The 54,962-nt window shown below is 68.2% G+C and carries 59 protein-coding genes and 3 tRNA genes (1 of these 62 only partly in view); 35 read left to right on the top strand and 27 right to left on the bottom strand.

From position 1 onward, the window contains the following. The 8 genes from hisD to ACT3HL_RS05260 all read right to left on the bottom strand — a co-directional run. On the bottom strand, positions 1-36 hold the start of the coding sequence (gene hisD / locus ACT3HL_RS05295) for a histidinol dehydrogenase (RefSeq protein WP_445085762.1). The gene continues 1,314 nt to the left of window position 1, outside the view; only the first 36 of its 1,350 coding nucleotides appear in the window; its start codon is at positions 34-36; its stop codon lies beyond the left edge, outside the window. Positions 37-138: 102 nt separating this feature from the next. Further along, on the bottom strand, positions 139-696 hold the full coding sequence (locus ACT3HL_RS05290; protein ID WP_445085761.1) for a hypothetical protein: 558 nt from the start codon (positions 694-696) through the stop codon (positions 139-141). Between the two features lie 180 nt (positions 697-876). Further along, entirely contained in the window at positions 877-1,230 is a 354-nt protein-coding gene (locus tag ACT3HL_RS05285) for a hypothetical protein (RefSeq protein WP_445085760.1), read from the bottom strand. A gap of 115 nt (positions 1,231-1,345) precedes the next feature. Then, positions 1,346-2,038 carry a cyclase family protein gene (locus tag ACT3HL_RS05280; RefSeq protein ID WP_445085759.1) on the bottom strand — a complete coding sequence of 231 codons (693 nt, stop codon included), beginning with the start codon at positions 2,036-2,038 and terminating at the stop codon, positions 1,346-1,348. A 19-nt stretch (positions 2,039-2,057) separates the two neighbouring features. Next, positions 2,058-3,782, bottom strand: a complete 1,725-nt coding sequence (locus ACT3HL_RS05275; RefSeq protein ID WP_445085758.1) for a glutamate--tRNA ligase — start codon at positions 3,780-3,782, stop codon at positions 2,058-2,060. A 199-nt stretch (positions 3,783-3,981) separates the two neighbouring features. Then, positions 3,982-5,664 (bottom strand): aldehyde ferredoxin oxidoreductase C-terminal domain-containing protein, encoded by a 1,683-nt coding sequence (locus ACT3HL_RS05270; RefSeq protein ID WP_445085757.1) that lies wholly within the window; start codon positions 5,662-5,664, stop codon positions 3,982-3,984. 168 nt (positions 5,665-5,832) lie between these two features. Next, positions 5,833-6,879 carry a geranylfarnesyl diphosphate synthase gene (gene idsA3 / locus ACT3HL_RS05265; protein ID WP_445085756.1) on the bottom strand — a complete coding sequence of 349 codons (1,047 nt, stop codon included), beginning with the start codon at positions 6,877-6,879 and terminating at the stop codon, positions 5,833-5,835. A 1-nt stretch (position 6,880) separates the two neighbouring features. Next, positions 6,881-8,239 carry an RNase J family beta-CASP ribonuclease gene (locus ACT3HL_RS05260; RefSeq protein ID WP_445085755.1) on the bottom strand — a complete coding sequence of 453 codons (1,359 nt, stop codon included), beginning with the start codon at positions 8,237-8,239 and terminating at the stop codon, positions 6,881-6,883. 510 nt (positions 8,240-8,749) lie between these two features. Here ACT3HL_RS05260 and ACT3HL_RS05255 point away from each other — a divergent pair. Continuing rightward, entirely contained in the window at positions 8,750-9,967 is a 1,218-nt protein-coding gene (locus ACT3HL_RS05255) for an ATP-binding protein (protein WP_445085754.1), read from the top strand. A gap of 50 nt (positions 9,968-10,017) precedes the next feature. Here ACT3HL_RS05255 and ACT3HL_RS05250 read toward each other — a convergent pair whose 3' ends face one another. After that, positions 10,018-10,704, bottom strand: a complete 687-nt coding sequence (locus tag ACT3HL_RS05250; RefSeq protein WP_445085753.1) for a hypothetical protein — start codon at positions 10,702-10,704, stop codon at positions 10,018-10,020. A gap of 158 nt (positions 10,705-10,862) precedes the next feature. Here ACT3HL_RS05250 and ACT3HL_RS05245 point away from each other — a divergent pair, with 158 nt between their 5' ends. The 4 genes from ACT3HL_RS05245 to ACT3HL_RS05230 all read left to right on the top strand — a co-directional run bounded on the left by ACT3HL_RS05245 (position 10,863) and on the right by ACT3HL_RS05230 (position 14,678). Then, positions 10,863-11,327 (top strand): archease, encoded by a 465-nt coding sequence (locus ACT3HL_RS05245; RefSeq protein WP_445085752.1) that lies wholly within the window; start codon positions 10,863-10,865, stop codon positions 11,325-11,327. A 193-nt stretch (positions 11,328-11,520) separates the two neighbouring features. Beyond that, a complete protein-coding gene (locus tag ACT3HL_RS05240) occupies positions 11,521-12,900 on the top strand; it encodes a DUF7345 domain-containing protein (protein WP_445085751.1) in 1,380 nt (459 codons plus the stop codon). Between the two features lie 88 nt (positions 12,901-12,988). Continuing rightward, a complete protein-coding gene (locus ACT3HL_RS05235) occupies positions 12,989-14,113 on the top strand; it encodes a hypothetical protein (protein WP_445085750.1) in 1,125 nt (374 codons plus the stop codon). A gap of 154 nt (positions 14,114-14,267) precedes the next feature. After that, complete coding sequence (locus ACT3HL_RS05230; RefSeq protein WP_445085749.1) at positions 14,268-14,678, top strand: hypothetical protein; 411 nt, start codon at positions 14,268-14,270, stop codon at positions 14,676-14,678. 389 nt (positions 14,679-15,067) lie between these two features. On the opposite strand, the gene ACT3HL_RS05225 is transcribed toward ACT3HL_RS05230, so the two are convergent. From ACT3HL_RS05225 to ACT3HL_RS05205, 5 genes are all read right to left on the bottom strand, one after another. Then, entirely contained in the window at positions 15,068-16,309 is a 1,242-nt protein-coding gene (locus ACT3HL_RS05225; protein WP_445085748.1) for an RNA-guided endonuclease TnpB family protein, read from the bottom strand. A gap of 356 nt (positions 16,310-16,665) precedes the next feature. Beyond that, a tRNA-Ser gene (locus ACT3HL_RS05220) sits at positions 16,666-16,749 on the bottom strand. 112 nt (positions 16,750-16,861) lie between these two features. After that, complete coding sequence (locus tag ACT3HL_RS05215; RefSeq protein ID WP_445085747.1) at positions 16,862-17,629, bottom strand: DUF2064 domain-containing protein; 768 nt, start codon at positions 17,627-17,629, stop codon at positions 16,862-16,864. A gap of 88 nt (positions 17,630-17,717) precedes the next feature. Then, positions 17,718-18,353 (bottom strand): uracil-DNA glycosylase family protein, encoded by a 636-nt coding sequence (locus ACT3HL_RS05210; RefSeq protein ID WP_445085746.1) that lies wholly within the window; start codon positions 18,351-18,353, stop codon positions 17,718-17,720. Positions 18,354-18,355: 2 nt separating this feature from the next. Continuing rightward, on the bottom strand, positions 18,356-19,402 hold the full coding sequence (locus tag ACT3HL_RS05205) for a P-loop NTPase (protein WP_445085745.1): 1,047 nt from the start codon (positions 19,400-19,402) through the stop codon (positions 18,356-18,358). Between the two features lie 147 nt (positions 19,403-19,549). On the opposite strand from ACT3HL_RS05205, the gene moaA reads away from it, so the two are divergent. From moaA to ACT3HL_RS05190, 3 genes are all read left to right on the top strand, one after another. Next, positions 19,550-20,521 carry a GTP 3',8-cyclase MoaA gene (moaA, locus tag ACT3HL_RS05200; RefSeq protein WP_445085744.1) on the top strand — a complete coding sequence of 324 codons (972 nt, stop codon included), beginning with the start codon at positions 19,550-19,552 and terminating at the stop codon, positions 20,519-20,521. Positions 20,522-20,711: 190 nt separating this feature from the next. Continuing rightward, on the top strand, positions 20,712-21,434 hold the full coding sequence (locus tag ACT3HL_RS05195; RefSeq protein ID WP_445085743.1) for a glutamine amidotransferase-related protein: 723 nt from the start codon (positions 20,712-20,714) through the stop codon (positions 21,432-21,434). A gap of 83 nt (positions 21,435-21,517) precedes the next feature. Continuing rightward, on the top strand, positions 21,518-21,721 hold the full coding sequence (locus tag ACT3HL_RS05190) for a hypothetical protein (RefSeq protein WP_445085742.1): 204 nt from the start codon (positions 21,518-21,520) through the stop codon (positions 21,719-21,721). A gap of 80 nt (positions 21,722-21,801) precedes the next feature. Here the strand turns inward: ACT3HL_RS05190 and ACT3HL_RS05185 are convergent, their stop codons facing one another. After that, positions 21,802-22,185 (bottom strand): thioredoxin domain-containing protein, encoded by a 384-nt coding sequence (locus tag ACT3HL_RS05185; RefSeq protein ID WP_445085741.1) that lies wholly within the window; start codon positions 22,183-22,185, stop codon positions 21,802-21,804. A gap of 231 nt (positions 22,186-22,416) precedes the next feature. Here ACT3HL_RS05185 and ACT3HL_RS05180 point away from each other — a divergent pair. From ACT3HL_RS05180 to ACT3HL_RS05095, 18 genes are all read left to right on the top strand, one after another. Then, positions 22,417-22,501 (top strand) — tRNA-Ser (locus ACT3HL_RS05180). Positions 22,502-22,524: 23 nt separating this feature from the next. Continuing rightward, positions 22,525-23,058: a 30S ribosomal protein S13 gene (locus ACT3HL_RS05175; RefSeq protein ID WP_445085740.1), complete on the top strand. Its 534-nt coding sequence runs from the start codon at positions 22,525-22,527 to the stop codon at positions 23,056-23,058. Positions 23,059-23,061: 3 nt separating this feature from the next. Beyond that, complete coding sequence (locus ACT3HL_RS05170) at positions 23,062-23,589, top strand: 30S ribosomal protein S4 (RefSeq protein WP_445085739.1); 528 nt, start codon at positions 23,062-23,064, stop codon at positions 23,587-23,589. Between the two features lies 1 nt (position 23,590). Then, on the top strand, positions 23,591-23,986 hold the full coding sequence (locus ACT3HL_RS05165) for a 30S ribosomal protein S11 (protein ID WP_103990110.1): 396 nt from the start codon (positions 23,591-23,593) through the stop codon (positions 23,984-23,986). A 10-nt stretch (positions 23,987-23,996) separates the two neighbouring features. Then, positions 23,997-24,779, top strand: coding sequence for a DNA-directed RNA polymerase subunit D (locus ACT3HL_RS05160; protein ID WP_445085738.1), 783 nt, complete (start codon positions 23,997-23,999; stop codon positions 24,777-24,779). A gap of 173 nt (positions 24,780-24,952) precedes the next feature. Further along, a tRNA-Leu gene (locus tag ACT3HL_RS05155) sits at positions 24,953-25,037 on the top strand. Positions 25,038-25,186: 149 nt separating this feature from the next. Continuing rightward, positions 25,187-25,537: a 50S ribosomal protein L18e gene (locus ACT3HL_RS05150; RefSeq protein WP_445085737.1), complete on the top strand. Its 351-nt coding sequence runs from the start codon at positions 25,187-25,189 to the stop codon at positions 25,535-25,537. After that, positions 25,534-25,971, top strand: a complete 438-nt coding sequence (locus ACT3HL_RS05145) for a 50S ribosomal protein L13 (RefSeq protein WP_445085736.1) — start codon at positions 25,534-25,536, stop codon at positions 25,969-25,971. The genes ACT3HL_RS05150 and ACT3HL_RS05145 overlap by 4 nt, the downstream gene beginning before the upstream one ends. Next, positions 25,965-26,363 carry a 30S ribosomal protein S9 gene (locus ACT3HL_RS05140; protein ID WP_445085735.1) on the top strand — a complete coding sequence of 133 codons (399 nt, stop codon included), beginning with the start codon at positions 25,965-25,967 and terminating at the stop codon, positions 26,361-26,363. The genes ACT3HL_RS05145 and ACT3HL_RS05140 overlap by 7 nt, the downstream gene beginning before the upstream one ends. A 12-nt stretch (positions 26,364-26,375) precedes the next feature. Then, positions 26,376-26,570 (top strand): DNA-directed RNA polymerase subunit N, encoded by a 195-nt coding sequence (locus ACT3HL_RS05135; protein WP_445085734.1) that lies wholly within the window; start codon positions 26,376-26,378, stop codon positions 26,568-26,570. Next, the gene (locus ACT3HL_RS05130; protein ID WP_445085733.1) at positions 26,567-26,749 is read left to right on the top strand and encodes a DNA-directed RNA polymerase subunit K; all 183 of its coding nucleotides are present in this window, start codon (positions 26,567-26,569) and stop codon (positions 26,747-26,749) included. The genes ACT3HL_RS05135 and ACT3HL_RS05130 overlap by 4 nt, the downstream gene beginning before the upstream one ends. A 1-nt stretch (position 26,750) precedes the next feature. After that, positions 26,751-27,956, top strand: coding sequence for a phosphopyruvate hydratase (gene eno / locus ACT3HL_RS05125; RefSeq protein WP_445085732.1), 1,206 nt, complete (start codon positions 26,751-26,753; stop codon positions 27,954-27,956). Continuing rightward, a complete protein-coding gene (gene rpsB / locus ACT3HL_RS05120; RefSeq protein ID WP_445085731.1) occupies positions 27,953-28,768 on the top strand; it encodes a 30S ribosomal protein S2 in 816 nt (271 codons plus the stop codon). Before eno ends, rpsB begins: the two co-directional genes overlap by 4 nt. A gap of 173 nt (positions 28,769-28,941) precedes the next feature. Beyond that, on the top strand, positions 28,942-30,096 hold the full coding sequence (locus tag ACT3HL_RS05115) for a rhodanese-like domain-containing protein (protein ID WP_445085730.1): 1,155 nt from the start codon (positions 28,942-28,944) through the stop codon (positions 30,094-30,096). A gap of 116 nt (positions 30,097-30,212) precedes the next feature. After that, positions 30,213-31,202 (top strand): zinc-dependent metalloprotease, encoded by a 990-nt coding sequence (locus ACT3HL_RS05110; RefSeq protein ID WP_445085729.1) that lies wholly within the window; start codon positions 30,213-30,215, stop codon positions 31,200-31,202. Positions 31,203-31,290: 88 nt separating this feature from the next. Further along, positions 31,291-31,848, top strand: a complete 558-nt coding sequence (locus ACT3HL_RS05105; RefSeq protein WP_445085728.1) for a hypothetical protein — start codon at positions 31,291-31,293, stop codon at positions 31,846-31,848. Positions 31,849-31,928: 80 nt separating this feature from the next. Then, positions 31,929-32,162, top strand: a complete 234-nt coding sequence (locus ACT3HL_RS05100) for a hypothetical protein (protein ID WP_445085727.1) — start codon at positions 31,929-31,931, stop codon at positions 32,160-32,162. A 101-nt stretch (positions 32,163-32,263) separates the two neighbouring features. Continuing rightward, on the top strand, positions 32,264-35,068 hold the full coding sequence (locus tag ACT3HL_RS05095; protein WP_445085726.1) for an AAA domain-containing protein: 2,805 nt from the start codon (positions 32,264-32,266) through the stop codon (positions 35,066-35,068). A 33-nt stretch (positions 35,069-35,101) separates the two neighbouring features. Here the strand turns inward: ACT3HL_RS05095 and ACT3HL_RS05090 are convergent, their stop codons facing one another. Both ACT3HL_RS05090 and ACT3HL_RS05085 read right to left on the bottom strand, forming a co-directional pair. After that, on the bottom strand, positions 35,102-38,017 hold the full coding sequence (locus ACT3HL_RS05090) for an ATP-dependent helicase (protein WP_445085725.1): 2,916 nt from the start codon (positions 38,015-38,017) through the stop codon (positions 35,102-35,104). Positions 38,018-38,076: 59 nt separating this feature from the next. Beyond that, positions 38,077-39,654 (bottom strand): ABC transporter permease, encoded by a 1,578-nt coding sequence (locus ACT3HL_RS05085; RefSeq protein ID WP_445085724.1) that lies wholly within the window; start codon positions 39,652-39,654, stop codon positions 38,077-38,079. A 163-nt stretch (positions 39,655-39,817) separates the two neighbouring features. Here ACT3HL_RS05085 and ACT3HL_RS05080 point away from each other — a divergent pair, with 163 nt between their 5' ends. Both ACT3HL_RS05080 and ACT3HL_RS05075 read left to right on the top strand, forming a co-directional pair. After that, the gene (locus tag ACT3HL_RS05080; protein WP_445085723.1) at positions 39,818-40,567 is read left to right on the top strand and encodes an MBL fold metallo-hydrolase; all 750 of its coding nucleotides are present in this window, start codon (positions 39,818-39,820) and stop codon (positions 40,565-40,567) included. 3 nt (positions 40,568-40,570) lie between these two features. Beyond that, the gene (locus ACT3HL_RS05075) at positions 40,571-41,191 is read left to right on the top strand and encodes a hypothetical protein (protein WP_445085722.1); all 621 of its coding nucleotides are present in this window, start codon (positions 40,571-40,573) and stop codon (positions 41,189-41,191) included. Between the two features lie 30 nt (positions 41,192-41,221). Here ACT3HL_RS05075 and ACT3HL_RS05070 read toward each other — a convergent pair whose 3' ends face one another. The 7 genes from ACT3HL_RS05070 to ACT3HL_RS05040 all read right to left on the bottom strand — a co-directional run bounded on the left by ACT3HL_RS05070 (position 41,222) and on the right by ACT3HL_RS05040 (position 47,269). Continuing rightward, the gene (locus tag ACT3HL_RS05070) at positions 41,222-41,671 is read right to left on the bottom strand and encodes a UPF0179 family protein (protein WP_445085721.1); all 450 of its coding nucleotides are present in this window, start codon (positions 41,669-41,671) and stop codon (positions 41,222-41,224) included. 459 nt (positions 41,672-42,130) lie between these two features. Next, positions 42,131-43,171 carry an enolase C-terminal domain-like protein gene (locus ACT3HL_RS05065; protein WP_445085720.1) on the bottom strand — a complete coding sequence of 347 codons (1,041 nt, stop codon included), beginning with the start codon at positions 43,169-43,171 and terminating at the stop codon, positions 42,131-42,133. Positions 43,172-43,174: 3 nt separating this feature from the next. Beyond that, positions 43,175-44,227: a DUF1611 domain-containing protein gene (locus tag ACT3HL_RS05060; RefSeq protein WP_445085719.1), complete on the bottom strand. Its 1,053-nt coding sequence runs from the start codon at positions 44,225-44,227 to the stop codon at positions 43,175-43,177. 157 nt (positions 44,228-44,384) lie between these two features. Beyond that, positions 44,385-45,365, bottom strand: coding sequence for a Vms1/Ankzf1 family peptidyl-tRNA hydrolase (locus ACT3HL_RS05055; protein WP_445085718.1), 981 nt, complete (start codon positions 45,363-45,365; stop codon positions 44,385-44,387). Between the two features lie 67 nt (positions 45,366-45,432). Beyond that, positions 45,433-45,783: a DUF5802 family protein gene (locus ACT3HL_RS05050; RefSeq protein WP_445085717.1), complete on the bottom strand. Its 351-nt coding sequence runs from the start codon at positions 45,781-45,783 to the stop codon at positions 45,433-45,435. Between the two features lie 87 nt (positions 45,784-45,870). Then, complete coding sequence (locus ACT3HL_RS05045) at positions 45,871-46,200, bottom strand: hypothetical protein (RefSeq protein ID WP_445085716.1); 330 nt, start codon at positions 46,198-46,200, stop codon at positions 45,871-45,873. Beyond that, entirely contained in the window at positions 46,190-47,269 is a 1,080-nt protein-coding gene (locus ACT3HL_RS05040) for a zinc-binding dehydrogenase (RefSeq protein WP_445085715.1), read from the bottom strand. Before ACT3HL_RS05040 ends, ACT3HL_RS05045 begins: the two co-directional genes overlap by 11 nt. A 125-nt stretch (positions 47,270-47,394) precedes the next feature. Between ACT3HL_RS05040 and dnaJ the strand changes: the two genes are divergently transcribed. Beyond that, complete coding sequence (gene dnaJ / locus ACT3HL_RS05035) at positions 47,395-48,564, top strand: molecular chaperone DnaJ (protein WP_445085714.1); 1,170 nt, start codon at positions 47,395-47,397, stop codon at positions 48,562-48,564. A 94-nt stretch (positions 48,565-48,658) separates the two neighbouring features. On the opposite strand, the gene ACT3HL_RS05030 is transcribed toward dnaJ, so the two are convergent. Then, entirely contained in the window at positions 48,659-49,636 is a 978-nt protein-coding gene (locus ACT3HL_RS05030) for an arsenic resistance protein (protein WP_445085713.1), read from the bottom strand. A 172-nt stretch (positions 49,637-49,808) separates the two neighbouring features. Here ACT3HL_RS05030 and ACT3HL_RS05025 point away from each other — a divergent pair, with 172 nt between their 5' ends. The 5 genes from ACT3HL_RS05025 to ACT3HL_RS05005 all read left to right on the top strand — a co-directional run bounded on the left by ACT3HL_RS05025 (position 49,809) and on the right by ACT3HL_RS05005 (position 52,303). Next, a complete protein-coding gene (locus tag ACT3HL_RS05025) occupies positions 49,809-50,126 on the top strand; it encodes a cupin domain-containing protein (protein WP_445085712.1) in 318 nt (105 codons plus the stop codon). 109 nt (positions 50,127-50,235) lie between these two features. Beyond that, positions 50,236-50,961, top strand: a complete 726-nt coding sequence (locus tag ACT3HL_RS05020) for an AMP-binding protein (protein ID WP_445085711.1) — start codon at positions 50,236-50,238, stop codon at positions 50,959-50,961. A 24-nt stretch (positions 50,962-50,985) separates the two neighbouring features. Then, positions 50,986-51,189: a hypothetical protein gene (locus ACT3HL_RS05015; RefSeq protein WP_445085710.1), complete on the top strand. Its 204-nt coding sequence runs from the start codon at positions 50,986-50,988 to the stop codon at positions 51,187-51,189. Between the two features lie 141 nt (positions 51,190-51,330). Beyond that, the gene (locus ACT3HL_RS05010) at positions 51,331-51,777 is read left to right on the top strand and encodes a DUF2240 family protein (RefSeq protein ID WP_445085709.1); all 447 of its coding nucleotides are present in this window, start codon (positions 51,331-51,333) and stop codon (positions 51,775-51,777) included. A 115-nt stretch (positions 51,778-51,892) separates the two neighbouring features. Next, the gene (locus ACT3HL_RS05005) at positions 51,893-52,303 is read left to right on the top strand and encodes a hypothetical protein (RefSeq protein ID WP_445085708.1); all 411 of its coding nucleotides are present in this window, start codon (positions 51,893-51,895) and stop codon (positions 52,301-52,303) included. 28 nt (positions 52,304-52,331) lie between these two features. On the opposite strand, the gene ACT3HL_RS05000 is transcribed toward ACT3HL_RS05005, so the two are convergent. Next, entirely contained in the window at positions 52,332-52,997 is a 666-nt protein-coding gene (locus ACT3HL_RS05000) for an HAD-IA family hydrolase (RefSeq protein ID WP_445085707.1), read from the bottom strand. Between the two features lie 58 nt (positions 52,998-53,055). Between ACT3HL_RS05000 and ACT3HL_RS04995 the strand changes: the two genes are divergently transcribed. Next, positions 53,056-54,351, top strand: coding sequence for a DNA double-strand break repair nuclease NurA (locus ACT3HL_RS04995; RefSeq protein WP_445085706.1), 1,296 nt, complete (start codon positions 53,056-53,058; stop codon positions 54,349-54,351). 117 nt (positions 54,352-54,468) lie between these two features. Here ACT3HL_RS04995 and ACT3HL_RS04990 read toward each other — a convergent pair whose 3' ends face one another. Continuing rightward, positions 54,469-54,816, bottom strand: coding sequence for a DUF7113 family protein (locus tag ACT3HL_RS04990; protein WP_445085705.1), 348 nt, complete (start codon positions 54,814-54,816; stop codon positions 54,469-54,471). Positions 54,817-54,962: the final 146 nt, after the last annotated feature.

Raw genomic sequence — 54,962 nt, 5'->3', positions numbered from 1 at the left:
CGAGAGGTCGGAGACGGCCCGGACTTGCAGCGTCATGTCCCGCGGTTCGGCGCGGGCGGGTAAGGACGTTCCGGAACTGCGGAGACCACCGACACGGAACCGCGGAGACCATCGAAAGCGGCGCGAGTCCGCGTGCGCTCAGGCGACCTGTCGCTCGTCGGTGAACGTCACCGTCCGGTCCGCAGAGTCGACAGTCGTCTGAACGGTAATCCAGCCGTCGTTGTTCTGCACCTTGAGCGCCTCCGAGAACGAGAGGTCGACGCGGCGAGTCGTCGTGAAGGACTCGCCGGCCGCGAGCGTGCCGACGTCGGCGTCGCCGTTCCAGATGACGTCACCGTCTGTACCCCGCCCGGCGAAGATGCGCGTGTGGACGGTGACGCCCTCGGCGGTCGCGTCCTGTTGATTCGTCAGCGTGGAGGTGACGTCGCGACAGGTCTGTCCGCACTCTTCGATGTTCTCGATAGTGAACGCGAAGGGCGGAGTCGGCGTCTCGTCGACCGATGAATCTGACGTCGCGGTTCCCGATCCCTCCGATCCGTCGAGGTCATCGTTCCCCGCCGAGTCCGAGGCCGTCGCGGTCGGGAACGGCTCGGATTCGTCGGCGTCGCCGCCGGACGTGATGTTCTCGCCCACGACGACGGCCCCGACACCGACGGCAACGACGAGCGCGATGATAACGATCGGTTTTGCGTTCATACGTATCAGACCAGTTTCAAATTGTGATCAGCGGTCACACGACCGGGCGTCGGCTCTCGACTACCGTTCCAAAGCCACTGCTAGCGTTGGGGGTCGGAGTCGGATATGGGCACCGGTGTTCGAGGGCCGGGGCGGTCGGCGTTCAGCGGGGACCGGGCGATCCGCGGGTTTCTCGAGCAGTTACGCGTCGGTATCGGTGCTCTCGTCTGATCTATCGTCGCCGTCCGCCTCATCGGCACCGGCCGCGTCACTTACCGCGGGGCCGAGCGAATCGAGCGATCCGTCGAGGAATCCCTGAACGAGTCCGTGGACGTCCGAGACGAAGTCCGGGACCGGTCCGGGAAGTTCAGCGGGCGGGCCGGCCTGTTCGGCCGCGCTCGAGCCGGCACGGTCGGCCGCACCGGCGTTCGCGTCGTCCGCGGCTGCCGCGCCGCCTGTGTTTGCCGAGGCTGTACTTCCGGGTATCGCGGCCGCCGCGCCCGTCGCAACGAGGAGCGCCGCGAGCGCGACTGCGAGTACGGTGGTTCGTTTCATCGTCGATCTACACCTGAGGCGACGAGCCGGGAGTACGTAAGCCGTCGAGTCCGTAAGCCCCGTTTATCCCGGTTTTTCCGATGGTTAACCCGGATTTCGCGGAGTTGTCTCGGGTTCAAACGCGTGCGAGAACGCGCGCCGGCGCGCCGTCGGCGTCGACCCTCAGGGGGCAGACGAGCAACTCGAAGGCGCGGTCGGGGAGCGCCTCCAGGTTGCAGACGTTCTCGACGATCGGTATCCCCGAACCGCAGAGCGCGCGGTGGGCGGGGAGCGCGTCTCCCTCGTGGGATGCCGGGAGGTCGCCCTCGAGTGAGGGGTCCGGGCTGAGCGCGTCGACGACGACCGCAACGTCCGCGGCGGCGCACCGTCGAGCCGTCTCGGGCGCGAGAAACGGGTGATCGACCATCCGCTCAGTACCCCAGTGGTTAGCCCAGCCGGTTCTGAAGACGAGCGCGTCGACATCGCCGAGGGCGGCGTCGCTCCCCCCGTCCGGAAGCGCTTCGACCTCGATGGCTGCCCTCGGGCCGACGCCGCGACAGTCGACCACGCGCGCGTCGAACCGCAGGTCTTCGGGGCCGAACGCGCCGAGCGTCGCGCCGTCGGGGTCGATGTGGGCGGGCGCGTCGACGTGCGTGCCGGTGTGCGTCCCGAGTTCCAGCCGAGAGACGCGGTAGCCGTCCTCGGCGTGCGTCGCGTGCGGAGCGATTTCGACCACGGGGTCGCCGGGGTACGTCGGCATCCCGGACTCGACAGGTCGCGTGAGGTCGGCGAGGCGGCCGTCGGCGTCAGTGGTTCGCTCCCCGGTCACGCGAACGCGCGCCCCCGGCTCACGGGTGCGTCCAGTAGACGACCGACTCGTCGGCGGCGTGCTCGTCGACGCGCGCGAAGCCGACCCGCTCGAACTGGACGACGTCGCCGACGGCCGTTTCCCCGAAATCCGGCTCGGAGACGCCCGTCACGTCGCCGTCGGGCGTTCGCATCCGGACGTCGACGCCGCCCTCGGCCGGCGCCCAGTGGACGACGTCGACGCCGCCGTCGCGGACGACCTCGATGCCGTCGTCGGTCGCGACGAGCGTCTCCGGATCGCCGCCGGAGCGACGGACGCACGCGTAGCCCTTCAGCCAGACGCGTTCGCCCGCCTCCGGAACGTCCTCGGGTTCGAGAACGACGCCGTCAGCGGCCGGGATCGTCCGCTCGCCGCGTTCCTCGTGGTCGGGGTGAAGCGGCGGGTGGCCGGCCTCCGGACCGCCCGCGACGCGGAATCGCTCGCCGTCGCGGACGAGGAAGTAGCGCTCGGCCCCGTCATCGACGAGTTCTCTGTTGGCGGCGTAGATCGAACTCATCGAGAGGTCGACGTTCGAGGTCGACGTCCCGAGCGCGATCAGCGCCTCGACGACCGCCTCGCCGCGGATGCCGCGCCGCCGCAGGCTCTGCAGCGTCGGCGCGCGCGGGTCGTCCCAGCCGTCGAGTTCGCCGGCCTCGATCCGCGCTTTCAGCGTCGACGTAGAGAGCTTCACGTCGTAGGCGTCGACCTGCACGTGGCCCCAGTGGATCACCTCCGGGTACTCCCACCCGAAGTAGTCGTAGACGAACCGCTGGCGCTTCGCGGAGTCCTGGAGGTCGATGCCGCGGATGATGTGCGTGACGCCCGTGAGGTGGTCGTCGACGCCGGACTGGAAGTCGAGCATCGGCCAGCAGCGGTAGTCGGCCGCCTCCTCGCGCGGGTGCGGCGTGTCGATCATCCGGAACGCGACCCAGTCGCGGAGCGCCGGGTTCTTGTGTTCGATGTCGGTGCGGACGCGGAGGACCATCTCGCCGGAGCCGTACTCGCCGTCGACCATTGCTTGGAACTCCTCGCGGGTCGTCGCCGCGTCCTTCTCGCGGTGCGGACACGCCCGCGCGTCGTTCTTCAGCGCCGAGAACTCCTCGCCCGTGCACGAGCAGGTGTAGGCGCCGCCGGCGTCGATCAGGTCGCGGGCGTGTTCGTAGTAGGTCTCCAGCCGGTCGGAGGCGATCACGACGTCGTCGGGCTCGAAGCCGAGGTAGGCGATGTCGTCGAGGATGGCGTCGTAGGCGTCGAGGTCCGGTCGCTTCGTCTCGGGGTCGGTGTCGTCGAAGCGGACGATGAACGACCCGTCGTAGCGCTCCTTGTACGTGCCGATGACCGCGGGCATCCGGGCGTGACCGATGTGCCAGGGGCCGTTGGGGTTCGGCGCCGCCCGCATCCGCACCTCGTCGTAGTCGTCGGCGTTCGGGAGGTCCGGGAGGGCGTGGTCGTCTCCCTCGTCTTCGGACTCCATCTCCGCGAGTTCCTCCGGCGCGAGTTCCGCCAGTCGGTCGCGCTTTTCGGGCGTCGAGAGGTCGTTCACGCGGGCGACGACGCCGCCGACGACGCCGGGGATCTCGTCGCCGTGCGGCCGGAAGTCGGGGTTCTCGCCCATCAGCGGGCCCATCACGGCCCCGACGTCGGCGTCGCTGTCGTATTTGACCGCGTTGAGCAGCGCGTGCTTTTCGGCCTCGCGCTCGACGCGTTCGCGTAGGTCCTCGTCCATTACGCGCCGATGCGTCCTCCCCGGTAAAAAGGGGGCCGGATTGGGGTTCACGGGGGTGGGAGTTGCCGACCGCAGGACGGAGTGTTGGCGCCGGCCACTCACATCGAAGACGTCGAACGGCGGCCTACTGACGGGGACGCTCACCCGCCGTCTGAAACAACGGCAGAGCGATCAGAGGCAAAATCAGTTACGCTCCCGATCAGTCAGCGGCGGGTGCGGCGTTCGCGCCCGCCGTCTCGTCCGGGACGGTGCCGTCGTCGTTCCACCCGCGCTCGTCGTAGTACGCCGAGAGGGCCGCCTCGAAGTCGGGCAGGTCGTAGGGCAGGCGGTCCTGGTTGCGGTCGAAGCCACGCTTATTGTTGAAGTGGCGCTCGAGGGTGACGACCCGGTCGCCCACTTCGAGTAAGTCTTCGTAGTCGGCGCCGAACAGCGACTCGTAGCGGGCGGGGGTCATGAAGTCCCGGGAGAACTTGCAGACGACGCCGCTGTCGTTCAGCGCCATGAGATTCTCGCGCTCGACGAGGATGTCGGCCTTGCCGAGGGTGCCCTCGGGTTCGACGGCCTCGTCCTTGGGGACGAGCGGGTACTCGACCGAGTAGAAGGTCGCGTACATATGATCGGCGCCGCGGTTCGCGACGGCGTAGGAGAGACCCTGGCCGTGAAGGACGCGGCCCTCGTGCGCGGCGAAGTCCATCCCCTTGACCGACCAGTTCTCGACGCCGAGGTCGTCGTGGACGCGGTCGACGCCCTCCGCGAGGGTATCGCCGATCCCCTCGCGGTAGGCGATCTTCTCGAGGAGGTCCCAGATGAGCTCTCGGTTGCCGAACTCGTCCTCGGCGGCGAGGTAGGCCGCCACGGTGTTTCCCGCCGAGATGGCGTCGAGGCCGAAGTCGTCGCAGAGCCCGTTCGAGACCATCACGTCGACGATGTCGTCGACGCCCGAGTTCGACCCGAAGGCCATCGCGACCTCGAACTCGGGGCCCTCCGTCTCGACGCCGCGCTCCTCGTCTCTCGTCGGGAGCTTGCAGGCGAACGCGCATGCCGAACAGGTTCCCTTCTTGTGCTTCTTCTCCGCCACCGCGGAGCCGTTGATGCCCTCGACGCCCTCGAACTGCTGCTCGGAGAAGTAGTACGAGGGAAGCCCGTTCTTCTCGTTGGCGAGATCCATGACGGCGACGGTCCCCTGTTCTTTCATGATGTGGTCGCTCGTCGCCGCCTCCCGGTGGATCTCCGTCTGGGTGGCGGGAATGTCGGTCTCAGGGCGGGAGTCGCCCTCGACAGCGAGCGCCTTGACGTTCTTCGAACCGAGGACGGCGCCGAGTCCGCCACGGCCGAACGCGCGCTCCTCGGAGGTCATCACGGAGGCGAAGCGGACGCGGTTCTCGCCGGCGGGCCCGATGATGGCTGTCTTGTCCGCGCCGATATCGTGGGTCGACTCGAGGTAGCCGACCGTCTCCGGCACCGTCGCTTCCTCGAGATCCGGGACTTCCTCAAACGCAACGCCCTCGTCGGTCACGTGGAGGACGACGAGTTCGTCGCTCTGGCCGACGATCTCGACCGCCGCGTAGCCGGTATCGGCGAAGTGTCGAGACATAAAGCCGCCGGCGTTCGAAGAGACGAGGCCGTCGGTCAACGGCGAGACGGCGGTGCAGTTCATCCGTCCGGTGAAGGACATATTCGACACCTGCATCGGGCCGGTCGTGAAGAACAGTCGGTTCTCCGGGCCGAACGGGTCCGCGTCGAACGGGATCCGCTCGTGGGCTAGCGCAGTCCCGACGCCGCGGCCGCCGATGAACTCCTCGAGGACGTCGTCGACGGCCGTCTCCTCGACGGTTCGATCGCCGACGTCGATGGTCAAGAGCGGGCCGGTCGTGTGGAGCATTATCAGTGGTAGCTCCTTGCCGACTACGCGAATATCGTTTTTGGTCCTCCGAGTACGTCGGCGACGCTCGAAGAGAGCATATCGCGGGCGGGCGGTGCTCGCCGCAGACCGCCCTAGCGACGAACCTCCGCGCCGGGCCGTCGTCGACGACGAGATCCGTGCCGGCGGTCAGTAGCCGCGCGTGATCAGGTAGTCCGCGAGATCACAGAGGAGCGCGCGCGCCTCGTTGTCCGGGAGGACCTCGAGGTGCGCCTTCGCGTTCTCAGCGAGCTCGCGGGCTTTCTCCTCCGCGTAGCCGATCGATCCGGCGTTATCGAGCGTCTCGACGGCCGATTCGATCTCCGATTCGGTGACGGATTCGACGTCGGCGGCGCCGACGAGGCCGTCGACGTCGACGCCCTGCTGGCGCGCGTGCAGCGTGATGATCGTCTCCTTGTTCTCGACGAGGTCCGAGCCGCGCTGTTTGCCGAGCGTCTCGGAGGGCACCGTCAGATCGAGGACGTCGTCCTGAATCTGGAACGCGCGTCCGGAGTCGATGCCGTAGCGATACAGCGCCTCGACGGTCTCGTCGTCGGCGTCCATCAGGGTCGCGGCGGTCGCCGTCGCCGCGCCGTACAGGACCGCCGTCTTCAGCTCGATCATCTCGAGGTACTCGTCGGGGAGGACCTCCGTGCGGCGCTCGAACTCGACGTCGAGCGCCTGCCCCTCACAGATCTGCGTGCAGGTCGTCGCGAGCCGACGGACCGCTTCGAGGCCGTTGGCGGGGTCTGCACCCGTCTCCGAGAGCAGCTCGAAGGCCTTCGCATAGAGCGTGTCGCCCGCGAGGATCGCCGTCTCGGTGTCGTACGCCTTGTGGACCGCGGGGACGCCGCGGCGGAGGTCGTCGTCGTCCATAATGTCGTCGTGGATCAGCGTGAACGACTGGATGACCTCGATGCTCGTCGCGGCGGCCATCACGTCGATTTCGGCGCCGTCGAGCGCCGGGAACGCGCGGTAGTCGACCGAGAGCGGCTCGACGTCCGCCAGCGCCTCCGCGGTCAGAAGCGAGACGGTGGGGCGGAGCCGCTTCCCGCCGGCCGTCAGGAGGTGGCGCGTCGCCTCGTAGAGGCGCTCGGGGGACTTCATCGGGATGTCCTCCTCGAGCGCCTCGTTGACGAGTTCGCGCCGCTCTCGAACCGCCTCGAGCACGCGTTCCTCCGTCGCTTCCGAACTCATCTCACTCCACCAGCTGGATCATGTTCCCGTTCCGCGTGACGTGCAGGTCCCGCCCCATCGTGTATCCCTGCGACTCGGCGAGGTCGACGTACGGGGAGAAGCCTTTCAGGTTCTGGTGGGCCGGGATGACGTGCTGGGGCTGCAGCGCGTCGAGCATCTCGTAGTGGCCCTCCTCGCGCAGGTGGCCGGAGACGTGGACCTCGTCGTAGATCCGCGCGCCCTGCATCTTCAGGAGGCGCTCGGACTGGTAGCGCTGGCCCTCGTTCGTCGGCTCGGGGATGACCCGCGCCGAGAAGATGACCTTGTCGCCGTCCTCGATTTCGTAGGGCGTCTCGCCGCGACCCATCCGGGTGAGCATCGCCCGCGGCTCGCCCTGGTGACCCGTGACGACGGGGAGGAAGTTCTCCTTGCCCTCCTTCATGATTCGCTTGAACGTCCGGTCGACGGACTTGCGGTGGCCGTACATCCCGACGTCGTCCGGGAAGTCGACGAAGCCGAGCCGCTCTGCGGTCCCGGAGTACTTCTCCATCGAGCGGCCCAGAAGCACCGGCTGGCGTCCGATCTCCTTGGCGAACTCGACGATCGAGGAGACGCGGGAGACGTGCGAGGAGAACGTCGTGGCGACGATGCCGCCGTCGTAGTCCTCCATCGACTTGACCGTGTCCTCGAGGTGTTTCCGCGCGAGCGACTCCGAGGGCGTCCGGCCCTTGCGGCCCGCGTTCGTGCAGTCCTCGATGTAGCAGAGGACGCCGTTGCCCTCGCGGCCGATCTCGCGGAAGCGCTCGATGTTGATCGGGTCTTCCAGCACCGGCGAGTGGTCCATCCGCTTGTCCAGCCCGTAGACGATCGCGCCCTCTGGCGTGTGAAGGACGGGGTTGACCGCGTCGATGATCGAGTGGGTGACGTGGACGAACTCCATCTCGACGTTGCCGGAGTCGCCGATCGACATCGTCTCGCCGGCTTCCATCTTCACGAAGTCGTTGTCGAAGCTCCCGCTGAACTTGGTCTCGCCCTCGACCTGCTGTTTCGCCAGTTCGATCGTGAACGGCGCCGCGACGATCGGAGCGTCGTAGCGGTGGGCGAGCTTCGGGATCGCGCCGATGTGGTCGAGGTGGCCGTGCGTCGGCACGATGGCCTGCACGTCGCCCTCGAGGTCGGACATCACCCGGTCGTCCGGGATCGCGCCCATATCGATCAGATCCAGGCTGTGCATCTTTTCGGTCTCCACGTTGTCGTGGATCAGGACCTGACTGAGGTTCAGGCCCATGTCGAAGATGACGATGTCGTCGCCCGCGCGAACGGCCGTCATCTGTCGACCGACTTCTTCGTATCCGCCGATTGTCGCAATTTCGATTTCCATGGTCGTGTCCGAGCATCGAAAGCCACGGTAAGATTGGCCGCCGTCTGCCCCGGCGATCACGCCCTAGGGGGTCGCGATCGCCCGGAGAGACACGGCCGTCCTCACGGTGTGGCGAGGGTGCTCACTGAAACGTCCCGCCGTGGTTCGACGGCGCACCGGCGTTCCGGCGTCCGTCTCGGGACCGATCGGCCCCGGCGTCTTACAGCGCGTCGGTCGTCGGCCCCGCGTGCCCCGAGCCGCTCGGAACACTTACCCGCGGGAGTTGGTACTGGTCAGTTCTCGGCCGGGTACTAAAAACTAACCGGGTCGGACCCGCGAACGACTCCGAACGCCGATCGAGAAGATTATCAAGTTCGATACTCCCGGGGAAAGGTTGAGTACCCGACCGATCCGCGTTCGAAACGAAGCACCAAACAGATCGGGCCCGCGAACGGCGCAACGCCTCGAACGAATCGAGGCCGCGAACGGACGGGGCCCGCGAACGACGCGATTCAACGGCCTACATCCACGATGGACCGTCACGTCACCGCCGGGGGAGGGATCGACCGCTTCGATCACCTGCCGGTCCTCACCGTCCGCGTGACGCTCGACGACGGCGAGCCGGTGATCCGAGACTGCAACGATCGGTTCGCCCGCCGACTCGATCGGCCGCGCTCGGAGTTGCTCGGCTCCCCTCTCCGCTCTGTATACGCCGCAGATCCCACGGCGAACAGCGCTGACGGCGGTCCCTCACCGCTCGTCCCCGTGTCCTCCTCCGACGGGGGCGTCGACGTCAACGACCGATCGTTCTCCGCCGAGACCGGCGGACAGACCGCCGACAGCGACGGCGGCGACCCCGAAGACACGGGCGACCCCGACAGCAGAGACGGAACCCGACCGGACGACCGCTTTGATCGCAGTCTCGTGCGCGCCGACGGCTCGCTCGTTCACACCGTCGCCGAGGCCGTGCCAAGCAACGACGGCGACGGGTACGTCCTGTACTTCGTCGATGTCACGCGTCGCCGCCGTCGAGAGAGACAGGCGGAGGTGCTCAACCGGCTGATGCGGCACAACGTCCGGAACGACCTTAACCTCCTCCGGGGCTACGCGCGCACGCTCTCCGATCACGACGACGAAGCCGTCGTCGATGCGGCGAACGTCATCGATCGGATCGCCGACCGCTGGCTCGGGCTCGCGGGGAAGGTGCGGCAGATCGAGCGGCTGTTCGCCGACGAGGCCGACACCGTGCGCCTCCGGGACGTCGTCGCCGCGTCGCGGTCCGCCGTCGAGCGGGAGTGGCCGTCCGGCCGCGTCGACGTCGAGCTCGGGGTCGATCCCGACCGGGAGGTCTCAGAGCGCCTCCACGTCGCGCTCGTGGAGCTCTGTGAGAACGGGATCAAACACGCCGTCGAGGCGAGGGACGGAGATCAGGGCTCCCCGGAGACGAGGGACGGAGCCCAAGACGCGCCGGAGCCGGTTCGGGTCACCGTCACGGTCGAACCCGGGTCCGAGCCCGGCTGGATCGTCGTTCGCGTCGCGGACGACGGACCGGGGATCCCCACCCACGAACTCACCGCGCTCCGACGGGACGGCGAGACCCCGCTCCAACACGGGAGCGGACTCGGGTTCTGGCTCGTCAGGTTCGTCGTCCAGCAGCTCGGCGGCGAGGTCGCGGCTCAGTCGACGGCCGACGGGGCCGTCACGACGCTCACGGTCCCGCTCGCGGACGATGTGAGCGCGGAGCAGTGATCCGGTAGCGCAGTCACGGCTCGTCGGTCAGCGGGGGCACCGTCCGGCGGTCAGAACAGCAGTTCCCGGAGGGCGCGACCGTACGCCCCCGGCAGATTCCGTCGGGCCGTACCGAGCGCGCCCCGGAGGGCCGTCGCCGCGTCGCTCATCACGCCCTCCCCGTGTCCGACGAGGACGCGCTCGGGGGCGAACCCACCCAGCTCGCGTCGGGGCGGGAAGGGACGTAGCATCGGGTGGACGCCGAGGCGTTCCCCCGGGGCGAGGAAGTACGAGACGGTCCCGACGGCCTCCGGAACGACGAGTGTCCCGTCCTCGCGGTGATACAGGCCGACCTCCTGCCACGGCGGGACCCTCGAATCCCGGACCGCGAACGCCTCGAAGCCCGACGAGCCGAGTTCGCGTTCGTACCGTTCGACCGGCGCGTCGAGTTCCTCTGCGACGCCCGACATCCACCGAGGGACGTGGACCGACACGCCGTGACGAGTCGCGAGCGCCGCGGCGTCGCGTTTGTGCCTGTCGAGCCCGACCACGACGCCCGCGACGTCACCGAACTCGGTCAACAGGTCGTCGATTCCGGGTGCGTCGACGGGGTCGACGACCCAGACGCCGCCGTCGTCGCCGACGAGGGCGTGGCTCGCCCGCTGCATCTCCTCCTCGGGCCGGGCGATCCAGCCGACGCCCCGCTCCCACCGATCAATCTCGCGGTACTCGCCTGGCTCGGCGACTTTCATCGGCATACCCGCGTATTCGGGCGCGAGACCGATAAAGCTCCTCGCCGATGCGTCGGCCCTCGAACGCCACGCGGCGCTGACGCCCCGTCGCCGTCGCACCGTCATCACCGCGTCGCGCCGGCAGGACCGGAAGACACACGCCGGCGGCGACCGCTCGAAGCCGTATGGGATTCGAGCTTCGCGAGCACACCGCCGACGTCGCCGTCGAGGCGACCGCGCCCGACCTCTCGTCGCTGTTCGGCGCCGTCGCCGACGGCCTCGCCGCGGCCTCCTGCGACGACATCCCGGCCGTCGACGACTCGGTACCGACGTTCGAGGCGTCTGTCGCCGCCGAGAGCCGGGAGGCGCTGCTGTTCGATTACCTCGATCAGCTCATCTACGAACGCGACGTCGAGCGCGTGCTCCCGGTCGAGAACCGCGTACAGATCGCCGTTCCCCCGAACGCCGACGACAGCGGAGTGGACGCAGCGCGCGCCGGGAACGCTGAGGACTGGTCGCTCACGGCAACGTATCGCGGGCTCCCGCTCGATCGGATCGACGCGCGCGAGGTCAAGGCGGTCACTTACTCGGAGATGCGGGTCGAGCGGACGGCGTCGGGGTGGACCGCCTACGTCGTGTTCGACGTCTAGGCAGTCCGTTTCTCACCGGGCGTACAGCGCGTTCATCGATGTGTCCCTGATGCGTTCGTCGACGTTTCACCGCCCCGCTCGTCGGCGTGTCGCCGACGTGCTCGCCGACCGGTGGCGGCCGCTGCAGTGCGGCCGGCCACGCGCTCCCGCACTCGGAAGTTGTTTGTGCCCCCCGCTTCGAGGTGGGTACGAGATGACCGATCGCGCAGCGCGCCTCGCTCGTGTCGCTCTCGTCGTCGCCGTGCTCCTCGGCGGCGTCGCGTCGGCTCCGGGCGCGTCGGCACAGACGCTCGATACCATCGCCGACACGCAGATCAACCCCGACGACGTCTCGCTGAACGTCGACGTCCGCTCGGACGGCTCCGCGGCGTGGACGGTCGAGTACCGGGTGCGGCTCGACGACGACAACACCACCGAGGCGTTCCTCTCGCTGCGCGATGACATCCGGAACAACGAGACGCGGTACGCATCGCAGTTCGGCCAGCGCATGTCGTCGACGGCCGCGGCGGCCGAGAACGCGACGGGCAGAGAGATGCGGATCGAGAACGTCTCGGCCACCGCGACGCGACAGCAGCTCCCGCAGGACTACGGCATCGTCACCTACACCTTCGTCTGGACGAACTTCGCGGCCGTCGACGGCGGCGAGATCCGGGCCGGCGACGCGCTCGCGGGCTTCTTCCTCGATGAGGAGACGTCCCTGCAGTTCTCTTGGCCCGAGGGCTACGCCCTCGACGCGGCGCAACCCCAACCCGACGACACGCGCCTCGGCTCGCGGATAGTGGTCTGGACCGGCCCCGTCGATTTCGGCCCGAACGAGCCGGCGCTGGTCGTCGCCGAGCAGCCGCCGGACGGGGGTACGGAGACGATGACCGGCGGCGACGGCGCGACCGACGGCGGATCCGACGGGGGACTGGCCTCGCTCGCACTCGTCGCTCTCGCGCTCGTGGTCGCGGCGGGAGTCGGCGGCTGGATCGTCTCCACCCGTCGCGGACCGTCGTCGTCCGACGCGGCGGCGGCGGGCGGCTCCGACACGGCGGCGACCGAGTCCGCCGGACCCGACAGCGGCCCGTCGGAATCGGGGACTGACAGCACGGCACACGCGGGAGCTTCCGGCGACGCGGCCGGCGCTGTGGACACCGCGTCGGCCGACGCCGCCGATTCGGCCACCGGGAGCGATTCGGCCGCTGAGGACGACACTGACAGCGCGGCAGCCGGCGAAGACGTCGACCCGCGGGGCCCGGACGACGCCACGTCTCCGGCCGACAGCGGCGGATTCGCGGCTGCGAGCTCTGGCGCGGGCGCGGGTGCTCCCGGTGACGATGGCCCATCCGCGGAGGACCGCCCGTGGGAGGACGAACTGCTGAGTAACGAGGAGCGGGTGCTCGCGCTCGTCGAACACGAGGGCGGTCGGATGAAACAACAGGAGGTCGCACAGACGCTCGAGTGGACCGACGCGAAGACGAGCCAAGTCGTCCGGAAGATGCGCGATGAAGACAAACTGGACGCCTTCCGACTGGGTCGCGAGAACGTGCTCGTGCTCCCCGGCGAGGAGTTCGGGCCGAGCGACCCGTAGACGCCGCGGACGTAACTCGGATTAATCCGGGCAAAATCGGTGCGAGGATCGCGGACGTATATGTTCGTCTGGACGTAATGGTGAACTAATGAGGCCAGCACTCGCGCTTCTCGTCGCGTTGGTCGTCGTGATCGGAACCGCCCCGGTCGCCGCCGCGACGTCGAACGCCGCGCAAGCATCGGACGCCATCTCCGCAGCGACGGCGCAGGTGCAGGACGAGGGAACCGAGACGCCGACGAACGACACGGCGAGGTCCGCAACCGCGACCGCCGAGAGCGATGGCGACGACGGTACCGCGGACAACACCACGTCGGAGTCGAACGACACCGACGAATCGAACGCCACCGCCGGACTCGAGCCCGGCGCACGGCTGGCGGGCGTCATCGCCGTCCAGCGAACGGAGGTCAGAAGCGAGGTCGACTCGAGAGCCTTCGGCCAGCGGGTCGCCGCCGCCGCGACGAACGAGTCCCGGGCCTCCGTCGTCGCCGCCGAACTGAACGGCAGCCGGGAGCGTCTCGCAGAACTAAGAGACCGCCTCGCGGAGCTGGAGCGTGCCCGCGACGCCGGCGAAATCTCGGAGGGGCGATACCGCGCCCAGAGCGCGCAGCTACGCGCCGAGATCAACGCGCTGGACCGCCGCCTCGAACAGGCGAACGAGTCCGCGTCGTCGCTCCCGGACGCGGTCCGAGAGCGAGCCGGCATCAACGCGACGAACATCGAACGGCTCCGCACCGACGCGCGGAACCTCTCCGGCCCCGAGACCGCCGAGATCGCGCGCGGAATCGCGGGCGGTAACGCCGGTCGGGGACTCGGCGATTCGGACGCCCCACCGAGGCCGAACGGGGCCCCGGGCGACAGCAACGAGGCGGGCGAAGCGCCCGGCCGGAGCGGTAACGCCTCCGCGGGCGGACCGTCGGGGGACGCTGAGACCGGGGCGGCCCCCGGTGAACACGGCAGCGGCGAGGACAGCGGCGGATCCGGTGAGGGCGCCCGAGACAACGCACAGGAGCGGAACGCGACCCGCGACGGGATCGACAGAGGCGAGGGCGACGGTCCGAACGCCGCTGACGGCGCGGGTGACGGCTCCGAAGCCGGGACGACCGACAGCGACGACACGACAGCCGACAGCCCCGAGGGCGGCGACGGGGACAACGACGGGTCGCCCGGGAACAGCGGGCACGCCCCTAACGGCGACCCACCGGCACGCAGATAACGCGCGCCGCGGTGAGTGAGAGTCCGGCGGTTTCGTTCGGCTATCACTCCCCAGCGGCGCCGTGCCTACCGCCGCTTCGGCGCGAGCCATCGCACATTCAACTTTGATACTCGGAGGGGAGGATTATTATCAGCCCGCCCCTACACCGGAACCGATGGAGTACGCGTACCCGATCGTCGGGTTCTTCGCGGGGATGGGACTGGTCGCCACCAGTGTCTTCACCGCCTTCATTTACACGCCGACGACGGTCTCGACGGTCGACACCGTGATCACGGCGTTCACGGGCGTCACGCTCCAGGTCGGCGATTTCCTCGCCGTCTCGTCGGCGACGGCGATCGTATTCGATCTCCTCGCCACGCAGTTCGGCGTTCGGTACTCCCTTCTCGTCCCGTCCGCGATCGCGTACGCGCTCACCCACGTGATCGTCTACTACTCGTCGCTGCGCATCACCGACGTGCAGGGGCAGCCGCTCGATCCGGACTTCGACATCCGCGAGAACCCGCTCCGACTCGCGACCCTGTCGATTCCCGGCGCGCTGATCCTGCTTCCGTCGGGGCGCCGCTGATCGATCGATATGTAAAACGGCTCTTTGAGACAAAGCCGCCTTTAGGTGGGTATCCCGCGTAGTCGAAGGTGCCCCGGTTGGGCCGCCCGCGAATCAGTCCCCGCTGACGCGACACGCACCCGATCGGATTCGACCCGGCCCACTCCCCGTCCGCCCCCCCCTTCCCCCTCCCGGCCGGGTCGACGGTCCTCCAACCGGGCACTCCCGCTGACGCACTCCTCTACGGCCCTCCGAAACGCGGTAGCCGCCCTCTACCGGTGAGCCTCGCAAAACGTGGTGGGACCGGGATTTGAACTCACTCGCACCGCAGGCGGTGCTCGCTGCTCAAATCCCAGCGTACCGACGATAGCGCTCGCTCCCGCTCGCGCGGTGAACTACCCTACCCTACCCTACTCGCTCACGGCTGACGCCGTTCGCTCCTTGAGGGTAGGGCTTCCTGCTTCGATGACGCGCTTTGCAGATACAGGCGTATCCACAGGGAGCGCAGTCTCCACAGGCGTTGATTCGGAGTATCCCACTCCTATATCTTCGAGGCCGCGAGAAAGAATGTTCCACGCCGCGTTCGCGTCCCTGTCCGCCTCAAACCCGCAGGCGGGACAGGAGTGTTCACGGACCCACAACGGCTTCTCTGTCGAGACACCACACGACGCGCACTCTTTGGTCGTCCCTCTCGGGTTGACCGCGACGAAGTGCGTTCCTTCACGCTCGCATTTGTATTCGAGCAACGAGAGGAACGTTCGCCATGCCGCCGACGCTGTGTTGCGACTGTTCGACGGTGATTCCATCATCCCCTTTACGTTCAGGTCTTCAACCACCACGAGGTCGTACTCCCGAGCGTAGTACGCCGAGAGTTTGTGCAAGAAATCGCGGCGTTTTCGTCGGAGGTCCGCGTGACACTCCGCGACCCGCCGTCGTTGCTTCTCGTAGTTGTTCGATCCGTGCTGTTTGCGCGAGAGCTTCCGTTGCTCGCGCTCTACGCGTTCGCGCTCGTCGGAGAGGTCGAGCGACCCGACCGCCGTGCCGTCGGTGTCGTGGGCGTACTTGAGAATCCCTACGTCGATGCCGACGCATTTCTCGGGATGCTCAGGTGGTTCGGGCGGTTTACGGTCTATTTGGACGCCAAACGTAGCGAACCACTCGCCCGTCGATTCCTTCTTGACCGTGACCTGTTTGAGTGTCGCGTCGTCAGAGATTGCGCGGTGGAGCCGAATCGGGATGTCCGCGAGTTTCGAGAGTGACAGCACAGTCTGACCGCCCTTCTTGTCGAGCTTGAAGCCAGACTGACTGTATGTGAAACTACGGAACTCGCGTGGCGGCTTCCACTTGAGTTGGCCGACGCCGTAGCCGTTCTCCTTGAGCTTGGAGAGGCTTCTGAGGTTGTCGAACAGACGTTCCACGACGGTTTGGAGGACCTTCGAGTACACGTCGGAGAGGCCGTCCCACCACTTCTTGAGGTCGGGAAGTTCCGACCGAAGCGTGGTCATAGACGGCAGTTCGCCGTGTTCATCTTGGTACTCGTTGAGGCGGTAGAGCGTGTGATTGTACAGTTGCCTACAAATGTCGCGGTGACGGTCCAACTCCTCGCGGTGGGCGTCGGACGGCTTGAGGCGGTACTTGTAGGCGTAGTACATCCGTTACTCCCGTTCCTCGATTAGTTCGTCCAACTGCTCTCGGACGAACGACGAGAGGTTGAGGTGTTGGTCCTCAATCCACTCGTCTTGGTCCTCCCGAATGGTGATTGTCTTCCGTTTCACCGTAATGCACGGTATGCACGCTACACGTATAATGATGTTGGTGAAGAGTTGCCCTGTGGGCCGAGCGTGGAACGTGTTTGAGAACCATGCGGCGCTGTATCCCCTCCCTGCTCGCTCCCGTTGGTCGCTCGCTGAGGAAGGGGGCTTAGCGCCTCAATTCAGCTAAATTTCGTTGTGTTCGCTCACGTGTCCGCCGCAGCCGCCGCTGCGACGGGAATGGGCCTCACAAAACGCGGTGGGACTGGGATTTGAACCCAGGAATCCGTGAGGATACCTGCTTTCAAGGCAGGCGCAATAGGCCGCTCTGCCATCCCACCGCGAGCGGTACTTTCGGGCGACCCGTCTAAGAATTGTCGGTCCCCGATCGATCCCCCCGCGATCGGTTCGCCGAAGGCGACCTCGACTGAGAGGCGACGACAGCTGCCCCCGTCAGTCCCGCGAGAGCGCCACTCCCGATCCGTCACCGTCGCTTTCGACGACGGTCAGGCCCGCGTCGACGACGAACTCGGCGGTGTATCCGGGAACGACGCGCTCGGCCTGCCAGCGCGCGCGGATCGTCGAGACGAGCGTCGCGAGATCGGACCCCGTCCGGACCGTCGGCTGCATCGGCAGGAAGCCGACGTCGCGGTCGGCGTCGTTCGCGCCGTCGACGAGCGTCTCCAGTTCGGGCGCAGTGAACGCGCCCTCGAAGTCGATGGGCGCCCGGAAACCGGCGTAGTAGGCCCGACCGTCCGTCGACGGCCCGAGCACGACGTCGTTCGAGCGGAGCTTCATCGCCGCCGAATCGATGGTCGAGCGGAGCAGGAACGGCGCGTCGCCGCGGACGACCGCCGCGGACTGCACGCCCTCCTCGCGCAGGAGATACGAGATCGTGTTCCCCGCGCGCGCCGAGAGCGACGAGCCGACCTGCACCTCGAAACGCGCCGAATCGGGGTCCTCCAGCGTGTCGTCGGCGATCGATCGGAGGGCCGCCTCGGCGGACTCGTCGGCGTCGACGTGCGCCTCCGGGAGCAGGTCGTCCGGGAGGTAGTTCACGAGGAGTTCGCCCCCGGATCGCTCGACCGCCCGGAGCGTGTCCCGGAGCATCGCCTCCGAGAGCTCCGCGGCCTCCGACGGGGAGAGCGGGCTCGTCTCCGGGAGTCGCGGCAGTGTCAGTCCCGGACGCGGCGGCTCGGCCAGAACGGCGACGACAGTCATACGCGTCTCTCGGCGGTCTGCGCTCTTCAACCCGGCGTTTCCGGGACGACTCGACCCGCGGACCGGTCGTTCGTCGCCCGCGCCGACGTTAGCGCCCGCGACGGCCCTTCGTCTGGCGGTAGTCGCGCGCGAAGACGTTCTCCAGCAGGTGTTCGACGAACGCGTCGGTCCGCTCGTCGGTCTGCGCCTCGAGTTCGATCATCGGCACTAGCTCGAAGCCGCGGCCGCGGATCGTCGTCGCGTGCGCCGCATCGACGTCGACGTCGCCGGGGCGCTTCGTCGTGTAGTCGATCGCGAGCGCGTCGAACGTCCGCTGGCCGATCGGGACGATGATCTCGGGGTTGATCATCCGCACCTCGGCGTTGAGGTACGGCTCGCAGGTCCGGATCTCCTCGTCCGTCGGCCCGCGGTCGGGGTGGTGACAGCGCGTGAGGTAGGTCACGAAGGCGTTCTGGAGGTCCGGCTCCTCGGCGCCGGGCGCAGTCCGCGCGAACCCGAGTTCGGCGAGGATCCGCTGGAGCCGTTCGCCCGTCTCGTCGCCGGTGAACGGGACGCCCGTGCGATCGGCGCCGGGATGCGGCCGCTCGGCGACGAAGAGGAACTCCGCGCCGACGTCGCCGTATCCGTGGACGACGTTCGTTCGGGCCTCACAGAGCGCAGCGCAGTTTCGGCACGCCGCGTCCATACTGAACGGGTTCGCCAGCGAGTCCTGTTCGGCGTCCATGCTCAGCTCCGCTGTGACGCCTCGCGGCGGCGGACGACGCCGGTCATGTCGGCCACGCTCTCGGTCATCACGCGGAACGCGTCGGCCGTGTCGCCCTCCTCGAGGACGACCGGCTCGCCGCCGTCGCCGCCGGTGCGGACGGACGGATCCAGCGGGAGCGCGCCGAGGAACGGCAGGTCGTTCTCGGCGGCGAACGCCTCGCCGCCGCCCGCCCCGAAGATGTCGTGGGCGGACCCGCAGTCGGGACAGCGGAACGACGACATGTTCTCGACGATGCCGAGGACGTTCGTGTCGTGCTTGCCGAACATCTCCAGCCCCTTTCGGGCGTCGTCGATGGCGACGTCCTGCGGCGTCGTGACGATCACCGCGCCCGTGAGCGGCAGCGTCTGGAGGACGGTCAGCTGGGTGTCGCCGGTGCCCGGCGGGAGGTCCAACACGAGGTAGTCGAGCTCGCCCCACTGGACGTCCTCGACGAGCTGTGTGAGGAGCTGATGCACCATCGGCCCCCGCCAGATGACCGGGTCGTCCTCGCCGACGAGAAACGCCATCGACATCAGTTTCACCCCGTATTTCTCCGGGGGAACGATCGTCTGATCGTCCGCGGCCGTCGGCGCCTCGTCGGCGGCGACCATCCGCGGGACGTTCGGACCGTAGACGTCGGCGTCGAACAGGCCGACGCGCGCGCCGAGCTTCGAGAGGCCGGCCGCGAGATTGACCGCGACGGTCGACTTCCCGACGCCGCCCTTCCCGGAGGCGACAGCGATCACGTTCTCGACGCCGGGGAGGACGTCCTCGTCGGGATCGATCGGCGAGGGGATCTGCGCCGTGAGGTCGACGTCGTATCCGGTGTCCCTCAGCGCGTCTCTGATCTCGCTGGCGATCGCGGTTTCCGACGGCGAGTAGGGGGCGCCGAGCGCGAGCGAGATCCGCACGGTGCCGGCGTCCTCGTCGACGTCGACGGCGTTGACGAGTCCGAGCGAGACGATGTCGTCGCCGAGGTCGGGGTCCGAGACCGAGCGGAGGCGCTCGCGGACGGCTTCGTCGTTCATACCCGGAGTCGGTGCGAACGACCGATAAGCGTTTTGAACGGTTTCGGTGTCTCGACGCGGTGCAGACGGCCGCGAGTAACTGGTATCGATTACGCATTGCCCCTGAACGACGGCGAATTTATCAGCGTCGAGCCGAAGCATTCCACGATGCTCGAAGACGACTTCGGGCGCGAGGTGTCCGGCGTTCGCGTCTCCCTGACGGACCGATGCAACTTCGACTGCGTCTACTGCCACAACGAGGGACTCGGCGACACCCGCGGCCCGATGGACCCGCAGAACGACGAGATGACCGCCGACGAGGTCGTCCGATTCCTCGAGGTCGTCTCGGAGTTCGGCGTCCGGAAGGTGAAGTTCACCGGGGGCGAGCCGATGCTCAGAGACGACCTCGAGGAGATCATCGAACGGACGCCGGACGCGATGGAAACGTCGCTGACGACGAACGGGACGTTCCTTCCCGGCCGCGCCGAGGCGCTCAGGGAGGCGGGCCTCGAACGCGTCAACGTCTCGCAGGACGCGATCGATCCGGACGCGTTCGCGGAGATCACCAAATCCGGCGCGTACGAGAAAGTCATCGAGGGCGTCGAGGCCGCGCTCGACGCCGGCCTCGACCCGGTGAAGCTGAATATGGTCGTCTTCGAACACACCGCCGGCTACGTCGAGGGGATGGTCGAACACGTCGCCGAGAACCCCGGACTCCAGCTGCAGCTGATCGAGTACATGCCGGAGCTGACGGGACACCCCGAGTGGAACATCGACATCGGGCGCGTCCACGACTGGCTCGAGGAGCAGGCCGACCGCGTCGAAACCCGGGAGATGCACAACCGCCGGCGCTACTACGTCGGCGAGGGGATGGTCGAAATCGTCGACCCCGTGGAGAACCCGAACTTCTGTGCGAACTGCCACCGCGTCCGCGTCACCCACGAGGGCTACCTCAAGGGCTGTCTCAACCGCAACGACGACCTCCGATCGATGGGCGAGATGACCCGAGACGAGATCCGGGAGACGTTCAGGGAGACGGTCGAAAAGCGGGTCCCATACTACGGCGAGTACATGGTCCGCGAAGACGGAGAGTGGATCGTCAACGACGCGTACATCGACGCCCCGCTGTCTCATTCCTGATCTGTCCCCACCGGCTCGGTTCATCGGACGCCGCCGTCTCAGCTGAACGCGTCGACGGTTTCTGTGTCTATTGTGCGGTGACCGTCTCTTGTGAAGTGGGCTAGCGATTGGTTCAGTCCGTCGCACCGGTTGTGCGCGCTGGTGGACATTCTGCTCAATATTAAAGCGGCGCGGGGGCGTACGGACGAGTATGAGTGAACACCACGTCGCCCTGTTCGACGCCTCGGTGGGCGATACCCCAGCCGAGCGCAACTTCCGGCGCGAGCTCGACGCGTCGGTCACAGCGTTCAAAGTCAGCGAGAGCGACTTCCCGGGGTGGCCGGGCGCCGACGGCTCGTGGCCGTACGATGCCGTCGTCGTCTCGGGATCGCAGACGGCCGTCTACGACCGCGAACCGTGGATGGAGACGCTCGCCGAGTTGGTTCGCGACCTCCACGAACTCGGCGTGCCGATGCTCGGCGTCTGCTGGGGCCATCAGTTCCTCGCGCAGTCGCTCGGCGGGTGCGTCGCGGCGATGGACGCGTACGAACTCGGGTACCGGCGCATCGAGCGCTACGACGACTCGCCGCTGTTCGCCGGGCTACCGGGCGAGTTCGTCGCCTTCGAGACGCACTCGGACGAGGTGCTCCGACTGCCGCCGGGCGCGGTCGAACTCGCGGGCAACGAGACGTCGTGCCAGGCGTTCTCGCTGGGGCCCACGTTCGGCGTTCAGTTCCACCCCGAGTACGACCTCGAAACGGCGCGGGAGGTCATCGAGGGTAAGCGCGAGGAGGGCGTCTCCGATGCAACGGTCGACGCGGCGCTGGCGGAGGCCACGCCCGAACGACACGCCGAGTCGGAGGCGGCAAAGCGGGTGTTCGAGAACTTCCTCGCCGTCGCAGAGCACGGTCCGACCGCGACGACCGCCGACTGATCCGGTGGGGCCCGGATCGAGCGACCGTCTCCCGACCCCCGATCGAGCGCCGAGCTTTTGGCTGAAGACGACCGACGGCACGTATGCCCTCCGAGAAGGTCTGTCCGGACTGCGAGGAACCGCTGGAACGAATGGAGTTACAGGGGACCAGCGCGCTCGGGTCCCTCTCGATCGTCGCTCCCGCCGACGATGGGTTTCTGAGCGGCATACGAGCGGACGAGGTCCTCGCGCCGGTTCCCTACGTCTGTCCGGAGTGCCGACGGACGCTCGTGTACGCGGAAGAATAACGGACGCTTGGACGCCGCGACGACGGACGCTTGAACGCCGCGACGAGTGATTCTCACTCGAGTACGGTGACTCCGACGGCTTACGCGCTATCGGTAGCCCGTTCGTCGCCGCCCGGATTCTCGAGGAACGCGTCGATGGCGTCCCCGCCTTGGAACCCGCTGGCCAGTCGGCCGACGACCGCGCCGTCCTCGAAGAGGAGTAGCGTCGGCGCGCTCTTGATCTCGAAGCGCTCGATCAGCGGCGGGTCGTCCCGGGGGTTGATCGTCGCGACTGCAAGGTCCTCGTGTGCGCGCGCGACGTTACCGACGACTGGCTCGATGCTGGCACACAGCGTACAGCCCTCCGTGTAGAAGTCGACGAGGACCCGACCGTGCGCCGCGAGGAAGGCGTCGAGGTCGGCTTCGCTGTCGAGGTGGACGGGTCGTTCGGGCGTCGAATCCGCGGCGGACGCGTCAGTGCTCATAGACATCAGTTGGTCCCCGACCGTGATATACTGTCGGCGCGCTGTCCGGCGCGGCGCACACCCGCCAGTGGTTGTCGTGGGTCCCGATCGCACGATTCGCCCCCGTGCGGGCCGCTCACAGTCCGTGGCCCTATCGTGATGTTTAAGTAGCGACCACGGTTTGTTCTGACTGCAATACGCTGCAGGGAGGCCAGCTCCCGAGTCCGAGAGGGCGACAGTACGAGATCGTGTGTTGCGGTAGCCAAGCATGGCCCAAGGCGCAGGGTTGCTAACTCTGTGGCGTCAAGCCTCCGGGGTTCAAATCCCCGCCGCAACGCTCGTCGGACTTACCAGAAAGTCATGAGTGCAGAAGAACCACAGGACGACGCTCCAGAGGAGGAGGAAGACCTCCAGTACTTCGTTCGTATCGGGGCCACCGACCTCGACGGGACGAAGACGGTAGAGCGGAGTCTCACAGACATGAAGGGTATCGGCAAGCGCACGGCGCGCATCGTCGCCGAAGCCGCGGATGTGGACCGACACGCGACGTTCGGTCTGCTCGACGACGACGACATCGACGCGGTCGTCGATGTCGTCCAGAACTTCGACCAACACATCCCCGAGTGGATGGCAAACCGCCGAAGCGACTTCTTCAGCGGGGAGACCACCCACGAGACCGGCTCGGACCTCGAAGAGAAACGCCGCCACGACATCAACCGGATGAAGATGATCAACTCCTACAAGGGCGTCCGGCACCAGCGCGGACAGAAGGTCCGCGGACAGCGGACCAAGTCCACCGGACGGACCGAGGGGACGATCGGCGTCAACGTCGAGGCGATCAAAGAGGAGGCGGCCGAGGAGGCCGCCGCCGCCGAGGAGGGCGACGAAGAGTAACCAATGGCGACCGGAAACAACACCAAGCGGTACGAGACGCCGAATCACCCGTTCCAGGGCGAGCGAATCGCCCAAGAGGGTGACCTGCTCGGCCGCTACGGCCTGAAGAACAAAGAAGAGCTCTGGCGCGCGCAGTCGGAGCTCCGGAACTACCGACGGGAGGCCCGACGGCTCATCGGCGACGCGCAGGGCGACCTTGACGCCGCCGAGGCCGCCGGCGAGGAGTTCCTCACCCGACTCCGCCGGTACGGCATCCTCTCTGAGAGCGACGACATCAGTCGCGTTCTCGGATTGGACGTCACCGACATCCTCGAGCGCCGACTGCAGACCGTCGCGTACCGGCAGGGGCTCGCGAGCACGCCAAAGCAGGCGCGGCAGTTCATCACGCACGGTCACGTCGTCGTCGACGGCGCACGCGTCACGCGCCCGTCGAAGACGGTCGAGGTCCGAGAGGAGGACGCGATCACGTTCGACGGAACGAGTCCGCTCGCGGACGAACTCCACCCCGAACGCGCGGAGGGACAGGAATAACATGAGCGAATCCGAGACAACCAGGGACAAGTGGGGAATCGCCCACGTCCACGCGTCGTTCAACAACACGCTCATCACGGTCACGGACCTGACCGGCGCCGAGACGATCGTAAAGTCGTCCGGCGGCGCCGTGGTGAAGCAGAACCGAGACGAGGCGTCGCCCTACGCGGCGATGCAGATGGCCGAGTCAGTCGCCGAGGAGATCAAGGCGGCCGGCATCGAGGGCCTCCACGTTCGCGTCCGCGGTCCGGGCGGGAACGACAACAAGAGCCCCGGTCCCGGCGCGCAGGCGACGATTCGCGCACTGGCACGCGCCGGTCTCGAGATCGGCCGCATCGAGGACGTCACGCCGATCCCGCACGACGGGACGCGTGCGCCCAAAAACAGCCGACTCTGAGGATTAACACATGACCAACGATTTCGAGGTCGAGTTCATCGAACGCGGCGACCGGAAGGCCCGGTTTCTGGTCCGCGGCGCGTCGCCGGCCGTCGCCAACGGCATCCGCCGGGCGATGGTCGCCGACGTGCCGACGTTCAGTATCGACACCGTCCGGTTCGTCGAGAACACGTCGGTGATGTTCGACGAGATGATCGGTCTCCGTCTGGGGCTCGTCCCGCTGACGACGCCCCTCGACGACTTCGAGGCGGGTGACACCGTCACCCTCGCACTCGACGTCAAGGGGCCGGCCACCGCGTACTCGGGCGACCTCGAGTCGTCCGACGCGCTCGTCCAACCGGCCGACGAGAACGTCCCGATCATCGAGCTGAAGGAGAACCAGCGCCTCGAACTGGAGGCGGACGCGGTACTCGACGCCGGCAAGGCGCACGCCAAACACCAAGGCGGCGTCTCGGTCGGCTACCGCCACCTCCAGCGCGTCGAAGTCGTCGGCGACGCCGGCGAGTTCGACGATCAGGAGCCGAACATCCTTCGCGGAGTGATCGAGGAGGCGGCCGCCGAACACGCCGCCGACGGGAGCGCCGAAGACGGCGATCTCGTCCCCACGGACGCGTTCGACAACGACCTCACGAACCGGTACCCCGGCAAAGAGGTCGAGGTACACGACGTGTCCGAGGCGTTCGTCTTCCACGTGGAGACGGACGGCTCCTTCAGCGTCGAAGAACTGGTCCTGCGCGCCGTCGGATCGCTCGGCGACCGCGCAGCCGAACTCGAAGACAAAATCGCGATATAGTACGATGTCTGCCCCTTCACCCACCACCCGACGCTCGCCCGCCTCGCCGGCACCGTCGGCGTCGCCGTCGTCGCAGACGACGAGCGGCGCGCCCGATGCGGTCCGGCAGTCCGGCGGACGGCGTCGCCAGACCGAAAGGAGTTTGAAGGGGCACGCAGTAGAACGGAGTGCGAGCAGGGATAGCCAAGTCTGGCCAACGGCGCAGCGTTCAGGGCGCTGTCCCATAGGGGTCCGCAGGTTCAAATCCTGCTCCCTGCACTTTTCGGCTCGTCCGAACGGGCGAGCCGCCGGTGCAGCGTGCAGATTTGCGCCACGGGGGTCGCAGCGGCCGAGCGAAGCGAGGCCGATCGTCACCCGGCGGTTCAAATCCTGCTCTCTGCACTCCGTTTTTTCTCAGGAGGTACACAATGAGTAAGACGAATCCGAGACTCAGCAGTCTCATCGCCGAGCTGAAGGCGGTCTCTCGCGAGTCCGGTGCCAACGTCTGGCAGGACGTCGCGGACCGTCTGGAGAAGCCGCGGCGCACACACGCGGAGGTCAACCTCGGGCGTATCGAACGATACGCACGCGAGGACGAGACCGTCGTCGTTCCCGGCAAGGTGCTGGGAAGCGGTGCGCTGCAAAAGAATGTTACAGTCGCGGCGGTCGACTTCTCGTCGTCCGCTCGAACCAAGATCGAACAGGTCGGGGACACGGTGGCGCTCGAACGCGTCGTCGAGGAGAACCCCGACGGAAGCAACGTACGGGTGATTCGATGAGCCTCGCCGAATTCGACGCCGACGTCGTCGTCGACGCGCGAAACTGCATCGTCGGCCGCGTCGCCACGCAGGTCGCACAGCGCGCACTGGACGGCGAGCGGATCGCGATCGTCAACGCCGAGGACGCCGTGATTACCGGCTCCGAGGACGACATTATGGCCACGTACCGCAAGCGAGCGGACGTCGGATCCGACCGCGGGCCGCACTACCCGACGCGTCCCGACGGCATCTTCAAGCGCGCGGTGCGCGGGATGGTTCCGTACAAGAAACACCGCGGTCGCGAGGCGCTCGCGAACGTCCGCGTCTACGTCGGTAACCCGTTCGACGACGAGGGCGAGGCGCTCGAGGACACCACGCTCGACCGCCTCTCGAACATCAAGTTCCTCTCGCTCGGAGAGATTTCCGAGAAACTGGGTGCGAAAGTCACATGGTAACGAACACCTCTGGCAAGAAGAAGACGGCCGTCGCCCGCGCCACCGTGCGCGACGGCGAGGGTCGCGTCCGAATCGACTCCCAGCCTGTCGAACTCGTCGAGCCGGAGATGGCTCGCCTGAAGATGCTGGAGCCGTTCCGCATCGCCGGCGAGGACCTCCGCTCGCAGGTCGACATCGACGTCAGCGTCTCCGGCGGCGGCTTCGCCGGACAGGCCGACGCCACGCGGACGGCGATCGCCCGCGGGCTGGTGCAGCATCTCAACGACGCCGAACTCCGCGACGCGTACATGGAGTTCGACCGGTCGCTGCTCGTCAACGACGTGCGGCAGTCCGAGCCCAAGAAGTGGGGCGGACCCGGTGCACGAGCGCGCTATCAGAAGTCCTACCGTTGAGGTGATTCAGCTATGATGATACCCGTCCGGTGTTTCACCTGCGGCAACGTCGTCGGCGAGCACTGGGACGAGTTCAAAGAGCGCGCCCGCGAGGGCGACGAAGACCCCGCGGCGGTGCTCGATGACCTCGGTGTCGAGCGGCACTGCTGCCGGCGAATGATGGTCTCTCACAAGGACCTCGTCGACGTCGTGGCCCCCTACCAATGAGTGGACAACCCCAGTACAACCGGTACGAGAAGGCCCGCATCCTCGGCGCGCGAGCGCTGCAGGTGTCCTACGGCGCGCCCGTACTCGTCGACTCCGACCAGTCCGAACCGATTCTGGTCGCCGCAGAGGAGTACGACGCGGGCGTCCTGCCGTTCACGGTCAAGCGAGAGGGCAACTGAGATGACGCGCATCACGAGCGTATCGCTCCGACGCATCCTCGACTCCCGCGGGAACCCGACCGTCGAGGCGGACGTGCTGACGCAGTCGGGCGGCTTCGGACGCGCCGCGGCACCGAGCGGAGCCAGCACGGGCGAGTACGAGGCCATCGAACTGCCGCCGAGCGAGGCGATCGCCGCCGCGCGGGAGCACGCGCTCCCCCGACTCGTCGGCGAGGCCCACGCCGGGAATCAGCGCGAGGTCGACGCCGCGCTCCGCGCGGCCGACGGCACCGAGAACTTCTCGGAGATCGGCGCGAACAGCGCCGTCGCCGTCTCGATGGCGGCCGCGAAGGCCGGCGCCGACGTCCTCGGCGCGCCGCTGTATCAGCATCTGGGCGGGACGTTCCGCGGCGACTCGTTCCCGACGCCGCTCGGCAACGTCGTCGGCGGCGGCGAGCACGCGAAGGAGGCGACGCACATCCAGGAGTTCCTCGCCGCGCCGGTCGGCGCGCCGAGCGTCTCCGAGGCCGTCTTCGCGAACGCCGCGGTCCACGCGCGCATCTCCGAACTGCTCGACGACCGCGGGGTTCCCGCGGCGAAGGGCGACGAGGGCGCGTGGGCGCCGCCGATCTCGGACGCCGAGGCGTTCGAGGTCGTCGACGAGGCCGTCACGGACGTCGCGGACGACCTCGGCTTCGAGATCAAGTTCGGCCTCGATATGGCCGCCGCGGAGCTCTACGACGCCGACGAGGACGGCTACGTCTACGGCGACGACGTCAAATCGACCGCCGAACAGGTCGACTACGTCGCCGAGATGGTCGCCGAGTACGACCTCGTCTACGTCGAGGACCCCCTCGACGAGGACGACTACGAGGGCTTCGCCGCCCTCACCGAGCGCGTGGGCGAGCAGACGCTCATCTGCGGCGACGACCTCTTCGTGACGAACGTCGAGCGCCTGCAGGCGGGTATCGACGCCGACGCGGCCAACTCGATCCTGATCAAGCCGAACCAGATCGGCACGCTCTCGGACGCCTTCGACGCGATCGAACTGGCGACCGAGAACGGCTACGAGACGGTCATCTCGCACCGGTCTGGCGAGACCGAGGACACGACGATCGCACACCTCGCCGTCGCGACCGACGCCGGATTCATCAAGACCGGCACGGTCGGCGGCGAGCGAACCGCCAAACTCAACGAACTCATCCGCATCGCGGACGACGCAGTATGACAGACAAGGACAACGACGCGGTCGAAGTCGTCGACGACGAGTCCGACGCGGCCGAGGAGACGGCCGCAGACGACGTCGCGGAGACGACCGAGGCCGACGCCGAGACGACCGAACCGGTCGCCGAGGCCGCCGAAGACGAGGTCGCCGCCGACGAGGGCGCGGCCGCCGACGAGGCTGCCGAGGCCGAAACGACAGAACCGACGTTCGACGAGGACGTCATGCCCGACGAGGAGGCCGACCTCCTCATCCCCGTCGAGGATTACCTCTCCGCGGGGGTTCACATCGGGACCCAGCAGAAGACGAAGGACATGGAGCGGTTCATCCACCGCGTCCGCGACGACGGCCTGTACGTGCTGGACGTCAGCCAGACCGACTCGCGGATCCGGACGGCCGCCGACTTCCTCGCGAACTACGACCCCGAGCAGATCCTGGTCACGAGTTCGCGGCAGTACGGCCGCTTCCCGGCGACGAAGTTCGCCGACGCGGTCGGCGCGCGCGCCCGGACCGGTCGATTCATCCCGGGGACGCTGACGAACCCCGACTACGCCGGCTACATCGAGCCCGACGTGGTCGTCGTCACCGACCCGATCGGCGACGCACAGGCGGTCAAGGAGGCCATCACGGTCGGCATCCCGGTCATCGCGATGTGCGACTCGAACAACCAGACGAGCAACGTCGACCTCGTCGTTCCGACGAACAACAAGGGTCGACGCGCACTGTCGGTCGTCTACTGGCTGCTCGCCAACGAGACGCTCGACCGCCGCGGCAGCGACACCGTCTACGCCCTCGAGGACTTCGAGGACGAGATCTAACCGGTTTTCGGACGTTCGAGAGCCTTTTCGCGTTCCGCCTCGCGGGCCGTCATCACGCTCACCGCCAGCGGCGCCGCTCGGCGACGCGCGCCTCGAGAGGCAGAAGTCCACGGCGCCCGCGGGCGACCGCTCGGCCAGAAACCATTATTCGCGTCTGTCCCGTATCCGTGCGTATGCCGAAACTACTCGATCAACTCACCGTCGACGACCTAGCGGCGGCGATCGATTCTGGCGAGGACCTCACCGTCGTCGACACTCGGCCGGCCGAGAGCTTCGAGGCGTGGCACGTCCCCGGCGCGGTGAACGTCCCGTATCACCCCGTAGAGGGCCTCGGAAACGGCCGCGAGTGGAGCGACGTGGAATCGATCGTCGAGCGCGGACCCGTCGCGGTCATCTGCGGGAAGGGGCTCTCCTCGACGTCGTTCGGCTTCGAGCTGTCCGAGCGGGGCTACGACGTCAGCGTCGTGAAAGGCGGGATGGAAGACTGGAGCAAGCTCTACGACGTTGTCGAGGTCGAGACCGACGGCGACCTGTTCCTCGCGCAGGTGCAGCGCCGGGCGAAGGGCTGTCTCGGCTACGTCGTCGGCGACCGGAGCGAGCGGGAGGCGCTCGTCGTCGACGCGACGCGGCAGCACCACGAGTTCGAGCTCGTCGCGGCCGACGCGGGAATGGTGACCACAGGCGTCGTCGACACGCACGTCCACGCGGACCACCTCTCCGGCGGCCGCGAGCTGGCCGACCGGCTCTCGGTGCCCTACTACCTGAGTGCGGCCGCGGCGGACCGGGACGTCGGCTACGACTACCAGCCCGTCTCGGACGGCGAGACGCTGTCTGTCGGCGGATTCGACGTCGACGTCCTCGCCGCTCCGGGGCACACGACCGACCTCGTGAACCTGGTCGTCGACGGGCGGTACCTCCTCTCGGCGGACGCGCTGTTCGTCGAGTCCGTCGGCCGGACGGAACTGGAACTCGGCGAGGGCGGCGCGGCGCGCGGCGCTGAGATGCTCTATGAGACGCTGCACGACCGGTACGAGCCGCTCGCTGACGACGTGCTCGTCCTGCCCGGGCACGTCTCCGTCGACGCCGACGGGCGGTTCGGCGTCGGCGAGCCGGGCGCGCTCATCGCCGCGTCCCTAGGTGACCTCCGAGCGCAACTCGACCTGTTCGCGCTCGAGAAGCCGGCGTTCGTCGAGCGGATCACCGCCCGCGGGAACGAGAAGCCGCCGAACTACGAGGCGGTCATCGACGCGAACCGCGGTCGGCTCGCCCTCGAGGACGACGAGGCGACCGAGCTGGAGCTCGGACCGAACAACTGCGCGGTGTCGTAGCGGGCGCGTCTCGTTTTTCCGCTGGGCGAAACAAGGGGGTTCCGATCCCGCTCGAAACGTGAGTTTTCACCCCCGCTCGGAACAAGGGTTTTGCGCGCCGGTCCCCACGTTCCTGTATGAACCTCTACCGCAGCGTCCGCGCTATCGCGGGCGCGTCCGGCGACGAATCGGAGACCATCGACTGGTCGGCGGTCACGACGGCCGCGAAGGACTCCACCGACGCGGGGAGTCTCGATCTGACGCCCGCGGATCGGCAGGGTTACGCCGCGGACGTTCGCGCCGCCCGCGAGCGGCTTCGATCGGTCGGCGGCCTCGAGTTCGACGTCCCCCCGACGATCGAGGTGCAGAACCGCCACCACTGGATCGACGCGAACGTCGCGACGTTCCGCCGGGTGATGCGCCCCGTCGAATCGGAGGTCAACGTGCTCTTTCCGACGGTCACCCGCGTCCTCAACACCGGGTCGATGGCGCTCGTCCTCTCGTTTCTCGCCTCGCACGTCCTCGGACAGTACGACCCGTTGTTGCTGGCCGAAGCCGACGCCGACGACGCGGGCGGGGTCGACGGCGACGACCACAGTCTCTACTTCGTCCATCCGAACATCGTCGATGCCGCCGCGGCGCTCGACGTCGACGTCCCGCGGTTCCGCCGCTGGATCGCCTTCCACGAGGTCGCCCACGCCGCGGAGTTCGGGGCCGCGCCGTGGCTCTCCGAGCACCTGGAAGACCGGATGGAAGACGGGCTCGAAGCGCTCGCGGCCGGCGGCTTCGACCGCGAGGCGTTCCGCGACCTCGACGTGGCGATGACCGCCGTCGAGGGGTACGCCGAGATGCTGATGGACCGCGCGTTCGACGCCGAATACGCCGACCTGCGCGCGAAACTCGACGCGCGGCGGCGCGGTGGCAACCCCCTCACTCGCCTTATGCGTCGGCTGCTCGGACTCGGGCTGAAGCGCCGGCAGTACGAGCGCGGCGCGCGGTTCTTCGAGACGGTCGTCGACCGGCGCGGCGTCGAAGCCGCCGCCGCGGTGTGGGACCGACCGGCCAATCTCCCGACGAGGGCAGAACTGGACGATCCCGGGGCGTGGATCGACCGCGTCGATCCGTAGGGGTCTCGGCCTTTGACAGTCCCCGACTGCACCCAGCGATGGCCGACCGTCATACTCTTTCAGTCGGGGCGAGTACGGTCGGGCACGTATGCGCGTCAGAGACTGGCAGGACATCCTCGCGGACGTGACCGACGCCGACGTCGACCCCGACGGGTGGCGCGCCGTCGCCGGAGACAGGCGGAGCGGGCTCGGTGAAGACCTCTTCATCGGCCACCCGAACGCCGGCGTGTACGCCCTGAAGACGTACACGAAGAGTCCGATCGAACTCCGCGGCGTCGGGGCCCGGGTCGCCCGGCGGATTGACGACGACCTCGAGCCGCTCTTGCCGAACCGAGAGCGCGAGGCGCCCGGCCGCTTTGCCGTCCGGTCGCCCCCCGAGGACGAGGACCACGCCGAGACGATGGCCAAGCGCCTCGAGGAGACGGTGAAGGTCCACGCGGAGGCCCCGACGACCCCCGACGACTTCTTCGAGGACGTGATGGACGCGCTGGACAGCCCCGCGTTCGGGCCGATGGACTACGAGTTCGACGGTCGCCCCGACCGCCTCGAGGACCTCTCCGAGGAGTTCGCCGACGCCGACAAGCTGCTCTCGAAGGACCTCGACGAGCTGATCGAAGACGACGGCGTCGGCCGCGGGTTCCAGTGACTCCGCGCGCTTCGGGGGCGCATACGGCGAGACGGCCGCGGGCGCGCCCGCACGGTCGCCGCCGTCGCGGAGGGGTCTGAGTGGTCGGCCCGAGTCTCTCCGACGAGGAACGCGACGTCGCCAGCCGCCGGCTCAAGGTCGGATTCGTCGCCCTCGTGGGCGCCTCCGGCGCGCTCATCTCGGTTCAGGCGGGCGGCTCGGCGACGGTCGTCGCCGCCGGTCTCGTCGGCGGGCTCGCGCTCGGATACGTCCTCCTGTGGTTCCTGCTGCGCTGGTGGGCAGAGTTTCTGCCCGCGCCCGGAAGCGGTCGCTGACGCGCGCGGGAGCGACTCGTCCTCGCCCGTTCGGTGTCGATCGTCCGGGGCAGATTCCCGGGACCGATAGCGTCTTACCGCGCGACGCGCAGGTACGCCACGTGAAACTGCGCGGCCGCATCGTCGACGTGGGCGACGAGCGCGAGGTGGAGACGAAGTACGGCTCGCGGTCGCTCGCCGAGGTGACCGTCCGTCGAGGCGAGGCGGCGAGCGGCGGCGTCGCCGACGCGTCGAGCGGAGACGTCGCCGATGGGGCGAGCGGCGGCGTCGCCGGCGGCGACCACGCCGATGGCGATTCCGACGGGGGGGCGTCGGACGGGCCCGCGGGCGGCGCCGACGCCGTCACGCTCACGCTCTGGGGTAAGTGGACCCACACGGTCGAGCACGCCGAAGCCGGAATGGACCTGCTCGCGACCGACGTCGAGACGGACGTGTACCGCGGCGAGACGACCTACGCGACCACCGGCGACTCCTACGTAGTCCTCGAACCGGGCTTTCTCGTCGACGTGACCGACATCCGATCGTGGGTGCAGTGCCCGCGGATGTACTATCTGAACAAGCTATCGGGCATTCCCCTGAACTACCCCGTCGTCAAGGGGACGATCGTCCACGAGGTGTTCGGCGACCTGCTTCGCGACCGCGATCTGGAGGCGTCGATCGACGAGCGGGTCGAGGAGGCTGGCCTCGAACTGGGGCTGCTCGGCCGCGACGCTGCGGAGGTGCGCGACGAGGTGCGGCGCAACGCCGCCGCCATCGAGGGGTGGCTGGCGCAGGGAACGCTCACGGAGGAGGACGCCTGGCGCTCCGAATACACGCTCATCTCGCCGACGTTCGGGATCAAGGGCCGCGCCGACGCCCTGCGGCGGGGGATGCCGGTCGAACTGAAAACTGGGAAGAACACGAAGCGGGAGCCGCGCTTCCAGGACAAGATTCAGGCGGCCGCGTACGCGCTCGTGCTCGCAGAGCGGGGCGTCCCCGCGGACACCGGGACGCTTCTGTACACGAAGAACACCGCCCTCGAGCGGAACGAGGAGACGGGCGATCTCTCGCCCGCCAAGGAGTTCTCGATCGGCGACGGCCTGCTCCAGTTCATCGTCCGCACGCGCAACGAGATCGCCGCGATGGAGTTCGATTCGGCGGTCCCGACCGGTTACGAGGCCGACGCGCGCTGTGAGTACTGCTTCGAGCGCGACACGTGTATGGTCGTCTCGGGCCGCCTCGACCAGGAGTCGAAGGCGGGCAAGATCGGCGAGCCCGTCCCCGAGGAGGAGCGGACGTACTTCGAGCGGTTCTACCGGGCCATCGAAGCGGAGCGCCGGGAGGTCCACGCCGAGTACCGGAAGCTCTGGGAGCAGTCCGCCGCAGAGCGCGCCGAGGACGACCGGGCGCTGATCGGCCTCGAACCGGACGGGCGGACCGAACTCGACGACGGACGGTGGGAGATGCGGGCGCGAAAGCCCGGCAACGCCGTCTCGAAGCTCCGGGAGGGCGACGTCGCGCTCGCGAGCGACGGCGACCCGGTGTCAGGCCACGCCGAACTCTGCCGGATCGTCGAACTCGGCGAGAAGGTCGTCGTCACCGCCGACGAGCCCGTCAATCTCCACCGACTCGACGTCTACCCGTCCGAGATCGGCGTCGATCGGATGCTCACCGCGCTCCACGACTTCGTGCTGAAAGGCGACCCCGACCGAAAGGACGTGCTGTTCGGCCGACGAGACCCCGAGTTCGCGGACCGCTCCGCCGAGCGCGGCGGCGGGGACGGCGGCGGAACCCGGACCTACGTCGACAACAACGAGGCGCAGGACCGCGCGGTCCGACTCGCAGTCGACGCCGAGGACTTCGCGCTCGTCCACGGGCCACCCGGAACGGGGAAGACCTACACGATAGCGCAGACCGTTCGCGCGCTGGTCGACCGCGGCGAGCGCGTGCTGCTCTCGGCGTTCACGAATCGCGCCGTCGACAACGCCCTGGAAGCCGTCCGCGAGGCCGGCATCGGCGACGTCGTCCGGGTCGGGTCCGAGAACGGCGTGCGCGACGATATGCTCGACGTGCGACTCGAACAGGGCGGCGAGCCGAACGAGCGGGCGGCGGCGCTGCGCGACGCCTCGGTCGTCGCCGCCACCACCGCCGCCTGCGGGTCGCGCGTGATGCGCGAGCAGGCCTTCGACGTCGCGCTCGTCGACGAGGCCTCCCAGCTGACCGAGCCGGGAACGCTCGCGGCCGTCGGACTCGCCGAACGGTTCGTCCTCGTCGGCGACCACCAGCAGTTGCCTCCCGTGGTTAGAGCCGAGAACGACCTGCAGACGTCGCTCTTCGAGCGACTCATCGAGTCCCACCCCGAAGCCTCCGTTCTCCTCGACAGGCAGTACCGGATGTCCCAGCGCATCCAGGCGTTCTCCTCGACGGAGTTCTACGACGGCGCGCTCCGGCCGGCCAACGGCGCGGTCGCGTCCCAGCAGCTCTCAGATCTGGGCGTCGACGAGGACCGCCTGCCCTCGGAGCTCCGCGATCCCGTCGCGTTCGTCGACCCCGCCGGCGAGCGCGTCGGTAACACCAACCCCGCGGAGGCGGACCGCGTCGCCGGCGTGGTCGACGCGTACGTCGCTGCCGGGGTCGATCCCGACGACATCGGCGTCATCGCCCCGTTCCGCGCGCAGGTGGCAGAGATCGCCCGGCGAACGGACGTCACCGTCGACACGGTCGATCGCTTCCAAGGCTCCGCGAAGGAGGTGATCGCCGTCTCGTTCGTGGCGAGCGGGACGCTCGACGGGCCGATATTCGAGGACTACCGCCGCATCAACGTGGCGCTCACGCGGGCGAAGAAGGCGCTCGCGCTCGTCGGCGACGCCGATGCGCTCGTCTCTGACCCGTTCTACGAGCGGCTGCTGGCGTGGGCGCGGCGGTGACACCGAGAGGTCGGGGGTCGGGGCGTGACGGGGTCACTCTCCGCCGAGCGAGCGCTCGCCTTCGCGGTCGACCTCGCCCGGCCCGGTCCAGCCCTCGCCGTTGATCTCCGCCAGCACTCGCTCGTGGAAGTCACGTAGGGCCGCGCTCTCGTCTTCCGCGAGGACGACGTCGCTCGCGAGCAGCGTGGCGAGACCGAACGCCCGCGGGGTCGGCGACTCGACGCTGACGCTGACCACGTCGATCGCTCCGCCGTGGACTGCACTGAGGATCCTCTCGAGCGCCCCGAGGTTCAGTTTGTCCTCGATGAGCTCGCGGTAGGTCTCCTCGATCACCGCGAAGCCCTCGAGGTCCTCGGCGAACGAGAGCAACATCTCGGCGGAGACCTGCTGTTCGGCCGCCGACTTCTCATAGCCCTTGTACCGCTTCAGGATCATCAGCGCGCGGGTGGCGTCGATCCGGAAGTACCGCTTCAACAGGTCGGTCTCCGACAGCGCATCTCGGAGTTCCCCACGAACCGAATCGGGATCGAGATCGCGGACGACCGCCGCCACGTCGACCTTTCGGTTCAGCGGCATCGACAGCGAAAAGCCGTTGTCGGCGACGGCAATCTGCACGTTGGCGTTCGATCGGTCGGCGCACCGAGCGGCCACCAGTCTGGAGAGCCCGTCGTTGAACCGCCGGCCGTACGTCGAGTGGACGTAGAAGTGCCGGCGGTAGGTCTCGCGGTCGAGTTCCTCCTCGACGACGATCCGCTCGTCGGTGGCGACGCTCTCCGTCCCGGCGAACCGCCGCTGCTCGTCGAAGAGCCGGGTGATGGCGCGGACGGCGTTCTCGCCGATCGGGAACTCCCGGAGCCACTCGCGGACGGCGGGGCGGCCGCCGGCGTCGAGTCGGTCGAGGAGGTCGCCCTGGAAGTCCGCGATCTCGCGGCCGAGATCGTACGAGAGCGGGAGGCGCTCTGAGAACCACGACGGGACCGTCGCCCGCTGGGTCGTCGGATCGACGTACACCTTCGAGCCCCTGCGATAGCGGTACGCGAACCGCTGGCCGCCGAGCACGAACACGTCGCCCTTCTCCAAGGTGTCGAGGTAACCCTCATCGAGCGTGCCGACCCACTCGTCGTCGCCCCGAGTGTACACCTCGCAGGTGAACGAATCGGGGATGGTTCCGACGTTCGTCAGATAGATCACGCGGGCCAGTCGCCCCCGCTTGCCGAGGAGCGGTTCGCCGACCTCGAAGTCGCCGTGGTGGTGCTCGCCCGACGGGGGATCGTTCTCGTCGCGCCAGACCTTCGCGTAGACGTTCCGCTCTTCGAGCCCCTCGTAGTCGGCGGTGAGATACCGCAGCAGCGTCTCCCAGTCGTCGTCGCCGTAGTTCCGATAGGGGTACGCGCGCCGGAGCGTCCGCAGCACGTCGGCCTCGCGTCTGACGCCGTTGATCGCCATCCCGTAGACGTGCTGGGCGGCGACGTCGTGGGCGTTCTCGGGGACGAACACCCGATCGACGAACCCCGACTCCGCCTTCTGCAGCATCACCGCGCACTCGACGAGTTCGTCGCGGTCGAGCGCGATCACGCGCCCCTCGACGGTCTGTCCGAGGCTGTGGCCGGCGCGCCCGACCCGCTGGAGCAGCGAGGCGACCGACTTCGGCGAGCCCACCTGCACGACCAGATCGAGATGCGGCATATCGATCCCGAGCTCGAGGCTCGTCGAGGTCGTCACGACGTCGAGCGAGCCCGACTTGAGCCCCTCCTCGACCGCTTTGCGGCGCTCCTTCGAGAGGCTGCCGTGATGACAGCCCGTGTTCGACTCGTCGTAGCCGTCGAAGCGCTCCCGGAGGTTCTCGAGGACGCGCTCGGCACCCGAGCGCGTGTTCGTGAACACGAGCGTGTTCCGATGCGAGCGGACGAGTTCGTCGAGACGGTCGTAGAAACCGTCCTGCACCGCCTCGCGGGGCGTGTGTATCAGATCGTCGGTCGGACATTCGAGCCGGAGGTCGAAGTCGCGGACGAACCGCGTGTCGACGATCTCGCAGTCGCGCGGGCCGCCGCCGTCGTCGCAGTCGCGCGGGCCGCCACCGTCGTCGCAGTCGCCGGGCTCTGTCCGGCTTCCCCAAGGTTCGGACGAACCCTCTCGGCCGACGAGGAACTCCGCCATCGTCGACAGCGGCTCGACCGTCGCCGAACAGCCGATGCGGGTCGGAGAGGCGTCGACGAGGTCCTCGAGGCGCTCGAGCGAGACCGCGAGGTGCGTCCCACGTTTGCTCTCGGCGAGGCTGTGGATCTCGTCGACGACGACGTACGCCACGGACCGGAGCTTCTCTCTGAACTTCGGGGCGTTGAGCAGGATCGCGAGCGTCTCGGGCGTCGTGTTGAGAATGTGCGGCGTCTCCTCCAACATCCGCTGTCGCGCCGTCGAGTCGGTGTCGCCGTGGCGGATCGCGTGGCGGACCTCCACCGCCTCACCCCGCTGTCGCATCCGCGCTTCGATCCCCTCCAGCGGGACCGTCAGGTTGCGGTGGATGTCGTTGGCCAGCGACTTCAGCGGCGAGACGTACAGGCAGTAGACGGCGTTTTCGAGCCCGTTCTCGCGCTCGCTGCTGCGCCTAAACAGGTCGTTCAGAATGGCGGTAAAGGAGGCTAACGTCTTTCCCGATCCGGTCGGTGCACAGACGAGCGCGTTCTCGCCCTCGTCGACCAGCGGGATCGCCTCGCGCTGCGGCGGGGTGAAGAAGCCGCCGTTCTGTCCCACATAGCGGCCGAACTCGTCGACCCACCACTCGCGGACCGACGGTTCCAGTCGGTCGAGGACGTCGCCGTCTGCGATGTCGACGGTGTCGGGGTCGAAATCGACCGGACTCCGCGTCTCGATGTCGTCTGCGTCCCGGGATTCTCCGCTCGCCACGTCGCCGAGCGACTCGATAAGCAGTTCGCGCCCGCGCTTCGGCATCGTGGGGTGATTGGACCGCAGGGGTAAGTGGGTTCTGTCCGTGGCCGGCGACCGCGCGCCTATCCTGTCGCCGTCGCGGTCGCGTTGTCCCGTTGGACGACCCGGACGGACTCGTTACCGTAGACCTCGAGTGTCTCGATGACGGTCCCGTTCGCCGCGACGCGTTCGACGACGAGCGTCGGCGCGCGGGCGTCGCTCTCGCCGGAGCCGTCCGGTCGTGTGGTGACGTTCTGTCCCTCGAGGAAGGCGGTCACTTCCGGAGTCGTGGAGACTTCGTGGACGTCGCTCGACCGGGCGTCCACGAACGCCGTGTACGCGATTCCGCTGCTGTCGGTCGGAACTACCCTGACCTCCCAGTAGAGCCGTCCGTCGACGACGACCGGAATCGGCTCGGAGGGCGTGAACCGGTCCCAGTCTGTCGTCCGGGCGGCCTGTCTGACGTAGTCGGTGGCCTTTCGGGCCCCGAACAGGGAGTCGTCGGGGGCGTAGACCTCGTAGTCGCCGGTCCGGGCGTCGACCGTCCAGACTTCCTTCAGTCCCTGTGCCTGCCCGTACGGTTCGACGGCGACGACGTACTCCGGCCCGTCCTCGGAGAAGACGACGAACGGCTGGTCGTTGCCCTCGCCGGGGACCGGCGCGACCTCGACTTCGTCTTCGTGGCTGGTGAACGTGTTGACGATGCCGTTTCGGTACTTCGTCGCGGCGACCTTCTCTCGGGCGAGGTCGAACGGGTAGAGCTTCTGCTCCGTTAAGGCCGGGTGGCTGCGCGCTTCCTCGGGTGAGAGATCCTCGACCGTGCCGTCGTCGTCGATCAGCACTACGCCGCCCCAACTGGGCGTCGTATACGGCAGCGGGAGCCAGTGGAACTCCGGCTTCGTGTAGGGGACGGCGACGTGCTGTTCGTCCCCGTGGACGACCATAAACGGATCGCCGTAGTCGACCAGATAGTTGGCCTGCTTGAGCATCGCGAACCGGTAGTTGCTGTAGAAGGCCGGTCCGATCCCCTTCCGGAGGTCGCCGACGACCGTCTCGACTTCGGCGTTCTGCTCTGTCATATCGACCAGCACCGTGCCGTGCTGCTGTTTCGTGTAGTGGTTGAACGCGCCGTCGGGCGCGAGCGCATACGACCAGTAGGGCGTCCCGTTACGGACGGAAATATCGCCGCCCGCGACCCGGTACTGCGGGAAGTTGAGCGTGTTCGAGGCGTACCGCGAGGCGACGCTTTTCGGGACGACGCGCGGTTTCGTCGGGTCGGTCTCGCTCAGGCTCTCGGCCGTCGTCGCGCCCTCGATGGTGGCTTTGCCGATGTCTTCGCCGGCTAGCAGCCCAGTCGTGGCCGCGCCGACGAAGAGGAACATCACGAACACGCCGAACCCGACCTGTCCGCCGGCCAGGGACCCGACGTACCGCGTGAGGAGGGCGTAACTCCCGATGGCGACGACTACCGCGATCGGAACCACCGGCGTCGTGTAGACCCCGTAGACTGCGGCGTGAAGCCACGGCCGGAAGTACCAGGCGAGAACCGAGCACGTGAGCGCGGCGGCGAACGCAAGCCCGGCGAGTCGCTTCGGGTTCTGTGAGCGCATCCGGGCGAGCCGGCCCCACAGCGCGAGGAGGAGTTCGTCGAGGGAGGGCATCGTCGAAGCGTCGTGAGCGCACGCATATTACAGTGGCGTTCGAAATTCTACACGACCGCCCGCCGACGCGGGGACTGGCGGGTCCCGCGGGGAACTGTCGCGGTCAGCCTGTGCGGCGGTCCGGGTTCCGAACGCCTATCGGCCACCCGGCCGTAGCCATGGTATGCGTCTGACCTTCCTCGGAACCGGAAGCGCGATGCCCGTCCCCGACCGGGTTCAGACGGGACTCCTCCTCGAATCGGGCAGCCGGTCCCTGCTCGTCGACTGCGGAAGCGGCGTCCTCCACCGACTCGCGGGGACCGGCGTCGGCTACGAGGGCGTCTCGTCGGTCCTGCTCACGCACCACCACCTCGACCACGTCTCCGACCTGCTCCCGCTCTTGAAAGCGCGCTGGCTGGCCGGGGAGGAGCACCTCGAAGTCGTCGGCCCGACGGGCACGAAGGCGCTCGTCGACGGGCTGTTGGACGTCTACGACTACCTCGACGGTCGCGTCGATCTGAGCGTCCGCGAGGTCGGTCAAAACGACTTCTCGATCGCCGGGTTCGACGTCTCCGCGAGCGAGACGACCCACTCGATGGACTGCCTCGCGTACCGCTTTTCGGACGGCGACGCGGCGGGCGAGGTCGTCTTCTCGGGCGACGGCGAGGCGACAGAGAGCCTCGCGAACTTCGCCGACGGCGCGGCCGTCCTCGCGCACGACTGCTCCTTTCCCGACGACGTCGACGTCGCGAACCACCCGACGCCGTCGCGGCTCGGCGAGGCGCTCGCGGGGCACGACTACGGGTGCGTGTATCTCACGCACCTGTACCCCCACACCGAGGGCCGCCACGATTCGATGCTGGATTCGATCGGGGAGCGCTACGGCGGCGACGTCAGATTCGCCCGGGACGGACTCGCCGTCGAGGTCGAGTGAGCGATGCGACGACGTCAGGCTATCGCCGCGGTCGGCGCCGCGTTCGCTGCGGGGGCGAGCGCCGGCTGTCTCGGCCGCAGAGGGCTGCCGCTCGTCGGGTCCGACCCGCACCCACGTCGCCTCGCTATCTCGGACGTTGACGCGCTCTCTTCGGACGTCGCCTTCGAGATCGACGCCGAACTCCCGACGGCGACGGTCACGGACCGCCATCCGGCGACCCTCGCGCTCGCCGCGCGGAACACCGGCGACGAACGGGCGATCAGCGTCGGTACCGACCGCTGTCGACCGTTCAACCGCGGCAGCGGACGGAGCGAGAACGAGGGACTGTGGCTCTATCCGGCCCGCGACGAACCGTCCCCGCGCGTCGACGGGCGGTGGACGTACGACCCCGACGGCCCGATCGGATTCGCGTCCTACGGCTGTTCACTGCGCGACTGGGACGCTGGGGAATCACAGACGTACGTCTACGCCGTCTGGGCCGACCCGCTCACGGACGGGTACTACGAACCAGGAACGTACCGATGGACGCACCGAGTGCGTACCGCGCCGGCCGGGAGCGAGACGGATGTCGAGCCGACGGCGACCGCAACGTGGGGGCTGACGCTCGAAGTCGAAGACGCGTGAGGGCGACCGGGCGCGGCCGGGGAACGGCGTTCACTCCTCGGGCGGTTCGAGTTCGACGAGCGTCAGGTCTCGGTCGAGGTAGCAGAACTCGTGGGGGGGGTCGCCGCGGACCGTGGAGATCCGGTATTCGGTCTCGAAGTCCGCGCCCTCGGGGACGCAGTACTCGTGGCTCGGACACTCGGTGTGCGGGCACGGACCCGGGAGGTTCACCTTACTCCCGGCGTATGCGCCCTTCGAGGCGACGTTGGCGGCGATCGCCGCGGGCTCGACCTCCACCGCGCGCACGCCGGTGTCGTGGACCGCGCAGTCGAGGAGCTGCCCGCTCTCGCGGACGCCGGTCACCTCGTAGCGGACGCCCTCGGTGAGATTCAGACACTGCTTTCGGTAGGGGCAGCCCTCGCACGCCGTCGACTCGCCCTCGTAGACGAACTCCGTCCCCGGGGTCGCGAGTCGATCCCCGATGAGCGTGACTTGGGACATCTACGCGTGGCTACTCGGCACTCGCTGTTAAGCCTGTGCGTCCACGCGTAGTGGGGGATCGCGCAGTACACGGCCGGCACCCGGTAGCGGAGAACACCTCGGGAGCCCCCGCGCTCGACTCCCGCGGTTCCTCACACACGCGGTCTTCCAACCCCACCGAGCGGCCTTGTCGGTCGCAATCGATCACCAGCGAGGGGTTCGGTCGTTGTCTGTGGCTGCGTAGTGCGTCGTCGACGCGTCGCTATTCGGCTCTGGGCGAACAGTCGGCACCCGCCCGCGACGACGCCCTCGCCACCGCCGTCGCTTTCGCCCCCCGCGTCGGCGTGCCGAGCAACCGCGACCCGACGTGGGGTGGTCGTTACGTCACGGCGGCGTTGGCCGCTCGTTCGCATATAAAGATTCGTCGGGAAAACCGATCGGTGAGTCCTCGACGACGAGAAGCGGCCGGTGAGTCGTCCGCTACGAGATCCGTTTCGCGCCCGTCCCTGCGCGATCGAGCGCCGCGAGCCGAACGTCGCTCCCGTCGATCGGAACGCCCGCGTACTCGTCGTCTTCGAGGAGGAGCGCGCCGTCGAGGTCGGCGTAATCGAGCAGGGGCGCGAGGTGGCAGGCGGCCGCGATGGAGGCGTTCGACTCGATCATACAGCCCAGCATCACCTCCAGCCCGTGGGCCCGCGCGGCGTGGATCATCCGCTTGGCCTCGGCGAGACCGCCCGTCTTCATCAGCTTCAGATTCACGATGTCGACCCGATCGGCGACCGCGGGGACGTCCGGGAGTCGCACGCAGGACTCGTCGGCCGCGATCGGGAGCGACGACCGCTCGTAGACGAACCGCAGCCCCTCGGGGTCGGTCGCCGGAACGGGCTGTTCGACGAACTCGACGCCGAACTCGCTGAGCCGCTCGGTCATCCGGACCGCCTGCCGCGGCGTCCACGCCTCGTTCGCGTCGACGCGGATCGCCGCGTCGGGCGCCTCCTCGCGGACGGCCGCGACGATCGCCTCGTCGCGGTCGGTCCCGAGTTTCACCTTCAGCACGTCGTATCCCTCGGCGACGGCCGCCTGCGTCTTCTCGCGCATCCGGTCGGTCGTGTCGAGACCGATCGTGAACGACGTCCTCGGCGCGGTCTCGGGGTCGAGACCCCACTGTCGATAGAGCGGGACGCCGAGTCGTTTGGCGGCGAGATCAGCGAGCGCGATGTCGACGGCCGCGTGCGCCGCCGGATTCCCCGCGACGACCGCGCGACGTTCCCGCTCGATCCGGTCGAGCGCGTGCGGGTCGCCGACGGATTCGACGACCGAGAGCAGATCGGGGAGCACCGCCTCGACGGTCGCCGCCGTCTCGCCGTAGTGGGGCGCGGGGGCGGCGGCACCGACGCCTGTGGACCCCGCCCCGTCGGTGATCCGGACGACGACGTTCTCCGCGACCCGCTGGGTGCCGCGCGCGATGGTGAACGCGTCAGCGAGCGGCAGCGAGACGCGCTCGAACTCCGTCGAGAGCATCGGTCACTCCGCTCCGAGGACCGCGTCGAGCACCGCGTCGGCGTCGAACCGCACGATGTCGGTCGCGGGCGCGCCGAGGTCGTCGGCGTAGTCGTCGACGGCGGCCCGCGCGTCTCCGTCGCCGTCGATCCCGGACGTGTTCAGCGCGCCGGCGACGATCTCGGCCTCGTGGACCGGCGCGGCCAACTGTTCGTAGAGGTCGACGTACTCCGAGATCGGCGGGAGCGAGAACGACTCGTAGCCGTGGATCGCCTCTTGGCCGGCGTTGTGACACAGCACCATCGAGTCCGGCATCGCGCCGTGGAGGATGCCGCAGGTGACCGCGGAGTACGCGGGGTGAACGATGCTCCCCTGCCCCTCGACGAACAGCACGTCGTAGTCGTCGCCGACCTCCAAGAGCATCTCCTCGACCGCGCCGGCGGTGAAGTCCGAGACGACGCGGTCGATCGGGTTCCCCCAGCCGGCGATCATAATTCCCGTCTGCCCGGTCGGGACGAACCCGGCGTCGATCCCGCGCTCGCGAGCGGCTTCGACGAGTTCGAGCGAGACGGTCATCTTCCCGACCGAGCAGTCGGTGCCGACCGTCAGCACCACGTCGGCGTCGATGTCGGCGCTGCGGCCGCCCGCGACGGTCAGGTCCTCCTTGGGCTTTCGCACGTCGCGGAGGGAGACGCCGTGATCCTCGGCGAGCGCCGCGAACTCCTCGTCCTCCGAGAGGAAGTAATGCAACCCCGCGACGACGTCGCAGCCGCGTTCGATCGCGGTGCGGACGTCCGGCCGCCAGGAGTCGTCGAAGCCCCCGCCGATCGGCGCGATGCCGACGAGCAGCGTATCCGCCTCGGGGGCGTCCGCCATCGAGGAGACGATCGGAACCTCGGGGAGGTCCGCTCGGTGGTCGGTCGTGACCGTGCCGGCGCGATCCCGGTCGAGAACGGCCACGACGTCGTAGTCAGCGTACTTGAGGACGCCCGTCGCCGTCTTCGCCCGCTCGGGGAACTTCTCGTGTGCGAGGACGACGACCCGCTCGTCGCCGCCGCGTCGGTGTTCGGTGGGCATACCTGTAACGACGGGAACCGGGGCTTTAACCGCCGTGATCCGACCGTTTCGAGCGCGTCGGGGCGGGCCGATCACTCGAATCGGTCGGTCTCGTCTCTGGCCGGTAAGCGCCCGCCCGGTGACGGCGCTCATCGGTACACGGTGAGAACAATCGGTATCACAGGATCGACAGCCTGACGGTCCAGAACTCGCGGACGGCCGAGCGGAGCGCGTCGGCCGGGTCGCCGGTGGCGTCGACGGCCGCGGTCCGGTCTGCGATATCGGTGAACTGCCCGAGGACCGTCCGCTCCCCGAGGACGACCAAGTCCGCGCCGGGCGAGATGGTCGACCCCTCGACGGCCGCCGGGCCGCCCCCGTCGCCCGCGTCGGCGCGCACCGCGGCTGGGCCGCGTTCGGCCGCCTCGACGTGCGTTAGGATGGCCTCTCGCGCCCGGTCGAGGTGTTCGTCCACCTGCTGGTCGCGTCGGCGCTCGAAGCGCGCCTGCGAGAAGCCGCCCTTCGAGTGTGCCCCCATCACGTCGGATTCGATGTCGTCGACGAGCGCGACCGACTCGCCGTCGTAGACGCCGAGCGCGAACAGGTCGGAGCGGACGAGCGCGACCCACGTCGGCTCGACGGGCGCGAACCACGACCGCTCCAGCCTGAACGACTCGCCCCACTCGGCGAACGGCGCGGGCGGCGTCGGCGGGGCGAGCGCGACCGCGACGAGACCGGCGTCGTCGACGCAGACGAGACACGGCGCGGTCCGCCGAACGAGCGCCGCACGATCGCCGAGCGCGTCGGAGACGGCGTCGGGAACGTCGTCGGTGACCATCGCGGTCAGCGCGCCCTCCGCGCCCGTCTCGAACGACGAAAGCCGAGCGAGGATCTCGTCTCGCCGCTCGCCGCCGAGCCGCGCTGTGCCCCTGAACGAGACGTCCGCGTCGTCGTCGACCGAGAGCCGCTCGACGCGCTCTTCGAGGCCCTCGATCCGGTCTTCGAGGCGGTTGATCTCGGCTTCTGCCTCCTGTCGCTTTCTCGCCGCCTCTGAGCGGCGCTCCTCTTCGGCCTCGGCCCGTCGTTCGAGGTGCCGTTTTTCCTCCTCGAGCTCCTCGATTCGGGCTTTGAGCTCCGCGCGTCCGAGCAACTCGTCGATCATACCTCCACGCGCGACCGCGGACCACTTATATGAACGGTTGTGCCGTCCGCCGGCGTGGTCGGCGTCGTTACGCGACGGCCTCGTCGTCGCCGAAGCGGTACCCGGAGTACCGGAGCAGTTCGGCGGCGCGGTCCGCGGTCGCCAGCAACACGTCCCGCTCGGCCGGGAGGTCGTCGTCGGAGGCGGCTTCGGGGATCGCGAGCGTCCCCGACGGGACCGCCTCGTCGCCGAGAACCGGGATGTGGCCGCTGTCGAGTTTCATCACGAGCGGCGCGTCGACGCGGAACACCCCGTCGTCGCCGTAGAGGCGCTCGTTCACCTGTTCGTGATCCGCCCGCTGGATCGCGGGGACGTCTCTGTCGGACGGTTCGACGTACAGTTTCCCCAGGTAGTAGCTCGCGGAGAACGTTTCGAACATACTGTGCGAGAGGATGTCACACACCCTCGGGGATAAGTCTTTTCGGAAACGTACAAGTCGAAGCGCAATCAGTTGGGACTGGCGTCGCTACTCGGGGTCCTCTGCGGCCGTCATCGCCCAGACGGCGGCGAGGCCCAACGCGGCGGCGGGCAGCAGCGGAAGCACGAGCAGCGAGGCGATGTAGGGGATGCCGATCGCCGAGAGGATTCCGGGCCGGACGTAGATGATTCCCGGGACCACGAGCGTACACACCGCGAGAACGGTGACGAGGACCCACCCGCGAACGCCGAGGTCGTCGGAGCCGCCCGCCGCGGTCCCATCGGCGGACGTCTCCGTCTCCGCCGCCGAGGGGGCGGAGACTCCCCCGTCGCCGCCCGGGCGGTGGACGTATCCCCCGTCGTCGTTCTCAGAGTTCACTGTCGGGGATGACCACTACTTTGCCAAAGCCCTCACGGTTCTCGATCATCTCGTGTGCGCGCGCCATCTGGCTCATCGGCAGCGTCGCGCGGACGCGCGGCTCGAAGACGCCCTGCCAGACGAGGTCGAGCACCTCCTCGGCCTGTCCCATCGTCGCCATCGTCGACCCGATCACCGACAGTTGCTTCCAGAAAATGCGCTTCAGGTCGGCATCGGGGTTCGGCCCGGTCGTCGCCCCGCAGGTGACGAGTCGACCGCCCTTTCGGAGGCTCTTCAGCGACCCCGCGTAGGTGGCGTCGCCGATGTGGTCGACGACGACGTCGACCCCCCGGCCGTCGGTCAGCTCGTCGATCTCCGCCGCGAAGTCGGCCTCCTCGTAGTTGATCCCGTGGTCCGCGCCGCACTCGACCGCGTAATCGAGCTTCTCCGACGACGACGCGGTGGCGTACACCTCACAGCCTGCGTAGTCGGCGATCTGAACCGCCGCGTGGCCGACCCCGCCGGACGCGCCGTGGACGAGGACGTGCTCGCCCGGCTTCACCTCGGCGCGGTGGACCAGCATCCGCCAAGCGGTCCCGAAGACGAGTCCGGCCGAGCCGGCGACTTCCCAGTCGACGTGGTCCGGGACCGGAACGAGATTCGACGCCGGGACCGCCGCGTACTCCGCGTGGACGCCGGGGGTGTTCTCGCCGATAATCGCGAACCCGGGCGAGAGCGTCAGGTCGTCCCGCCGGGGGAACTCCGCGTCACCGGCATCGGCGGCGTCTCCGGTTATCTCGGCCGCCGCCTCGCCCGAGAGTGCCGCGAATACCGCCACCCGGTCACCCGGCTGAACGCGCGTCACGTCTTCGCCGACTTCTTCGACCACGCCGGCCATATCGCTTCCCGGCACGTGCGGGAACCGGAGGTCGAGCCCGGGGAGGCCGCGGCGCGTCCAGACGTCGAGGTGGTTCAGCGCCGCTGCTTTCACGTCCACGAGCACCTCGTTGCGACCGATCTCCGGATCCGGGAACTCGCCGTACTCGATCACGTCGCGATCCCCGTGGGACGAAAGTTGAACGGCTTTCATATCCGCTTCTCGATCGGTGAGTACAAAAGTTCGGTCCCTACGTCGGGCCGCCACCGTTCGCAGCTGTCGGGCCTCGACAACCCGTTCGGTTGAAGTAGCTCAACGAACAATGACTCTCACAACGAATGAGCGAGGACTTCTACGACGTGCTCGGTGTCTCGCGAGACGCCACCGAGGACGAGATCAAGCAGGCCTACAGAAAGAAGGCCACCGAGTATCACCCGGACGTCTCCGACGAACCCGACGCCGAGGAGAAGTTCAAGCAGGTCAAGAAGGCGAAAGAGGTCCTCACTGACGACGAGAAGCGCCAGATGTACGACCAGCTCGGGCACGAGCGCTTCGAGCAGGCCGAAAAGCGCGGGGGCGTCGGCGGCGGTGCCGGCGGCCGCGGACAGGGCAACCCCTTCGGCGGAATGGGCGGCGGCGGGCAGGGCAGCCCGTTCGAGGACATCTTCAGCCAGTTCTTCGGCGGCGGCGGACAGGGCGGCAGACAGCAGCGGAACCGCCCGAGACAGGGACAGAACCTCCGCACACAGGTCGCGTTGGACCTCGAAGAGGTCTACGAGGGCGTCGAAAAGCAGTTCACGGTCACCCGTCCGGAGCAGTGCACCACGTGCAACGGCCGCGGCCACCCCGCGGACGCCGACGTGAGCACCTGCCCGGAGTGCAACGGGCAAGGGCAGACGACGTCCGTCCGCGACACGCCGCTCGGTCGCGTCCAACAGACCCGGACGTGCCCGCGCTGTGAGGGGACCGGCGAGACCTACAGCGAGACCTGCTCGACCTGCCGCGGCGACGGCATCACTCGCGAGGAGGCGACGCTCTCTGTCGACATCCCCGCGGGGATCCGCGACGGACAGACGCTCCGGATGGAGGGCGAGGGCGCGCCCGGCGAGAACGGCGGCCCGAACGGCGATCTGCTCATCGACGTCGCGGTCCGCGACCACGAGGCGTTCGAGCGCGACGGCGACGACCTCTATCACCGCCATCCGATCTCGTTCCCGAAGGCGGTCTTCGGCGCGACCGTCGAGGTGCCGACCGTCGACGGGACGACCGAACTGGACGTCCCCGCGGGCACCCAAAGCGGCGAGGAGTTCCGCGTCCGCGGCGAGGGGATGCCGCACCTCCGCGGTCGCGGCCGCGGCGACCTGTACGTCCAAGTACAGGTCGTGACGCCCGAGAGCCTCAACGAGGAGCAAAAGGAGGCGCTCGAAGCCTTCGCGGAGGCCGGCGGCGAGGACGTCGACGTGAGCGAGGGCTTCTTCGAGAAGATCAAGAACTCCCACCTTTTTTAACCGGGGCCTCGCGCCGACTTCGTCGGCGCTCGACCCCGGCCAAAAAACCTGGTGGGAAAAAAGCCGCGAGTGCTGGTGAGCCGACAGATCGGTTTTATCGAAAAGCGAATGGCCACCCGCTTCGGTCTCTGACCGCGATGTGGACCTGCGCGATCACGCCGAGAAGCGGGAGTTCCAGCAGCGGCCCAATGACCAGCGCCAGCGGGATGAGCGGCTCGTTGGGGAATGCGACGACCGCGATCGCGAGAGCTGTCGGAGAGTTCCGAGAGAGGATCGTGTTGTTGAAACAGACCAGCTCCCTGTAGGAGAACGAGAGCACTCGGCCGACGCCGAACCCGACACCGAGGTTGATCGCGTAGAAGACGATCACGGGGACGGCAAGGAGAGCGAGCAGTCCAGGCGAATCGAGGATAACCCTTCCCTGTGAGGCGAACATCGCACCGATAGCGAGACTCAAAAAACCGATTTGAAGCGGGCTCAACTTCGGAAGGAACCGCCGATTGAACCACTGGTGACCCATCTGACGAGTCAGTACCCATCGAGCGGTCCCGCCGAGAACGAGCGGAACGACGAGGACGAGAACGACGCTTTCGACCAGTAGCTCCACCGGTAACGCGACCAGCTCTCCCGCGAAGACGTACAGGTAGAGCGGAAGAAGCATCAACTGGAGAACGAGGTTGTAGGGGAGAATCGCGGTTGCCAACGGCACGTCGCCGCCCGCAATGTCGGTGAAGATGAGATACCAATCGGTACACGGCGTCACCAAGAGCATAATGAGTCCGACCCACAGGGCAGGGTGATCTCGGAGGAAGACCGCACCGAGTGCCACCGCCAACAGCGGACTCCAGACGAAATTGACCAGAAGACTCGCCCCCACCACCCGACGGTTTCGGAACGCCGAACGGAGTTGGGAGAGTGGAATTCCGGCGAACGCGGCAAACATCATTACCATCAAAAACGGGAGGATAAGGAGATCTGCGACGGGTGAAACGCCAGACAACTGCCCGAGTGCGAGGCCGACGAGAACCGCGAGAAGAACGAAGACAGTTTGGTACGTCTCCGCGAAACCCATCCTGTCTCTCAGTAGTGAGCCGTCGGCTAAGACTGTGGTGATCCGACCGGGGAACCGGCCGCGCCCCGTGTTCGCCCGGTCGCGGGCGGCACTTCGGGCAGCGCAGCAGGAGCGCGCACCAGAGCGCGGTGAACCCTCACTTTGACGTGCCTCTCGACCGTACGGTCCCCGTATGGCATACACGACATCGAACTACGCCGATGGCGACGAGAAGGCCCCCGGAATGTACTTCCTCCGCGACGCGCTCGACTGCGAGAACCTCGGGTTCACCGTGATCGAGGCCGAGGAGGGGTGGACCGGCATGGAGCACGACCACGAGGATCGCGACCACGAGGAGGTGTACTACCTCGCCGAGGGCGCGGCGACGCTCGAGGTCGACGGCGACGAAATCGCGATGGACGCCGGCGACGCCGTCCGCGTCGCGCCCGAATCGAGCCGTCTGCTCCACGCCGAGGAGCCGAGCACGCTCGTCGTCGCCGGCGCGCCCTGATTGCGGGGCGGCGTCTTCCTGAGGGTCACATAAGCGCGGGAAGCGTCGACGACACGACCGCCCAGTCGCTGTCGACGCCGTTTTGCGTTCGGCCGACGGACCGCCCGGTATGAACGCCGACGAGGGGGGCGACACCGCCGACGACGGAGACAGCGGTGAGTTCCCTGCGCCGTGTCCCGACCCAGAGACGGTCGGCGACCTCCTCACTCGCGACCGCAGAACGTCCGGACCCGCACTCCGCGTGGACGCGTCCGGGCGGACGTACAGCTACCGCGACTTCGTCACGACCACGTACAAGGCCGGGAACGTCCTCCGATACCTCGGCGTCCGCGAGGGCGAGACGGTCCTCGTGGTTCCTGACGCCCTCCCGGAACCGGTGCTGACGTTTTTTGGTGCGGCACAACTGGGTGCTGTGACGCGGTTTTCGGACACTGTCGACGACAGTGACCCGCCCCGAGCCGTCGTCGCGCCGGCCGACCGCGAGGCCGAGTTCAATCTCCCGCCGGGCCATCACCTCGCCGTCTACGGCGACCGACCGAGCGATCCCGCGACCACGCACTGGGAGACGGAGGTCTGGAGCGAAAACCCCGCGATCCACCCCGCGAGCGTCGATGGGGGTGACACGCTCATAGCCGCCGGCGACCGCCGGTACACCCACGCGGAAGCGCTCTCCGCGGCGGCGAGCGTTATCTCCGACGCGGAGCTGCGGTCCGGAAACGAGATGGCGGTTCGAGGATCGCTCGCCGATCCCGACGTCGTCGTAGCCGGGCTCTTGGCGCCGATCGCGGCGGGTGCGACGGTCGTCTTCCCCGACGAATGTGACAGCAAGAGCTAACACCTGCCCGGGCGAGGTTTTCATATGGTCCTCAGAGCAGCGGCACTGGCATTCGGACTCGTCGAACTGATCGCCCCTCGACCGTTCGTCAACTTCTGGATGGATCTCGCGGCGGCTGATGACGACGTCGAGCTGCGCTCGTGGGTCTACACCGCGGCACGACTGGAGGGTGTGGTCCTCGTCCTGTGGGCACTCAAATCCCGACGCACGGACCCGTCAGAGTCGTAGTCCATCGAATCGCGGTTGAGTGGGACCGACGACGTCAAACAGCCCGACCCGGGGCCGCGGGATCCGACTTCGGCTCATCGGTGGGCGGGTGCTCGAACCGAAAACCGAGGGTTCCTTGTGGCCCGGTTCCCCTCAGCGAGTATGAGCCTCGAGGTGGCTGTGGCCGTCCCGTTCAAACAGCAGGGGGCGGCGCGGCTCGGCGAGGGGGAGTTCGTCGTCGCGCTCTCGCTCGACCGCGAGTGGTTCTCGCCGGACCAAGCCAAGCGCCTCATCGACGTGGCCGCCGGCCGGGGACTGCTCGCGCGCGAGGGCGGCGACGTCGTCGCCCAGTTCGACCCGGCGGCGGTGTCCGTTCCCGAGGAGTACGAGCCCGACGAGTCGATCCTCCGCGAGCAGTCGGCGTTCGAGCGCATCCTCGATTCGCTCGTGGCCGCCGGTCACGACAAGCAGGACGCCGTCGCCGCGGTGAACGAGCGCCAGCGGCGACTCGCGATCTCGGTGGAGGCCGCCGCGGCGCTCTACGCGCGCCAGCAGGGCGTCGACGTCAGCGACGCGGCGCGGGCCGCGCGAGAGGCTCTCGGCGAGTAACTCCCCGAGTCGACCGTCGATCGCGCGCGTCGGTTCGTGAGCGCGCCAACCCGCGAATAGCGCACACCGACCCACGAACGGTGCGTTCTTTTCGGCGCGTATCGAATGGCTCTCTATGGTCGAAGAGCGGCTGACGGACGGGCGTCGAATCGCGGAGTTCCTCGCCTCCGAGGTGACCGGCCACGGGGACGACCTCGCCCCGCTCGCGGTCGCGGACGCCGATCCCGACGTCGAACCCACGTCAGCGGGCGCGTTCGCCTACTCGATCGAGCGTGACGGCGAACGCGCCGCGTCGGTGTTCGTCGAACCGGAGCGCGTTCGCGTCGAGTTCGCACGGGACGCCGACATCGAGGCGACCGACTCTGTCGCCGAGATCGCCCGCGAGGAGAGCCTGCGCGCGGAGCGAGACGACGGCGACGCCACGCGGACGGTCGTGTACGTCGAGGACGGCGCGCAGGTGAAATGGCTGCTGCCGGCGCTTCGGGCCGTCGCGGCTCGGGGTGAGAACAACACAGCGGACCAATGAGCGCCACGGACCGGTGAGCTAGTCACCGTCACAGACCGGCGAGCACGTCCGGGAGCCGCGTTACGAGTTGCGCTCGGTCGAGATGTGCCGCCGCGCGCGGCGACGGGTCCGGCCCGCCCTCATAGAGCACCTGAATCGGCACGAGCCCGGCGTCTGCCGCCCCGGCGACGTCCGCGTCGACGTCGTCGCCGACGAAGGCCGTCTCTCCGGGGTCGCTGCCGAGCGCTTCGAGGAGGGCGGCGAACGCGGCCGGGTCCGGCTTGCCGGCGTCGAGCTCGCCGGTCACGAGCGCCGCGTCGAACGCGTTCGTCCAGCCGAGCGTCGTCAGTTTGTCCCGCTGGGCCACGCGCGGGCCGTTGGTGAGCAGTCCCACCCGGTACTCCGCGCGCAGGCGTTCGATAAACGGTTCGATGCCGGGGACGGGGACGAGCGCGTCGGCAATCTCCTCTCGGTACGCGGTCGCGACGCTCGCGGGGTCCGTGTCGGTATCGGTGTCGTGGTCGGCGAGGAGGTCGGCGAAGATCGGCGTTCGGGTCTCGCGGGTCAGGTTCCGGCGATGGGCCGAGAGGTACGACTCGCGCGACAGCGGCGGTGCACCGGTAGCCTCGGCGGCGTCCGCGAGGATCGTCGCCCGGTCCCGCGTCGGGACGGCGAGCGTCTCGTCGAGGTCGAAACCGACCGCGGAGATCGTCACGCGCGTCCGTAGGGCGCCGGGACGTATGACTTTTCTCGTCTCGCCGTAACGGGGACACGTGACACTCGACCCCGTCCACGTCGACAGCATCGCCGACCTCGCGGCCTACCTCGCGCGGCAGGTCGACGACGCCGACCACGTCGACGTCGCGGCGCGGATCTGGGAGGGCTTTCTCGATCCGCTCTACGGCCCCGACGGACGCGTCGTCCTCGAACCCGTGGACGAAAAGCGGCTGCGCGCGGTCGACGCCGAAGACGTCGCGCTCGCGCCGACGCCGTTCGAGACGGTCCACGGCCTCGACTCGGGGACGATCAACCCCACGACGTTCAAGAATGGGCTCGTCGTCGACCTCGCGCAAGCCGCGATGGCCGCCGTGCCGTCGGATCTCGACCTGCACCGCCGCCGCAGCATCGTCGCGGCGACGCACCTCAACGACGAGACCGTCCAACTGGAGGAGCCGTGGCGGAAGGTCGACGACGGCTACTGCCGCTGGCGCGTGATCTCGGTCCCGCGGGTCAACCGCTACGCCGAGCGGATCGTCCACGCGCTCGCGCTCTACCTCGCTGAGAGCTCTCACGCGCTCGAACACGCCGATGCGGTGTCGGACCTGCTCGTGCTCGACGGTCCGCTGTACCCCGTCGAACTGCTGAGCTGGCGGGACAGAGACGCCGACCTCCGGGCGATCGCCGAGGAGCTGAAACCCCGTTCGATCGTCGAGAACTACGTCCGGCTCGTCGAGTCGTTCGTCGAACGCGACGTCCCGCTCTGCGGCTTCGTGAAGAACCCAGCCTCCAAGCGTATCGTCGGCGCGCTCCGCGATCGCGAAGCGGACGGGATCGACGTGCCGTGGACCGACGACGCGGCGTTCTTCACGCGGCTGCTCGAGCGCCGAGAGACGGAGTCGGGCGGGCGTCCGTCGGCAACCGATCGCGGTCACGGCCCCGAAGGAAGGCGGACGGGCGAGCTGACGTTCACCAACTGGTTCGTCTCCCGCGGCGGCGCGGACGCGACGGTCGCGGCCGACGGCGACGCCTACGGCGTCGAGCGCCGCCTCGATCCGGAGCTGTACGAGACGTGCTTTTTCGTCGTCTACGAGCCGCAGACGGACGTCCTCTACCGGATCGAGACGCCCTACGCCTTCGCCCGCGACGAGGAGACCCGCGAGGCGATCGAGCGCCAGCTCCTCGGTGACGTGGCGACCCGACGCGGTCCGCCCGAGGCCGTCGCGAAGGCCGACACGCTCGCGAGGATCAGCGCGCGCGAGAAGTCCTCGCTCCGCGGGAAGTTCGCCGAGACGCTCGAAAGCGACGAGGTCACGCGGTACGACGATGTTCGCTGGGGAGACGTCGAGTAGCCTGTCGTAGCGTTTGCAACTGATTGCTCATCCGATCGCACGACGCGTGCGATCGGATGCGTGAAGACTTGCAAACGCTACCATAATTCGCGGGCGAGAAGCCAGCGATGACCACGGTTACGGGCGCTCTGCGCCCGGCTCCTCTTTCAGCACCTCGATCTCGACGTCGGACTCGGGGATCCCCACGCGGGCGAACTGCGTTCGGACGTGTTCCTTCGCCGCGGCGAGCGCCCGGTCGCGCGTCTCGAATCCGCGCGGCATCGGGGACTCGAACGCGACGTGGACCGTCTCGCCGCCGATCTCCGTCTGCGAGCCGCCGCTTTCGACCTCGTAGAACTCGTCGCAGACCCAGACGTACGGCGCGTCCTCGTCTGGCGCGCCCTTGTACGTGGGCGCGCGCTCGCCGCGCTCGAAGATCGTCCCGGTGAGGGTCGTCCCTCCGGCGTGGCCGCGCACGAGAAGCATATCTGATGTAGGGCCCCCGGCGGCAAAAGGCGTCCGGCGGCCGGAGAGACGGGGACCCGACAGGGGGGTCGACGACGAGATGCGACAGGGGGGTCGACGACGAGATGCGACAGGGGGGTCGACGACGAGCGGCCGTCGAACCGACG

The organism is Halobellus sp. GM3 (genome assembly GCF_052545375.1).
This window is presented reverse-complemented; position numbering and strand designations above follow the sequence as displayed.

Bases quoted from the DNA above. Each gene is read 5' to 3' on its own strand.
- ACT3HL_RS05290 (WP_445085761.1), bottom strand. From the start codon at position 696: ATGAACGCAAAACCGATCGTTATCATCGCGCTCGTCGTTGCCGTCGGT.
- ACT3HL_RS05285 (WP_445085760.1), bottom strand. From the start codon at position 1,230: ATGAAACGAACCACCGTACTCGCAGTCGCGCTCGCGGCGCTCCTCGTT.
- ACT3HL_RS05275 (WP_445085758.1), bottom strand. From the start codon at position 3,782: ATGGACGAGGACCTACGCGAACGCGTCGAGCGCGAGGCCGAAAAGCAC.
- ACT3HL_RS05270 (WP_445085757.1), bottom strand. From the start codon at position 5,664: ATGCTCCACACGACCGGCCCGCTCTTGACCATCGACGTCGGCGATCGA.
- idsA3 (WP_445085756.1), bottom strand. From the start codon at position 6,879: ATGAGTTCGGAAGCGACGGAGGAACGCGTGCTCGAGGCGGTTCGAGAG.
- ACT3HL_RS05260 (WP_445085755.1), bottom strand. From the start codon at position 8,239: ATGGAAATCGAAATTGCGACAATCGGCGGATACGAAGAAGTCGGTCGA.
- ACT3HL_RS05255 (WP_445085754.1), top strand. From the start codon at position 8,750: ATGGACCGTCACGTCACCGCCGGGGGAGGGATCGACCGCTTCGATCAC.
- ACT3HL_RS05250 (WP_445085753.1), bottom strand. From the start codon at position 10,704: ATGCCGATGAAAGTCGCCGAGCCAGGCGAGTACCGCGAGATTGATCGG.
- ACT3HL_RS05245 (WP_445085752.1), top strand. From the start codon at position 10,863: ATGGGATTCGAGCTTCGCGAGCACACCGCCGACGTCGCCGTCGAGGCG.
- ACT3HL_RS05240 (WP_445085751.1), top strand. From the start codon at position 11,521: ATGACCGATCGCGCAGCGCGCCTCGCTCGTGTCGCTCTCGTCGTCGCC.
- ACT3HL_RS05235 (WP_445085750.1), top strand. From the start codon at position 12,989: ATGAGGCCAGCACTCGCGCTTCTCGTCGCGTTGGTCGTCGTGATCGGA.
- ACT3HL_RS05230 (WP_445085749.1), top strand. From the start codon at position 14,268: ATGGAGTACGCGTACCCGATCGTCGGGTTCTTCGCGGGGATGGGACTG.
- ACT3HL_RS05225 (WP_445085748.1), bottom strand. From the start codon at position 16,309: ATGTACTACGCCTACAAGTACCGCCTCAAGCCGTCCGACGCCCACCGC.
- ACT3HL_RS05215 (WP_445085747.1), bottom strand. From the start codon at position 17,629: ATGACTGTCGTCGCCGTTCTGGCCGAGCCGCCGCGTCCGGGACTGACA.
- ACT3HL_RS05210 (WP_445085746.1), bottom strand. From the start codon at position 18,353: ATGGACGCCGAACAGGACTCGCTGGCGAACCCGTTCAGTATGGACGCG.
- ACT3HL_RS05205 (WP_445085745.1), bottom strand. From the start codon at position 19,402: ATGAACGACGAAGCCGTCCGCGAGCGCCTCCGCTCGGTCTCGGACCCC.
- moaA (WP_445085744.1), top strand. From the start codon at position 19,550: ATGCTCGAAGACGACTTCGGGCGCGAGGTGTCCGGCGTTCGCGTCTCC.
- ACT3HL_RS05195 (WP_445085743.1), top strand. From the start codon at position 20,712: ATGAGTGAACACCACGTCGCCCTGTTCGACGCCTCGGTGGGCGATACC.
- ACT3HL_RS05190 (WP_445085742.1), top strand. From the start codon at position 21,518: ATGCCCTCCGAGAAGGTCTGTCCGGACTGCGAGGAACCGCTGGAACGA.
- ACT3HL_RS05185 (WP_445085741.1), bottom strand. From the start codon at position 22,185: ATGAGCACTGACGCGTCCGCCGCGGATTCGACGCCCGAACGACCCGTC.
- ACT3HL_RS05175 (WP_445085740.1), top strand. From the start codon at position 22,525: ATGAGTGCAGAAGAACCACAGGACGACGCTCCAGAGGAGGAGGAAGAC.
- ACT3HL_RS05170 (WP_445085739.1), top strand. From the start codon at position 23,062: ATGGCGACCGGAAACAACACCAAGCGGTACGAGACGCCGAATCACCCG.
- ACT3HL_RS05165 (WP_103990110.1), top strand. From the start codon at position 23,591: ATGAGCGAATCCGAGACAACCAGGGACAAGTGGGGAATCGCCCACGTC.
- ACT3HL_RS05160 (WP_445085738.1), top strand. From the start codon at position 23,997: ATGACCAACGATTTCGAGGTCGAGTTCATCGAACGCGGCGACCGGAAG.
- ACT3HL_RS05150 (WP_445085737.1), top strand. From the start codon at position 25,187: ATGAGTAAGACGAATCCGAGACTCAGCAGTCTCATCGCCGAGCTGAAG.
- ACT3HL_RS05145 (WP_445085736.1), top strand. From the start codon at position 25,534: ATGAGCCTCGCCGAATTCGACGCCGACGTCGTCGTCGACGCGCGAAAC.
- ACT3HL_RS05140 (WP_445085735.1), top strand. From the start codon at position 25,965: ATGGTAACGAACACCTCTGGCAAGAAGAAGACGGCCGTCGCCCGCGCC.
- ACT3HL_RS05135 (WP_445085734.1), top strand. From the start codon at position 26,376: ATGATGATACCCGTCCGGTGTTTCACCTGCGGCAACGTCGTCGGCGAG.
- ACT3HL_RS05130 (WP_445085733.1), top strand. From the start codon at position 26,567: ATGAGTGGACAACCCCAGTACAACCGGTACGAGAAGGCCCGCATCCTC.
- eno (WP_445085732.1), top strand. From the start codon at position 26,751: ATGACGCGCATCACGAGCGTATCGCTCCGACGCATCCTCGACTCCCGC.
- rpsB (WP_445085731.1), top strand. From the start codon at position 27,953: ATGACAGACAAGGACAACGACGCGGTCGAAGTCGTCGACGACGAGTCC.
- ACT3HL_RS05115 (WP_445085730.1), top strand. From the start codon at position 28,942: ATGCCGAAACTACTCGATCAACTCACCGTCGACGACCTAGCGGCGGCG.
- ACT3HL_RS05110 (WP_445085729.1), top strand. From the start codon at position 30,213: ATGAACCTCTACCGCAGCGTCCGCGCTATCGCGGGCGCGTCCGGCGAC.
- ACT3HL_RS05105 (WP_445085728.1), top strand. From the start codon at position 31,291: ATGCGCGTCAGAGACTGGCAGGACATCCTCGCGGACGTGACCGACGCC.
- ACT3HL_RS05090 (WP_445085725.1), bottom strand. From the start codon at position 38,017: ATGCCGAAGCGCGGGCGCGAACTGCTTATCGAGTCGCTCGGCGACGTG.
- ACT3HL_RS05085 (WP_445085724.1), bottom strand. From the start codon at position 39,654: ATGCCCTCCCTCGACGAACTCCTCCTCGCGCTGTGGGGCCGGCTCGCC.
- ACT3HL_RS05080 (WP_445085723.1), top strand. From the start codon at position 39,818: ATGCGTCTGACCTTCCTCGGAACCGGAAGCGCGATGCCCGTCCCCGAC.
- ACT3HL_RS05075 (WP_445085722.1), top strand. From the start codon at position 40,571: ATGCGACGACGTCAGGCTATCGCCGCGGTCGGCGCCGCGTTCGCTGCG.
- ACT3HL_RS05070 (WP_445085721.1), bottom strand. From the start codon at position 41,671: ATGTCCCAAGTCACGCTCATCGGGGATCGACTCGCGACCCCGGGGACG.
- ACT3HL_RS05065 (WP_445085720.1), bottom strand. From the start codon at position 43,171: ATGCTCTCGACGGAGTTCGAGCGCGTCTCGCTGCCGCTCGCTGACGCG.
- ACT3HL_RS05060 (WP_445085719.1), bottom strand. From the start codon at position 44,227: ATGCCCACCGAACACCGACGCGGCGGCGACGAGCGGGTCGTCGTCCTC.
- ACT3HL_RS05055 (WP_445085718.1), bottom strand. From the start codon at position 45,365: ATGATCGACGAGTTGCTCGGACGCGCGGAGCTCAAAGCCCGAATCGAG.
- ACT3HL_RS05050 (WP_445085717.1), bottom strand. From the start codon at position 45,783: ATGTTCGAAACGTTCTCCGCGAGCTACTACCTGGGGAAACTGTACGTC.
- ACT3HL_RS05040 (WP_445085715.1), bottom strand. From the start codon at position 47,269: ATGAAAGCCGTTCAACTTTCGTCCCACGGGGATCGCGACGTGATCGAG.
- dnaJ (WP_445085714.1), top strand. From the start codon at position 47,395: ATGAGCGAGGACTTCTACGACGTGCTCGGTGTCTCGCGAGACGCCACC.
- ACT3HL_RS05030 (WP_445085713.1), bottom strand. From the start codon at position 49,636: ATGGGTTTCGCGGAGACGTACCAAACTGTCTTCGTTCTTCTCGCGGTT.
- ACT3HL_RS05025 (WP_445085712.1), top strand. From the start codon at position 49,809: ATGGCATACACGACATCGAACTACGCCGATGGCGACGAGAAGGCCCCC.
- ACT3HL_RS05020 (WP_445085711.1), top strand. From the start codon at position 50,236: ATGAACGCCGACGAGGGGGGCGACACCGCCGACGACGGAGACAGCGGT.
- ACT3HL_RS05015 (WP_445085710.1), top strand. From the start codon at position 50,986: ATGGTCCTCAGAGCAGCGGCACTGGCATTCGGACTCGTCGAACTGATC.
- ACT3HL_RS05010 (WP_445085709.1), top strand. From the start codon at position 51,331: ATGAGCCTCGAGGTGGCTGTGGCCGTCCCGTTCAAACAGCAGGGGGCG.
- ACT3HL_RS05005 (WP_445085708.1), top strand. From the start codon at position 51,893: ATGGTCGAAGAGCGGCTGACGGACGGGCGTCGAATCGCGGAGTTCCTC.
- ACT3HL_RS04990 (WP_445085705.1), bottom strand. From the start codon at position 54,816: ATGCTTCTCGTGCGCGGCCACGCCGGAGGGACGACCCTCACCGGGACG.